The 57,671-nt window shown below is 32.2% G+C and carries 55 protein-coding genes, 1 pseudogene, 1 riboswitch and 1 other annotated feature (2 of these 58 cut by a window edge); of the genes and pseudogenes, 24 read left to right on the top strand and 32 right to left on the bottom strand.

What is annotated here, in order from left to right:
• The 3 genes from ACFWM3_RS08370 to mecA all read right to left on the bottom strand — a co-directional run.
• On the bottom strand, positions 1–944 hold the 5' portion of the coding sequence (locus ACFWM3_RS08370) for a competence protein CoiA (protein WP_390311018.1). Its footprint begins 262 nt before the window's first position; 944 of the gene's 1,206 nt are visible here — the first part of the coding sequence; it begins with the start codon at positions 942–944; its stop codon lies beyond the left edge, outside the window.
• 193 nt (positions 945–1,137) lie between these two features.
• Positions 1,138–2,685: a cardiolipin synthase gene (cls, locus tag ACFWM3_RS08365; RefSeq protein ID WP_390311017.1), complete on the bottom strand. Its 1,548-nt coding sequence runs from the start codon at positions 2,683–2,685 to the stop codon at positions 1,138–1,140.
• Between the two features lie 50 nt (positions 2,686–2,735).
• Positions 2,736–3,407: an adaptor protein MecA gene (gene mecA, locus ACFWM3_RS08360; protein ID WP_056473639.1), complete on the bottom strand. Its 672-nt coding sequence runs from the start codon at positions 3,405–3,407 to the stop codon at positions 2,736–2,738.
• Between the two features lie 319 nt (positions 3,408–3,726).
• Between mecA and ACFWM3_RS08355 the strand changes: the two genes are divergently transcribed.
• Positions 3,727–4,398, top strand: coding sequence for a TerC family protein (locus ACFWM3_RS08355; RefSeq protein WP_056474234.1), 672 nt, complete (start codon positions 3,727–3,729; stop codon positions 4,396–4,398).
• A gap of 135 nt (positions 4,399–4,533) precedes the next feature.
• Here the strand turns inward: ACFWM3_RS08355 and spxA are convergent, their stop codons facing one another.
• Entirely contained in the window at positions 4,534–4,932 is a 399-nt protein-coding gene (gene spxA, locus ACFWM3_RS08350) for a transcriptional regulator SpxA (protein WP_390311016.1), read from the bottom strand.
• A 529-nt stretch (positions 4,933–5,461) separates the two neighbouring features.
• Here spxA and ACFWM3_RS08345 point away from each other — a divergent pair.
• The gene (locus tag ACFWM3_RS08345) at positions 5,462–5,665 is read left to right on the top strand and encodes a hypothetical protein (RefSeq protein ID WP_056473635.1); all 204 of its coding nucleotides are present in this window, start codon (positions 5,462–5,464) and stop codon (positions 5,663–5,665) included.
• Positions 5,666–6,512: 847 nt separating this feature from the next.
• Here ACFWM3_RS08345 and ACFWM3_RS08340 read toward each other — a convergent pair.
• The 4 genes from ACFWM3_RS08340 to opp3b are packed head-to-tail and all read right to left on the bottom strand — an operon-like array spanning position 6,513 to position 10,458.
• Positions 6,513–7,448, bottom strand: coding sequence for an ABC transporter ATP-binding protein (locus ACFWM3_RS08340; protein WP_335407589.1), 936 nt, complete (start codon positions 7,446–7,448; stop codon positions 6,513–6,515).
• On the bottom strand, positions 7,438–8,487 hold the full coding sequence (locus ACFWM3_RS08335; protein WP_056473632.1) for an ABC transporter ATP-binding protein: 1,050 nt from the start codon (positions 8,485–8,487) through the stop codon (positions 7,438–7,440). The genes ACFWM3_RS08340 and ACFWM3_RS08335 overlap by 11 nt, the downstream gene beginning before the upstream one ends.
• A 21-nt stretch (positions 8,488–8,508) precedes the next feature.
• Positions 8,509–9,528, bottom strand: coding sequence for an oligopeptide ABC transporter permease (opp3C, locus tag ACFWM3_RS08330; RefSeq protein WP_056473631.1), 1,020 nt, complete (start codon positions 9,526–9,528; stop codon positions 8,509–8,511).
• Between the two features lie 3 nt (positions 9,529–9,531).
• Positions 9,532–10,458, bottom strand: coding sequence for an oligopeptide ABC transporter permease (gene opp3b, locus ACFWM3_RS08325; RefSeq protein ID WP_056473628.1), 927 nt, complete (start codon positions 10,456–10,458; stop codon positions 9,532–9,534).
• An 816-nt stretch (positions 10,459–11,274) separates the two neighbouring features.
• On the opposite strand from opp3b, the gene ACFWM3_RS08320 reads away from it, so the two are divergent.
• The gene (locus tag ACFWM3_RS08320; protein WP_390311015.1) at positions 11,275–11,649 is read left to right on the top strand and encodes a DUF3899 domain-containing protein; all 375 of its coding nucleotides are present in this window, start codon (positions 11,275–11,277) and stop codon (positions 11,647–11,649) included.
• A 58-nt stretch (positions 11,650–11,707) separates the two neighbouring features.
• Positions 11,708–11,937: a binding site (T-box leader), on the top strand.
• A 62-nt stretch (positions 11,938–11,999) separates the two neighbouring features.
• Positions 12,000–12,998, top strand: coding sequence for a tryptophan--tRNA ligase (gene trpS / locus ACFWM3_RS08315; protein ID WP_390311014.1), 999 nt, complete (start codon positions 12,000–12,002; stop codon positions 12,996–12,998).
• A gap of 198 nt (positions 12,999–13,196) precedes the next feature.
• Here trpS and ACFWM3_RS08310 read toward each other — a convergent pair whose 3' ends face one another.
• The 6 genes from ACFWM3_RS08310 to ACFWM3_RS08285 form a co-directional block, all read right to left on the bottom strand.
• Positions 13,197–13,949: a YjbA family protein gene (locus ACFWM3_RS08310; protein WP_056473623.1), complete on the bottom strand. Its 753-nt coding sequence runs from the start codon at positions 13,947–13,949 to the stop codon at positions 13,197–13,199.
• Between the two features lie 215 nt (positions 13,950–14,164).
• A complete protein-coding gene (locus ACFWM3_RS08305) occupies positions 14,165–14,902 on the bottom strand; it encodes a DUF2268 domain-containing putative Zn-dependent protease (RefSeq protein WP_390311013.1) in 738 nt (245 codons plus the stop codon).
• 188 nt (positions 14,903–15,090) lie between these two features.
• On the bottom strand, positions 15,091–16,329 hold the full coding sequence (gene fabF, locus ACFWM3_RS08300) for a beta-ketoacyl-ACP synthase II (protein WP_056473619.1): 1,239 nt from the start codon (positions 16,327–16,329) through the stop codon (positions 15,091–15,093).
• Positions 16,330–16,355: 26 nt separating this feature from the next.
• Positions 16,356–17,291 (bottom strand): beta-ketoacyl-ACP synthase III, encoded by a 936-nt coding sequence (locus ACFWM3_RS08295; RefSeq protein ID WP_056473618.1) that lies wholly within the window; start codon positions 17,289–17,291, stop codon positions 16,356–16,358.
• Positions 17,292–17,609: 318 nt separating this feature from the next.
• Positions 17,610–18,416, bottom strand: coding sequence for a hypothetical protein (locus ACFWM3_RS08290; RefSeq protein ID WP_390311012.1), 807 nt, complete (start codon positions 18,414–18,416; stop codon positions 17,610–17,612).
• 47 nt (positions 18,417–18,463) lie between these two features.
• Positions 18,464–19,189 carry a hypothetical protein gene (locus ACFWM3_RS08285; RefSeq protein WP_056473614.1) on the bottom strand — a complete coding sequence of 242 codons (726 nt, stop codon included), beginning with the start codon at positions 19,187–19,189 and terminating at the stop codon, positions 18,464–18,466.
• 164 nt (positions 19,190–19,353) lie between these two features.
• On the opposite strand from ACFWM3_RS08285, the gene ACFWM3_RS08280 reads away from it, so the two are divergent.
• On the top strand, positions 19,354–19,542 hold the full coding sequence (locus tag ACFWM3_RS08280; RefSeq protein ID WP_056473612.1) for a YjzD family protein: 189 nt from the start codon (positions 19,354–19,356) through the stop codon (positions 19,540–19,542).
• A 234-nt stretch (positions 19,543–19,776) separates the two neighbouring features.
• Here the strand turns inward: ACFWM3_RS08280 and ACFWM3_RS08275 are convergent, their stop codons facing one another.
• Complete coding sequence (locus ACFWM3_RS08275; protein WP_056473610.1) at positions 19,777–19,959, bottom strand: YjzC family protein; 183 nt, start codon at positions 19,957–19,959, stop codon at positions 19,777–19,779.
• 152 nt (positions 19,960–20,111) lie between these two features.
• Between ACFWM3_RS08275 and ACFWM3_RS08270 the strand changes: the two genes are divergently transcribed.
• Together ACFWM3_RS08270 and ACFWM3_RS08265 are read left to right on the top strand one after the other, a co-directional pair.
• Positions 20,112–20,927: a Cof-type HAD-IIB family hydrolase gene (locus ACFWM3_RS08270; RefSeq protein WP_390311011.1), complete on the top strand. Its 816-nt coding sequence runs from the start codon at positions 20,112–20,114 to the stop codon at positions 20,925–20,927.
• 190 nt (positions 20,928–21,117) lie between these two features.
• A complete protein-coding gene (locus tag ACFWM3_RS08265; protein WP_165347023.1) occupies positions 21,118–21,261 on the top strand; it encodes a hypothetical protein in 144 nt (47 codons plus the stop codon).
• 101 nt (positions 21,262–21,362) lie between these two features.
• Here the strand turns inward: ACFWM3_RS08265 and ACFWM3_RS08260 are convergent, their stop codons facing one another.
• The gene (locus ACFWM3_RS08260; RefSeq protein ID WP_390311010.1) at positions 21,363–21,866 is read right to left on the bottom strand and encodes a BsuPI-related putative proteinase inhibitor; all 504 of its coding nucleotides are present in this window, start codon (positions 21,864–21,866) and stop codon (positions 21,363–21,365) included.
• A 241-nt stretch (positions 21,867–22,107) separates the two neighbouring features.
• On the opposite strand from ACFWM3_RS08260, the gene ACFWM3_RS08255 reads away from it, so the two are divergent.
• Positions 22,108–22,698 carry a DUF421 domain-containing protein gene (locus ACFWM3_RS08255; RefSeq protein WP_390311086.1) on the top strand — a complete coding sequence of 197 codons (591 nt, stop codon included), beginning with the start codon at positions 22,108–22,110 and terminating at the stop codon, positions 22,696–22,698.
• Positions 22,699–22,757: 59 nt separating this feature from the next.
• Here ACFWM3_RS08255 and ACFWM3_RS08250 read toward each other — a convergent pair whose 3' ends face one another.
• Positions 22,758–23,567, bottom strand: coding sequence for a YitT family protein (locus tag ACFWM3_RS08250; RefSeq protein WP_390311085.1), 810 nt, complete (start codon positions 23,565–23,567; stop codon positions 22,758–22,760).
• Between the two features lie 212 nt (positions 23,568–23,779).
• On the opposite strand from ACFWM3_RS08250, the gene ACFWM3_RS08245 reads away from it, so the two are divergent.
• Positions 23,780–23,908: a DUF3941 domain-containing protein gene (locus ACFWM3_RS08245; protein ID WP_082459548.1), complete on the top strand. Its 129-nt coding sequence runs from the start codon at positions 23,780–23,782 to the stop codon at positions 23,906–23,908.
• Between the two features lie 1,390 nt (positions 23,909–25,298).
• Positions 25,299–26,387: a hypothetical protein gene (locus ACFWM3_RS08240; RefSeq protein WP_390311009.1), complete on the top strand. Its 1,089-nt coding sequence runs from the start codon at positions 25,299–25,301 to the stop codon at positions 26,385–26,387.
• Between the two features lie 472 nt (positions 26,388–26,859).
• Here ACFWM3_RS08240 and ACFWM3_RS08235 read toward each other — a convergent pair.
• A pseudogene (locus ACFWM3_RS08235) lies at positions 26,860–27,333 on the bottom strand (recombinase family protein); the annotation flags it as partial.
• A gap of 47 nt (positions 27,334–27,380) precedes the next feature.
• Between ACFWM3_RS08235 and ACFWM3_RS08230 the strand changes: the two are divergent.
• Positions 27,381–27,650, top strand: a complete 270-nt coding sequence (locus ACFWM3_RS08230; RefSeq protein ID WP_390311008.1) for a hypothetical protein — start codon at positions 27,381–27,383, stop codon at positions 27,648–27,650.
• 249 nt (positions 27,651–27,899) lie between these two features.
• Positions 27,900–28,025 carry a hypothetical protein gene (locus tag ACFWM3_RS08225; protein WP_390311007.1) on the top strand — a complete coding sequence of 42 codons (126 nt, stop codon included), beginning with the start codon at positions 27,900–27,902 and terminating at the stop codon, positions 28,023–28,025.
• Between the two features lie 358 nt (positions 28,026–28,383).
• Here the strand turns inward: ACFWM3_RS08225 and ACFWM3_RS08220 are convergent, their stop codons facing one another.
• Entirely contained in the window at positions 28,384–29,235 is an 852-nt protein-coding gene (locus ACFWM3_RS08220; protein ID WP_056473606.1) for a YitT family protein, read from the bottom strand.
• Positions 29,236–29,334: 99 nt separating this feature from the next.
• Positions 29,335–30,210 carry a CvfB family protein gene (locus ACFWM3_RS08215; RefSeq protein ID WP_056473604.1) on the bottom strand — a complete coding sequence of 292 codons (876 nt, stop codon included), beginning with the start codon at positions 30,208–30,210 and terminating at the stop codon, positions 29,335–29,337.
• Positions 30,211–30,334: 124 nt separating this feature from the next.
• Here ACFWM3_RS08215 and ACFWM3_RS08210 point away from each other — a divergent pair, with 124 nt between their 5' ends.
• Positions 30,335–30,826, top strand: coding sequence for a YajQ family cyclic di-GMP-binding protein (locus ACFWM3_RS08210; RefSeq protein ID WP_390311006.1), 492 nt, complete (start codon positions 30,335–30,337; stop codon positions 30,824–30,826).
• 62 nt (positions 30,827–30,888) lie between these two features.
• On the opposite strand, the gene ACFWM3_RS08205 is transcribed toward ACFWM3_RS08210, so the two are convergent.
• Both ACFWM3_RS08205 and ACFWM3_RS08200 read right to left on the bottom strand, forming a co-directional pair.
• The gene (locus ACFWM3_RS08205) at positions 30,889–31,932 is read right to left on the bottom strand and encodes a LacI family DNA-binding transcriptional regulator (RefSeq protein ID WP_390311005.1); all 1,044 of its coding nucleotides are present in this window, start codon (positions 31,930–31,932) and stop codon (positions 30,889–30,891) included.
• Between the two features lie 227 nt (positions 31,933–32,159).
• Positions 32,160–33,662, bottom strand: a complete 1,503-nt coding sequence (locus ACFWM3_RS08200; RefSeq protein ID WP_390311004.1) for an alpha-amylase family glycosyl hydrolase — start codon at positions 33,660–33,662, stop codon at positions 32,160–32,162.
• 216 nt (positions 33,663–33,878) lie between these two features.
• Here ACFWM3_RS08200 and ACFWM3_RS08195 point away from each other — a divergent pair, with 216 nt between their 5' ends.
• The 3 genes from ACFWM3_RS08195 to ACFWM3_RS08185 all read left to right on the top strand — a co-directional run bounded on the left by ACFWM3_RS08195 (position 33,879) and on the right by ACFWM3_RS08185 (position 37,462).
• Positions 33,879–35,651: a glycoside hydrolase family 13 protein gene (locus ACFWM3_RS08195; RefSeq protein ID WP_390311003.1), complete on the top strand. Its 1,773-nt coding sequence runs from the start codon at positions 33,879–33,881 to the stop codon at positions 35,649–35,651.
• A 209-nt stretch (positions 35,652–35,860) separates the two neighbouring features.
• A complete protein-coding gene (locus ACFWM3_RS08190) occupies positions 35,861–37,087 on the top strand; it encodes an ammonium transporter (protein ID WP_156339718.1) in 1,227 nt (408 codons plus the stop codon).
• 12 nt (positions 37,088–37,099) lie between these two features.
• Positions 37,100–37,462, top strand: a complete 363-nt coding sequence (locus ACFWM3_RS08185) for a P-II family nitrogen regulator (RefSeq protein WP_335407563.1) — start codon at positions 37,100–37,102, stop codon at positions 37,460–37,462.
• A 446-nt stretch (positions 37,463–37,908) separates the two neighbouring features.
• Here ACFWM3_RS08185 and asnB read toward each other — a convergent pair whose 3' ends face one another.
• Positions 37,909–39,756 (bottom strand): asparagine synthase (glutamine-hydrolyzing), encoded by a 1,848-nt coding sequence (asnB, locus tag ACFWM3_RS08180; RefSeq protein ID WP_390311002.1) that lies wholly within the window; start codon positions 39,754–39,756, stop codon positions 37,909–37,911.
• 438 nt (positions 39,757–40,194) lie between these two features.
• On the opposite strand from asnB, the gene ACFWM3_RS08175 reads away from it, so the two are divergent.
• Positions 40,195–40,758 (top strand): DUF2777 family protein, encoded by a 564-nt coding sequence (locus ACFWM3_RS08175; RefSeq protein WP_056473591.1) that lies wholly within the window; start codon positions 40,195–40,197, stop codon positions 40,756–40,758.
• Between the two features lie 41 nt (positions 40,759–40,799).
• Here the strand turns inward: ACFWM3_RS08175 and ACFWM3_RS08170 are convergent, their stop codons facing one another.
• A complete protein-coding gene (locus ACFWM3_RS08170) occupies positions 40,800–41,174 on the bottom strand; it encodes a DUF1516 family protein (RefSeq protein WP_056473589.1) in 375 nt (124 codons plus the stop codon).
• Positions 41,175–41,639: 465 nt separating this feature from the next.
• Here ACFWM3_RS08170 and ACFWM3_RS08165 point away from each other — a divergent pair, with 465 nt between their 5' ends.
• The 7 genes from ACFWM3_RS08165 (at position 41,640) to ACFWM3_RS08135 (ending at position 44,139) form a co-directional block, all read left to right on the top strand.
• A complete protein-coding gene (locus tag ACFWM3_RS08165; protein ID WP_088012099.1) occupies positions 41,640–41,795 on the top strand; it encodes an aspartyl-phosphate phosphatase Spo0E family protein in 156 nt (51 codons plus the stop codon).
• 207 nt (positions 41,796–42,002) lie between these two features.
• Positions 42,003–42,224, top strand: coding sequence for a spore germination protein (locus ACFWM3_RS08160; RefSeq protein ID WP_390311001.1), 222 nt, complete (start codon positions 42,003–42,005; stop codon positions 42,222–42,224).
• Positions 42,225–42,237: 13 nt separating this feature from the next.
• Positions 42,238–42,435 (top strand): spore germination protein GerPB, encoded by a 198-nt coding sequence (locus ACFWM3_RS08155; RefSeq protein WP_056473584.1) that lies wholly within the window; start codon positions 42,238–42,240, stop codon positions 42,433–42,435.
• A 37-nt stretch (positions 42,436–42,472) separates the two neighbouring features.
• Positions 42,473–43,084 (top strand): spore germination protein GerPC, encoded by a 612-nt coding sequence (gene gerPC, locus ACFWM3_RS08150; RefSeq protein WP_390311000.1) that lies wholly within the window; start codon positions 42,473–42,475, stop codon positions 43,082–43,084.
• Entirely contained in the window at positions 43,081–43,257 is a 177-nt protein-coding gene (locus ACFWM3_RS08145; RefSeq protein WP_056473579.1) for a hypothetical protein, read from the top strand. Before gerPC ends, ACFWM3_RS08145 begins: the two co-directional genes overlap by 4 nt.
• Positions 43,257–43,907 carry a spore germination protein GerPE gene (locus ACFWM3_RS08140; RefSeq protein WP_390310999.1) on the top strand — a complete coding sequence of 217 codons (651 nt, stop codon included), beginning with the start codon at positions 43,257–43,259 and terminating at the stop codon, positions 43,905–43,907. The genes ACFWM3_RS08145 and ACFWM3_RS08140 overlap by 1 nt, the downstream gene beginning before the upstream one ends.
• A gap of 16 nt (positions 43,908–43,923) precedes the next feature.
• Complete coding sequence (locus ACFWM3_RS08135) at positions 43,924–44,139, top strand: spore germination protein (protein ID WP_056473576.1); 216 nt, start codon at positions 43,924–43,926, stop codon at positions 44,137–44,139.
• Positions 44,140–44,174: 35 nt separating this feature from the next.
• Here ACFWM3_RS08135 and addA read toward each other — a convergent pair whose 3' ends face one another.
• The 8 genes from addA to aceA all read right to left on the bottom strand — a co-directional run.
• Positions 44,175–47,912 carry a helicase-exonuclease AddAB subunit AddA gene (addA, locus tag ACFWM3_RS08130; protein ID WP_390310998.1) on the bottom strand — a complete coding sequence of 1,246 codons (3,738 nt, stop codon included), beginning with the start codon at positions 47,910–47,912 and terminating at the stop codon, positions 44,175–44,177.
• Positions 47,905–51,411, bottom strand: coding sequence for a helicase-exonuclease AddAB subunit AddB (gene addB / locus ACFWM3_RS08125; protein WP_390310997.1), 3,507 nt, complete (start codon positions 51,409–51,411; stop codon positions 47,905–47,907). Before addB ends, addA begins: the two co-directional genes overlap by 8 nt.
• A 135-nt stretch (positions 51,412–51,546) precedes the next feature.
• On the bottom strand, positions 51,547–52,098 hold the full coding sequence (gene lepB, locus ACFWM3_RS08120) for a signal peptidase I (protein WP_056473570.1): 552 nt from the start codon (positions 52,096–52,098) through the stop codon (positions 51,547–51,549).
• Between the two features lie 33 nt (positions 52,099–52,131).
• Positions 52,132–52,773, bottom strand: coding sequence for a TVP38/TMEM64 family protein (locus ACFWM3_RS08115; RefSeq protein ID WP_056473567.1), 642 nt, complete (start codon positions 52,771–52,773; stop codon positions 52,132–52,134).
• Between the two features lie 657 nt (positions 52,774–53,430).
• Positions 53,431–54,384: a homocysteine S-methyltransferase gene (mmuM, locus tag ACFWM3_RS08110; protein WP_390310996.1), complete on the bottom strand. Its 954-nt coding sequence runs from the start codon at positions 54,382–54,384 to the stop codon at positions 53,431–53,433.
• The gene (mmuP, locus tag ACFWM3_RS08105; protein ID WP_390310995.1) at positions 54,359–55,768 is read right to left on the bottom strand and encodes an S-methylmethionine permease; all 1,410 of its coding nucleotides are present in this window, start codon (positions 55,766–55,768) and stop codon (positions 54,359–54,361) included. Before mmuP ends, mmuM begins: the two co-directional genes overlap by 26 nt.
• A gap of 83 nt (positions 55,769–55,851) precedes the next feature.
• Positions 55,852–55,958, bottom strand: a riboswitch (SAM riboswitch).
• A 271-nt stretch (positions 55,959–56,229) separates the two neighbouring features.
• Positions 56,230–56,805: a competence protein ComK gene (locus ACFWM3_RS08100; protein ID WP_056476218.1), complete on the bottom strand. Its 576-nt coding sequence runs from the start codon at positions 56,803–56,805 to the stop codon at positions 56,230–56,232.
• A 306-nt stretch (positions 56,806–57,111) separates the two neighbouring features.
• Positions 57,112–57,671, bottom strand: the 3' end of a protein-coding gene (gene aceA / locus ACFWM3_RS08095; protein ID WP_387360585.1) for an isocitrate lyase. 730 nt of this gene lie beyond the right edge of the window; only the last 560 of its 1,290 coding nucleotides appear in the window; its start codon lies off the right edge, out of view; it ends in the stop codon at positions 57,112–57,114.

Here is a 57,671-nt window from a genome sequence, read left to right as displayed (position 1 = left end):
TTTACAGACTGAATTATTTTATCAGTAAAGATTAGTTGTCCAATTTCTACTTCATGAAAAAATTTAAAATATATTTGCCCCTGCCAAAAGATACAATGTTCTTTAATTATGCAGTTACTTTCTAAAGGAACCCCAATTACCGCGGGAAAATAATTCATATTTGCATTGTATAAATACTGTTTAAAAATCTTTAAATTACCTTTAGTATGCAAATGTTGATATAGTCTAAAATCCTTTTTTAAACGATTCCATTTAGAGACAAATACTTTTTTATCAATTCTATTTGGAGATAAAAATTCCTTAAGACTGAAATTATTGATTGGAATTACGTTCTTTTGACCAATATATTGGACTGGAGAAAATGCTATTAATGAGGAAAGCACTATAAATGATTGTAATGTAGGATTATAGAAGAGAAGTGAAAAAACGTTAATTCTAACAAGTGAATAAATAGAAAGGGAATTAATATAGAAAGATGACCATCTTTTTTGATTTAATAGTTTGTCATTTAAGATCCACAAAACTTTCATTCCACTATCTTTAAAAGAGTTTGTTCTCTTTATCATTATTTCTAAAGGAATAACCGAACATTGATATTCAACACATATTTGATCAGTATTTAATCTAATTAATAAATCAGGTCTTTGATTTAATTCAGGTATATATTTTTCTACCTCAACATTTACATTAAACCTTTTAAAAAATTGGTACAAGGCAAACTTCCCTTTATAATGGTCAATACTTTCTTTCTTCTCATTCTCACATTCAGACAAATCTATATGTGCAAAATGAGTTACCTTCTTTACTCCAATTTTAAGCCTCACTTGCTTTTTACAAATCGGGCAAAAATATGGTCCGTTTTGCTTTAATCTTAATAAATCCTCTGTCTTTTTAACTTCAAATAAATTAATAGTATGCTCTGCTGTATTTAATGCGACGATCATATTTACCATAACCTCCTTCCCAACTTACTTCACTATCCATTTCGTATTTTCCTTCAAAAAAATTAAAAACGATTTTTCAAATAAAAAACCTACCAAATATTGAAATTCTATTCGGTAGGCTTTTTAACTATATGAAATATTAGAAAAATGTTCTATCAATGTTCTATCAATGTTCTATCAATAAGATAGCTCATTACAAAAGTGGTGCCATTAATCTTGATAATGATTCAAATATCCTTTTGTATATAGGTCTCTTTTTAAAATCATTAAATATAATTGCTTCAGAATCGCGGATATCATTATTAAAATCATTAACTAAATGATTAATACTTTCTTCTAAATATAAAAATGCAGTGACTTCGAAGTTTAAACGAAAACTTCTCATATCCATATTTGCCGTGCCAACAGATGCGATTTCATCATCTACAATCAATATTTTACTGTGCAAGAATCCTTGTCTATATTCATAGATTTCTACACCTGCTTCTAATAACTCTGGAAAATACGAACGTGAGGCATAAAATACGATTTTCTTATCAGGACGATCAGGCATTAGAATTTTTACTTTTACCCCACCATTTGCTGCAACTTTAAGAGCAGTTAAAATATCTTCATCGGGCACAAAATACGGTGAAGCAATGTATATACTTTTCCTTGCACTTGTAATCATCGCAAAAAATAACTCTTTTATCACTTCATGCTTTCGGTCTGGTCCACCAGAAACAAGCTGAATTGCTCCTTTTGAAGAATAACTACTAGCATTAATGTCAAAGTACTCTTTGTCATCAATTAACTCATTCGTCATATAATACCAGTCTTGCAAGAATATGAATTGTAGTGTTCGTACACCTTCTCCATTAAGGTATAGATGGGTATCTCGCCACTTTCCAAAATAATGGTCTTTCCCTAAATACTCATCTCCAATATTTAATCCTCCAACAAATCCTACATTCGAATCTATAACGATAATTTTCCGATGGTTTCGGTAATTAATCGTATCATTTAAAACTGGAATTTTAACTGGAGAAAATGGTAGTATTTCTACACCAGCTTTTCGTAAGTCTTTAACAAAATTTCTTGATAATTTCCAACTGCCTACAGCGTCATAGAGAAATCGTACCTTTACTCCATTCTGTGCCTTTTCAATTAGAATATCTTTTAGTTGATTACCAATCTCATCATTTCTTACTATATAAAATTCGATATGAATATGGTGCTTTGCTTTTTTAAGTTCCTCAATTATTTTTGGAAAGGTTTCACTTCCGTTTGTTAGAACTTTTGTAAAAGTATTCATCGTGACTGGAGTATTACTCTGTTTAGCTGCAATATTTATTAGATACTCTAATCTTTGATTTTGCGCTATAAAATCTTTCACTTCTACATCTTCGGATCCACTAATTAAACCATTTGCATTTTGATCATTAATTGCCTTTTTTCGATAGACCATTTTCTTTTTGTAATTTTGTCCAAAAATTAAATAAAAAACAAAACCAAATAACGGGAAAATAGCTAAAAGTATAATCCATGTTAAAGTTCTAGCAGGATTTCTATTTTCAAGGAAAATAATAATCGATACACCTATAGCTGTTATCGAGAACATGATACTTATTAATCTAAAAATAGTAGATTTCTCAAAAAATGCAAAATTCATTAACCAAATGAATTTAATAGTTGGAGAAGCAAAATATAAAATGCATACTACAATTGATAAAAATATTAAAATCTTTAATCGAAATTGCATCAATATTCTCCTTTATAAAGAAAAGAAACCGATCCCTAAGGCATCGGCTATTACAATAATGGAAAAATTGATTTAAAATGAGGTAAAGCTGTCTTTTCATAAATCAATTTTCCGTATTCCTCTAAAACATGTATAGTTACTTTTGAACGATGACCATATTCAAGTAACATAGATGATAAATATTCGACTTGAATTTCATCAAGCAATTCTTCTTCAAATTTAACATAAAGATAGTAATAATCTTGGAAGGAATATAGTGTGCTTTCAAATGATTCTTGATTAACAGCATGTGATAAAGAAATAATGTCTTCAAGATTTTTAAAGGAAAGAATAAGTTCAGTTTCCTCTTCATCCATCGATTCAAAAATATCGTCATCATCATCTTCATCTGAATCATCGTCATCATCTACAGAGATAAATGGAATTTCTAAATTCTTTTCTCCTTCACCTAAATTCACTTCTACTTTTTTGCCGTCTTTAGAAATCACAGCTTTTGTTACAACAACTTCTAAACCCTTGTCTAGTGCCTGTACCTGAATCCATAGGGGGCCACCAGCAATGAATTCCTCAGTCAAATGCGCTTCATCAATTAATTCCCAGAAAAGCTCTTCACTTCTTTCTCGATCTAACCATACTTCATCTTTAGAGAAACCTCTCTCCTCGATGTCTAAGTAGGATATGGAGAACTTAAACGTATTTTCATTAATTCTTTCTATTTCCATTTGTTTTCCCCCTCCTTTAATGAACAACAAGTAATTGCGTTAGACGAAATAGAATAAATAAAGTAAAAGAATTTTATGTTAAATATAAAATTCTGAAATAGTAAATTAGAAAAATACTCTTAAAAATTTAGCTTTAATAAGTAAATTTTTATCTATCTTACCATGAAAATTTATTAAATGCGAATAGTAACTACAATTATATTTTATGATACAAATTAAAATTTTGGAAATAAAATTCACCTATTTTTTAAAAATCATCATATACCTATTAATATTAGGACAATCATTTAAAGCTTTTAATAAGAGAGGTGAATTCATGATAGATCTTCATTATATATGGTCCTTTTTAATGATTGTTATTATCGACATTGTTTTAGGCGGAGATAATGCTATTGTCATTGCATTAGCATGTAGAAAATTACCATATAAGCAACGTAACATAGCGATAATTTTCGGTAGTATTACCGCAATTGTTTTACGAATTATCCTAACAATATGTGCAATTTTCGTCCTTAAAGTCCCATTCTTACATTTAATTGGCGGAATATTACTTTTGTACATAGCTTGCAAATTAATTATCCAGGAGGATGACAACCCTTCTATAAAGGAGAACTACACAGTTTTCCATGCAATTCGTACAATTGTATTTGCTGATTTAGTTATGGGGATTGATAACGTATTAGCAATAGCTGGGGCATCAAACGGAAAGCCATCATTAGTCATTTTAGGTCTTTCCATCTCAATTCCAATTATTATTTGGGGAAGTAAAATCGTTTTATGGTTTTTAGAAAGATATCCAATTTTGAGTTTTGTAGGGGCTTCTGTTCTTTCAATAACAGCTAGCAAAATGTTAATAGACGAGCCATTTATCAGTCAATATATAAACGGACGAAACGATATGGAATTAATTGTCGGCTCATCTTGTATAATCTTTACCATTGTCATAGGTTATTATTTTAATAATATTCGATACCGAAAGCGAACATCCTAGTTGTTAAAAAAAAGCTGTAAAAAGTATGCATTTAACTTTTTACAGCTTTTTATATAATATGAATAAGTATTTGTTCAATATGATTGAGAATCTTAATCAAGAATTGTAATTTTTTTCACAATTCAAAACAAAGATTTACTCATTAACTAAACGTTGTGCTTCACGTAATTGATATGTGCGAACTGAACGCGGTAAAAACCTTCTGATTTCATCTTCATTATAACCAACTTGTAAACGCTTCTCATCAATAATGATCGGTCTTCTAAGTAAACCAGGGTATTTTTGAATGATTTCATATAAGTCTTGTAAAGGAAGACTTTCTAAGTCTACATGTAATTCTTGGAAAATTTTTGATCTTGTTGATATAATTTCATCAGTACCACTTTCAGTCATACGTAAAATTTGTTTAATCTCATTAATTGATAATGGTTCTGAAAAAATATTTCTTTCTTTATAAGGAATATTATTATCTTCTAGCCACATTTTCGCTTTTCGACAAGACGTACAACTTGGTGAATTATACAAAATTACCATTTTGCTCTCCCCCTAACTACTCTTTTTAAAAAAAAGAATATAGTTATGTGTATTAATTTATAAGAATTGGTTAATTATAATTAGTTTAATCTACCACTATGTTCACCATTATACAGTATTGTGCTAAATAAATATATACAAATTTGTAAAAAAATTTAAAAAAACCTATACAAAAGGTGTACAATTTTCAGTAAATTCTTAAGTAAAATATAGGCTAATTTCTTTCATCTATTTTACGTATGTGAAAGCTGATTTTCCTCATCATATACCTCACTAACTGTGAGTCAAACCTGCATCCATATTTCATCCTCTTTTCCATTCTATAACCTCCCCCACAACATTATCCAAAGTAGTCAAGTACGCCTTTCATTTCACACAACTTTAATCCTAAAAATTACAATACTAAAAGCTTGATTGCTTTATAAATAGCCCGAAAATAATTATTATGAAAAAGTTTATTTATTCTTTCTATTTCATCAATTTTTTAATACAATAATAGTAACGCTTACATTCCTAGGAGGCTAATCTAATGGCAGCTTACATAACTGATCTATTGATTGTTGCAGTGTTAGTAATTGGAATTACTGCACTTAATGGTGTGTTTACAAACGCGATCGGCGAAAAAATATTTGGTAGAAGTAAAAAAAGTCAATTTGTTGAAATGTCTGACAGAATGTCTGCAAACTTCAAACAAGTTGGTGGCCAAGGTAAGTTCCGTAAAAAAACTTATTAAGTGCAGCATTATAAGAAATTTACGATTAAAAAAAGGGCAAAAGCCCTTTCTTTTTTTTGCTTTGATAAGGTTTAGTGTATAACCAATGTAGAATTGATTAAGGTCACTAGTTCATCCTCATGTACAGTACTTTGAAATATTAAATTCAGGGGCTTTGAATTAAAAAATTGGTTATCATTGTACACTCTGGATTAATTTTCTTCTAAGCTTGTCCTACCATTAATATACCTAGCCTTATCTACACTTAATATGATAAAACCTCCACCTTAATTTTCCCTTAACTTGATCGAATTCTTAATGTGTAAGAAATTACGGATTTTTTGTTTTTTACTTACTCATGAACCTCTTATGAGTAACCATTTTGCTTCTTTTTGTTGTTTTACTTCCTCATGAACCTCTCATGAGTAACCATTTTGCTTCTTTTTGTAGTTTTACTTCCTCATGAACCTCTCATGAGTAACCATTTTCCAGCTTTTTGCTGATTTACTTCCTCATGAACCTCTCATGAGTAACCATTTTGCAGCTTTTTGGTGTTTTACTTACTCATGAACCTCTCATGAGGAACCATTTTGCTTCTTTTTGGTGTTTTACTTACTCATGAACCTCTCATGAGTAACCATTTTGCAGCTTTTTGCTGTTTTACTTCCTCATCGACCTCTCATGAGTAACCATTTTACAGCTTTTTGCTGTTTTACTTACTCATGAACTCATGATCTAACCACTTTTAAATTAGCAAATTTCATTTATCCTCGCGATCTTGGTCTAAATACCATTCCCTACCTATTCTCCCCTTACATTCCTAATCCAATAAAAAAATCCTAGTGATAACCTCACTAGGATTAATTGATTATTTATACATTTGTTGATAATTTTTAAATTCTGCTTCAGAGCAAAGTACGAAATGTCCCGGACGAACTTCACGTAATTTTGGTTCTTCGTTTGAATAATCGTGTTGTTTTGGATCATAAACGATACGTTTACGATTGCGCTCATAAACAGGATCTGGAAGCGGAATTGCTGATAATAATGATTTTGTGTAAGGATGCATAGGGTAATCATATAATTCATTACTATCTGCAAGCTCAACAATTTTACCGTGATACATTACACCGATACGGTCACTAATGTACTTAACCATTGATAAATCATGGGCGATAAATAAATATGTTAAACCTTTTTCCTCTTGAAGCTTTCTCATTAAGTTTACAACCTGAGCTTGAATTGACACGTCAAGAGCTGAGATTGGCTCATCGGCGATAATAAAGTCTGGTTGTACAGCAAGTGCTCTTGCAATACCGATACGTTGACGTTGTCCACCTGAGAATTCATGTGGGAAACGGTTAGCGTGCTCTTTATTTAAACCTACTGTTTCAAGCAAGTCATAAACCATTTTCATTCGCTCTTCTCTGTTACGAGCTAAGCCATGAATATCAATACCTTCTGCAATGATATCTGCAACTTTCATACGCGGGTTTAATGAAGAGTATGGATCTTGGAAAATCATTTGCATACGGCGGTTAAATTGCTTTAACTCTTTACGACTTTTCTTACCATGTACATCTTCACCATCGAAAATTACTTGTCCATCAGTCGCATCATATAATCGAATGATTGAACGTCCAGTTGTAGATTTACCAGAACCCGATTCACCTACTAAACCGAAAGTTTCTCCACGGAAAATGTCAAATGTAACATCATCGATTGCTTTAACAGTTGTTTTACCTGTATTAAAGTATTGTTTTAAATTTTTAACTTCAACTAATTTTTCTGCTTTATTTGACATTTACTTCACCTTCCTTCATTCGTTGAATACGCTTGATAACGGCTTCAGGTGGTTCAACTTTTGGAGCATCCTCATGTAATAACCATGTTGCAGCGTAGTGTGTATCAGACACTTTAAACATAGGAGGTTCCATTTCATAGTCAATTTTTAAAGCATTTGGATTACGTGGTGCAAACGCATCACCTTTTGGAGGATTTAATAGATCTGGTGGTGTACCAGGAATTGCTACTAATTCTGCTCCTTGTTCATTATCTAGGTCAGGCATTGAAGCTAAAAGTCCCCAAGTATAAGGATGTTTTGGATTGTAGAAAATATCGTCTACAGTTCCCATTTCAACTACTTTACCAGCATACATAACTGCCACTTTATCTGCAACATTCGCAACTACACCTAAATCATGTGTAATAAAGATAATTGCTGAATCAGTTTTTCTTTGAATTTCTTTCATTAACTCAAGAATTTGAGCTTGAATTGTAACGTCAAGAGCTGTTGTTGGCTCATCGGCGATTAATAATTTTGGATTACATGCTAGCGCCATTGCAATAACTACACGTTGTCTCATACCGCCTGAAAATTGGTGTGGATATTGTTTGAAACGTGCTTCAGCATTTGGAATTCCAACAAGATTTATTAACTCTAAAGCAATTTTCTTTGCTTCAGTTTTACTCATATTTTGGTGCTTTATTAGACCTTCTGTAATTTGATATCCAATTGTTAATACTGGATTTAAAGAAGTCATAGGATCTTGGAAAATCATTGAAATTTCTTTTCCACGAATACCTTGCATTTCTTTTTCACTTAATTTAGCTAAATCTTTTCCATCGAATAAGATTTCACCGCTCTTAATTTTACCTGGCGGGTTTGGAATTAACCCCATTAATGCTTTTGATGTTACTGATTTACCTGAACCAGATTCACCTACAATTGCTAATGTCTCACCTTTTTTAAGATCAAATGAAACTCCGCGTACCGCTTGAACTTCACCAGCATGAGTATAAAAGGAGACACATAAATCTTTTACTTCTAATAATTTACTCATAGTTCATTCTCCTCTCAAATATTACTTACTCTTTGGATCTAAAGCGTCGCGTAACCCGTCAGCAATTAAGTTGAAACTTAAGATTAATAAGCTGATTACAACCGCCGGAATAATCATCATATGTGGGAAAGTTTGTAGTGACTTGAAGCCATCACTTACTAAAGAACCTAATGATGCTTTCGGTGGTGCAATACCTAGACCGATAAAGCTTAAGAATGCTTCAGCGAAAATTGCACTTGGAATTGTGAACATCATCATTACAATGATTGGACCCATAATATTTGGAATTAAATGTTTTCCAATTAATTGAGCATTAGTCGCACCTAATGTTTTTGAAGCTAAAACGAACTCCTGATTTTTTAATTTTAACATTTGTCCACGAACGATACGGGACATACCTACCCAACCTGTGATTACCATCGCTAAAGCGATTGAAAGAATACCTGGGTTTTTAAATACTAAGATGAATAGGATTACTACGATTAGATAAGGAACACCCATTAAGACTTCAGCAATACGTTGCATAATTGTATCTGTTCGACCGCCAAAGAATCCCGATATACCTCCGAAGGTTACACCGATAAGCATATCAATTACTGCTGCTAATAAACCAATTAAAATCGATACTCGAGCACCCGCCCAAGTTCTTGTGAAAAGGTCACGACCTAAATCATCAGTACCAAACCAGAAGTTTTCTTTAATATTTTTGTTTTTATAAACGTCATTTCCATATTGATCAATTCCATCAAATGGTAAGAATTTTACATTTTCTAATACACCAATTTTTGGTGGTAATTTCGATCTTTTTAAATCTTGGTCTTTATAAGAATGTCCACTCATCATTGGACCAAATAATGTGAAGAATAATAAGATGCCTAGGACAATAAAGCCTAACATTGCACCTTTATTTTTCCTAAAACGTCTACGAGCGTCTTTCCAGAATGAATCTGAAGGTCTAGAAATTTTATCCGCGTTATTCAAATCTACATTTGCAGGTTGGAATAAATCAGATGAAATTTTTTGAGCTGTGTTGTTGTTCATTATTTATTTACCTCCTGCTAAACGGATACGTGGATCAATTACACCGTATAAAATATCTACTACGAAAATTACGATTAATAGTAATGCACTATAGAAAATTGTTGTACCCATAATTACTGAATAGTCATTTGTTACAATTGATTGAACGAATTGAGAACCTAATCCAGGTACAGCAAACATATTTTCAATAACTAAAGTACCAGTCATTAAGTTTACAGCCATAGGACCTAAAATTGTGACTACTGGGATTAATGCATTTCGCAGGGCATGTTTAATGATTACGCCTACTTGAGAGATACCTTTTGCTTTTGCTGTTACGATATACTCTGAGTTCATTACTTCGATTAACTCAGTTCTTGAGAATCGAGCTACAGTTGCTGTTACGAATACTGACAATGCAATTGTCGGTAGAATCGTGTATTTAAAGCTTTCCCAATACGCTACTGGGAACAGATGTAATTTTACTGCTAAATAATACTGTAAGATTGCCCCGAATACGAATGATGGTATCGAGATACCTAAAACTGCTAGAACAGTAGAACCATAGTCCCATATAGTATTCTTTTTTAATGCAGCAACAATACCGAAGATTAATCCGATAAATGTTCCTAATAATAGTGCTTGAGCACCTAATTGAGCTGATGGACCAATACGAGTTTTGATCATATCAGTTACTTGACGATTATCGTATTTATATGAAACTCCTAAATCTCCTTTAACTAAATTCTCCATGTACTTTGCATATTGTACAGGAACTGGCTTATCTAACCCAAATTTAGCGAAGATAATTTGTTTTTGATCAGGTGTTAATTTCTCTGGGTTTTTTAATGGAGAACCTGGTAACAACTTCATTAAGAAAAATGTAACAGTACAAATTAAAAATAGTGTGACTAACATGTAAATAAATCTCTGTAGCACGTAACGTCCCACAACTGCACCCCCTTATAAATTTAAAAAATATTTTATTTTTTTTATTTTTTGATAATTCTTTTTGTAAAAATGAGAGCATTTGGATCTTTCCCTATTTGGATTTTTCCCCATACTCTTTAGTACCAATAATAATTCTGTAAATTTTTCGATCGATTTTACTTCTTGTCCATATTATTCTCAAACATGGGTTAAATCATTTAATCCATTTTTTTCATTGGATGTAAAATGGTGTAAATTTTTGCTTAAGCTTTTTTTCCAACAATGTAAGCGTATTCGTAATGACGCTTTTGGTCAATATTTTTTTACTGGAAAATTCTAAATTATTATTCTAAACAGATTATTTTTAACTAATTCTCCCTTTTAAAAATAAGCTGGGATCCTTATAAAAAATAACTTATTTAGATATTTATTCATAAATTTAGTAAAAAAATGAATGCTTATATTTGCAATTTCAGTATAACAAATTTATTTATCGAAACATATCTCACAATCCATGATGTATACCCCCTAAGATGCTAAAGCAATGTAGGTTAAAATGCAGAAAGTTAATATACAATTCTGAATTTTTATAGTAGAATTTTCGATAAGTATCGATTTTTTTCTACAAATTTTATTATACATTTTTACGAGAGTTTTACAACAATTTTGACAAATAAAATTAAATAATTTGTTAAAATAAATAGAATTGTCTTAAAAATGCTAACAATTTAAAAATATTTTGTAACGATTAGTTGAAACAGTTTACAATGTTATTATAGTATAGCATTATTAAGTCTACAATATATAATTCTTTCCAACAGGAGGATCACAAATTAAATGTCGAAACACTATATTATAGTACTATTATCAGCGATATTACTAGCAGCAATCTTTTCTCTTATCCAAGGAACATTAAACTTTTTCCTTCATTTCACGAACACAATATTCTATATTGGACTAACATTATTTGTTATTGGTGGTTTCTTATTAATTGTACAAAGTGGATTTTTTAATATCACTCGCTTTGGAATGCGTAAAGTTTTCGGAACGAGAGACCAACAGATGGCAGAAATGACTGGCGATGAATCACTTACTGTTAAAAAGGATATGATTTATAGGAGATATAAATTTTCAGTTACAAAACCATTACTAATGGCTTCAATCACGTTAGTTATTGTTTCTTTTTTATTCAGTTTTATCATTATTTCTTAAATGATGTATCAACATCTTGAAAGTTGAATATAATTAAGATATTATCTATAGAAAGTATATATTAGCTATGATGAAGAGTAGTAAACAGATTTTAGCATGTTAAGAGAGCTTGTGGATGGTGAAAACAAGTCATGCTCCCTGTCGAATGGACTTCTGAGCTTCGAACCGAACATCTAGTATAAGTAGGCTTCGACGTAACTCAAACGATAGATGAGAGCATGATTTCATGCATGAGTGATTCCTTATTTGGAATAACTAGAGTGGTACCGCGGTTTAATCGTCTCTATGTAAATAGAGAGATTATGCCGCTTTTTTTTTATTTTATTTAGTTTTATTTAGGAGGATTTAAGATGCAAACTATTTTTAGTGGAATTCAACCAACATCATCTGGAGGTATTACTTTAGGTAACTATTTAGGTGCCGTTAAACAATTTATTGAATTACAAAATGATTATAACTGTTATTTCTGTATTGTTGATCAACACGCAATAACAATACCTCAAGACAGACTCGCTTTACGTAAAAACATTCAAAGTCTATCTGCAATCTATGTTGCTGCTGGATTAGACCCAGAAAAATCAACTATTTTTATCCAGTCTGAAGTACCTGCACATGCACAAGCAGGATGGATGATGCAATGTGTATCTTATATCGGTGAATTAGAGCGTATGACACAGTTTAAAGATAAATCCTCTGGTAAAGACGGTGTATCAGCTGCTTTGTTAACTTACCCACCTTTAATGGCCGCAGATATACTTTTATACGGTACTCACTTAGTTCCAGTTGGAGATGACCAAAAGCAACATTTAGAGCTTACTCGCGACTTAGCAGACCGTTTTAATAAGAAATATAATGATATCTTTACAATTCCTGAAGTTAGAATTAGTAAAGATGCAGCTAGAATAATGAGTTTAGCTGATCCAACTAAAAAAATGAGTAAATCAGATGAAAATCAAAAAGCTACAATTTTTGTTTTAGATGATCCTAAAGTAATTGAAAAGAAAATTAAAAGTGCTGTAACAGATTCTGAAGGTATTGTTAAGTATGATAAAGAAAATAAGCCTGGTATTTCAAATCTACTAAGCATTTACTCAGCATTTACTGGTGAAACAATTCAAGAATTAGAAGATAAATACGCTGGTAAAAATTATGGAGAATTCAAACAAGATGTTGCAGATGTAGTAGTAAACGGTTTACGTCCATTACAAGAACGCTATAAAGAAATTATTACATCGACTGAATTAGATGATATTTTAGATGCAGGAGCTGCAAAAGCAAATGCCGTTGCAACTAAAATGATTAAAAAAATGGAAAACGCTATGGGATTAGGTCGCAAGAGAAAAAAATAACCCCGGTTTTCCGTAAAAATGAAAATAGGAATGGGTGTCTTAAAAGTCAAAGAACTTTAAGGACACCTTTTTCTTTATATTAAGGAAAAAGACGAAATATATGAGTTTATATAGTCAAGAAATCACTAAAAAACCCACAAGGAACTTTTATCACCTTGTGGGTCTTCTTCGTTTTGAGGCCCTTTAAAATAACCTCTTTTAGTTTACTTTTTGTTCGTGTTCCATTTCCCATAGCTTTTCAAAGAAAGGTTGACCTTTAACGATTCTTCCACATAATTGCTCATGTCGCTCTGACCAACCACTCTTTATTTCGTCATATAATTGGGACCAAATATCCTCAAATGACAAATCCTGAATTTGTTGATACGATCTTGGATTCCACTCAGTGTACCAATATCGAATCTCCGAAGGATTTTTTGATGAATGGAGTTGATCTAACGCCATAAATAATAACTGCTTTAGTTGTCTTTCTTTTCTTGTTAGTCCGCTCATAATAATTGGCGACGGTGACAGTATATGATGTTCTTTTGTTTCATCATTTACTACGTTTTGAAGACTATAGTGACTTTCTTCAATCTCGGCTGTCATATCATACACCATTTGTTCTTGCCTTGGTATTAAACGACTTTTTCGAATTGGTATATTATACCCAATTGTGTCAACCGCAATAATACCATTGCCGTCAGTTACTACAAAGCAATAATCTAGTTGAATACGCTCATGATTCTTTCTTACATAAGACTTTTGAAACACTTCAGTTAATAGACCGGAAGGAAGCTCTAATAGTTCATTTTCAATATACTGATATAACTCTGGAGTAACTTTAATGACTGGAACTTGGTCTAATAATTCAACACTATCATCTTTTCTCCATTCAAAAAAATGACAGACATTGTAACCATTTTCTTCACCTTCAAACCAATTGACCCATACATCATGTAAATACAACATTTACTACCCCTCACTTCACAACTGTATGTAACTTTCAGTATGGTCAGTGATTCACTAATTTATTCCATTTTCCACTGAATTACAAAAAGTGTTTAACAAACTGAATGAAAAATCGTCAATAAATCACTAAAATATCACAGATTAAAGCTGCTCTGATACATTAATACTAAGCAATACATTATATACAATCTAAGGTGCTCTGGAATCATTTGCATTCAAATCGAAATATAATGAATTGTATTTTCCTTAATCTTTTTACTTGGCGTTCTTAAAAGGATATCAGTTGACCATTCTGTCTGCTCTGTACAACTTTTAACAATGTCATATCCAACACTGTAACCCAATAATTTTGGAATTCCGTTCCCACCATACAAGTATTTTGAAAAATTATCATCATTACTTGTTATATCAAGTTTATCAATTAAATATTTTTTATAATATAATTCACATTGCTTGGAAGAATACTGATTTGTCCATGGTGCTTGAACCGCTTCTCCATACTTATCTAAAACTGCAGTTTCGGCTAAACCTTCTAAAATCATTGCATCAAGTAATGTGACCTTTTTGTTTTTATATAGTTTTGTCAATCTTACAATATGATGATACTCATGTAATAATACTGCTTTATGTTGTAAAATTCCTTCTAAAGGAGACAAAAATAAACAAATACAATTTTTATGTGCGATCCCACCTCTTTGATAAGTCGTGTTTCTAAACAGATTTCCCGTTCTATGACAAGGTAAAATAATTATAGGTAGGTCAGGTCCATTAAATTCTTTTTTCAACTTCTCAAACTCTTCAGAAAGGCTTTTCCATACACTTTTTTCATCTAGTTGTTTCAGATCATCTTTACTCAATGGTGACAGTCTCGATAAACCGTGGGAAAGAAGATATTTATATAAACTCTCCTCATTATATTTCGGAAAATATGGTAAAAGTTTTTTCATTACCATTTGTTTATCTTCAATAAAATCAACCCATTTATAAGTTGGTATTATCCCAAGTTAATCACCTCAATTTACTATAAAGTATGATAATCAACTAGTGAAAGTTACTTTTTTTCACATTATGATTTCAAATAAAAAAAGCTTAGGTATATACCTAAGCTCCGTATCCAAACATTATAAAAATGAATTTTAACTTATTTCGAGAATTCTTTGAATGCTAAAGTTACATTATGTCCACCAAATCCTAATGAATTAGAAATTGCTGCTTTTACATTAAATGGTCTAGCAACGTTTGGTACATAATCTAAATCACATTCGCTATCAGTTTCTTGGTGATTGATCGTTGGAGCAATTACTTTATTATGGATTGTTAATGCCGTAATAATTGCTTCAATTCCACCTGCTGCTCCTAGCATATGACCAGTCATAGATTTTGTTGAACTAATTGGTACATTGTATGCATGTTCGCCAAACACTTCTTTAATTGCCATCGTTTCGAATTTATCGTTTAATTCAGTACTTGTTCCATGTGCATTAATGTAATGAATATCTTCAACTGATAAACCAGCATCATCAAGTGCCATTCTCATAGCACGTGCGCCACCTTCTCCACCTGGAGCTGGTGCTGTAATATGGTGTGCATCACCTGTTGTTCCGTATCCAACGATTTCTGCATAAATCTTCGCTCCACGAGCTAATGCGTGTTCTAATTCCTCAAGGAATACGATACCAGCACCTTCACCAATAATAAAGCCATCACGAGCATTGTCAAATGGACGACATGCTTTCTCTGGATCTGGATTTAATGATAAAGCTCTTGCAGCACAGAACCCAGCAAGACCCATATCAGTAATCGGTGCTTCTGCACCACCAGTAATCATTGCAACTGCATCGCCACGTTGAATAATTTTGAACGCATCACCAATCGAACTTGCACCAGAAGCACAAGCTGTAACTGTACAACCATTTGGACCTTTAGCACCTGTTAAAATAGATACTTGTCCAGATGCCATATCAGGGATTAACATCGGAATAAAGAACGGGCTTACTCGACGTGCACCTTTTGTTTGGAAAGTATTAAACTGTTCTTCATATGTTTCCATACCACCGATACCAGAACCAATCCAAACACCAACTTTTGGCGCAATTTCTTCGTCAATCGTAAAGTTTGCATCTTCTATAGCCATTTTTGAAGCTGCAATCGCATAGTGAGTAAAACGGTCCATGCGTTTTACTTCTTTTTTATCAATATATTTTTCAGGATCAAAGTCTTTTACTTCTCCCGCAACTTTAACAGGGAAATTATCAGGATTTTTTCGAGTCAGAGCACCAATTCCACTCTTTCCATTCATTAAACTTTCCCATACTGTATTTATATCATTACCAATAGGTGATACTGCACCTAAACCTGTAATAACAACTCGTTTTTTCATATCAAAAAAATCCTCCTTCAATTAGATTATCTTCCGAATCGAAGTGCAATTGCACCCCAAGTTAATCCGCCGCCAAATCCAACTAATACTAATACATCGTCTTCTTTAACATTACCTTTTTTATATTCTTCAACTAATGCAATTGGAATTGAAGATGAAGATGTATTACCATGACGATCAATAATTACACTCATTTTTTCTTTAGGTAGCTGTAATCTTTCTCTTGCTGCGTCCATTATACGAGTATTTGCTTGGTGTGGAATTAGGAAATCCACTTCTTCTTTCGTTAATCCTGCTAATTTTAATACACTTTCACAAGAATCTCCCATTTGACGAACTGCAAATTTAAACACTTCTCGTCCGTTCATTATTAAGTGATCTCCACCTTTATAAAGATGTTTACCACCAGTACCGTCCGCACCTAATTCATAAGAAAGAATTCCTCTGCCTTCACTTACTGGTCCGATAACCGCGGCACCTGCACCGTCACCAAATAAAACTGCCGTGTTTCGATCTTCCCAGTTAACAATTTTAGTTAACTTTTCAGCTCCGATTACAAGAATTCTACTGTATGTTCCAGTATTAACAAACTGAGCTGCAGTAACAACACCATAAATAAATCCAGCACAAGCTGCACTAATATCCATTGCAGCAGCATTTTTAGCTCCAAGTTTTTCTTGAATTACACATGCAACTGATGGAAACGACTTATCTGGAGTAACAGTTCCAACTAAAATTAAATCAAGTTCTTCTGCTTTTACATTTGCATCTTTTAAAGCTTCTACCGCAGCTTCATATGCTAAATCAGAAGTGTCTTGTTCGTCACTAGCAATTCTTCTTTCTTTAATTCCAGTTCGACTAACAATCCACTCATCTGAAGTATCCATCATTTGTTCTAAATCATAATTAGTTAATTTTTTTTCGGGTACGTATGAGCCAATACCTAAAATTCCAGCATTCATGAATATCCCCGCCTTACTTTATTATTTTTATGTCTTCTTCTTATTATTACCTGGTACTAATTTTATGAAATAATATGTACTTTGTCTACATTTTTATCTTTTAAAATCTAGGCTATGTAAAAAAGTTAGATCATTTCTTAAAAAGAATACCACTTTGGACGAACTTTAAATCCAAAGCGAATTTTTAAACTAATGTATTCTACTACAAAAAAGGAAATAGTTCAAAAACGAACTATTTCCTTTTATCATTCTTTATATGCTGGTTGAGGAAGTATTTTCTTCATACTCATGAAGTCTATATAGGGGGAATGTATTTCATTAGTAAAGATGAAAATGCTGTTGAATTTGCTGTTTTTGCTTTTGTATACCGTCCTCAAGTGAAGTTGAATTAATAATAACAAAAGGAGTTGCATCAATATAGTTTCTCATTTGAGCGAACTTTATTCCTTCGATCATATTTTGTAATCCAGTGAAATTCCCGTCCTCTGGTAAGAACATACATTGTTTAGCTGTGATGATATATTTATGTTCTTTTAATTCCTTCTCAGAAATGATCCGAATCGCTTTCCCTACATCTTCTACAAATAGAATTTCATTAGAACCGTATACATTTTTAATCGAAACATTTCTCTTTCCTAGGTCTTGAACAATTAATTCATGTACTAAGCCGGCAGATGGCTCCCAGGGTCCATATAAAGATGGAATTTCAATATAAGTAATATTGCAATCTATATTTTTACTCAATTCATTAACTGTTCTTTCTAAATCTGCTAATTCTTTTTTTGAAGATAATAAAAAGATAATATCCTTACTTTTGCCAATCATCTTGTTAAACAGTTTTTCGGTAAACTCTATACTATTAATTGTACCTTTTAACTTAAGTTCGTCATAAAAATGACAAATAAAAATGGTATCATATTGCTCATTCTCTACTAAAAATTGCTCTTCATCCAAAAAGATGACCTTTGCATTTCTTCCAATTGAGAAGATCTTTTCTTCACTTATTAAATCACTTTCATTTCCTTTTTCCATCACAACGGCTGAAACATCATTATATTCCATTAGTTGGCAAACCAACTCATATCCTATAAATCCACTAGATCCAATAACAGCACACCTTTTCATTATTAACCTCCTTCTTTTAGGAAATTTATTCAAAAAAAATATAGAGACTATAAAACATCCTGATATTTTTTTAAAAACCTTATTAAGTTTTTTCCACAATCAAATTTTTTCTCTTCTAATGAAATCAAAATCGAAAGCGGTAAATTATTTTTATGTCGCTCTTCTTCTAAAAGTCTAATATCGCTTTTCCATTTATAATGATTTCTCGTTGTTGTGTAAATTTTAATTGGTGAGATTGTTTCATAAAAAAAACATTCTCTATCTATAACCATATATATATCCGAAGCTTTATATGCTTTTAAAATTTCATGAACTGTTCTTTTATAGAACAGTTTATTTTCTCTTTCTAAATCTAATTCATTTTTTAAATTTAACGAAGGATTTAATAATGAAATACTTCTGACTTTTCCTTTTAAGAGGCCAAGTAATTTACAAACGACTAATGCTCCAGTACCTTCCCCAATTATATGAATTGATGGATTCAAAATTTCTTTTCTCATAACTGAATGATATAAGCTTTCTGCTAAATCGACAGCGTCATCAGAACCCCAATTTTTCCCATATAAATTTGAAGTGAATACTGTGTATCCTTCATCTGTTAAAGTTGATAATAGCTTTCTTTTATCAAAATGCTGCAATAAGCAACTATGTGCATTATCTACGTAATGTGTATTCCCACCGACATAGAGTACTCCGAAACCATTCGGTCTAATAGGTAGATGAATAACTGCATATTGATCCTCTTGTTTAAAAAACCTCTCAGTTACAGGCATTCTTATCACCTTATTATTAATGTAGTATTTTTGGGGAATTATAAAATAGGTATAAAAAAATTCTTAAGTTACTTTTTTTAATTAAAACTTTTTAATTATAACTTCAATTATCAAATTTCTAGGTATATAATATGATAAGAACTAACTAGATAGGAGTGATTAGAGTGCGTTTTATTATGACATTGTTCTGGAGCTTTGTTTTATGCCAAATGGGAGCTTACGTTTTAAGTTCAATGACTGGCGGAGTATATAATTTCACAACTGCTTCAGTTATGGCTGTAGTATTATCATTAGCTATTTCAGTTCTTAGCGAAGCAATAATTCCTAATGAACCTGTTGCAAAACACCACTAAAATCTATATATAACATATGTTGTAGCACCCAAAAACGTTCAACTTGGTATATACATATGTCATGATTTATAGTTTTAGATAATTTATAAAATACTAAAATTTTGATAAATACATTCAATATTTTGTATATTGTAAACACATAAAAGAGCGCCCTCGATCAATTAATCGAAAGCGCTTTTTTTTATCTTTTTTAAGTTTTTAATATTGAGCCCATTATGCTAAATTTACAATCAATTATTTAAATTTAGATTTATATGTCCATTTTCTGTTATGGTTTTGTGTATCTGGAAAAACTTCTCCAGCCTGAAGCTTAATTTGTTTTGGACGAGTTACGTTGCTTCCTGTTTCACCGATTTCCACGTATACCCCATTATTTGGTGCTTTGTCGCCTGGTCGAAATTGATGTGCTTGACCCATAATTCATTCCTCCTTCTATTTAGGTTCTTATTGTTCCTCTAAAAATAAAGTTTTTTCTTTTAAAAAGATGGTATCATTAGTAATTATTGGCTTTTTACCCAATAATATTTTTTCTTAAAAAGATTCACATTAAAAAATAAAAGGTGATGAATATGAAAACAAAACACTTAATTGCACTAGATTTAGACGGCACCTTATTAACGGATGAAAAAATAATATCCGAACGTACTTTAAAAGTGATCCAACAGTTAAAGACTCAGGGTCATGAAGTATGTATTTCAACAGGTAGACCTTTTAGAGCTAGTAAAATGTATTATGAACAATTAAACCTTACAACTCCAATTGTAAACTTTAATGGTGCTTATGTTCATCACCCTCTAGATGATTCATGGGGAGTTTATCACGAATCATTACCTTTAGGAGTAGCAAAAGAGGTAATTAGTTCTTGTAGAGAGTATGAATTAAAAAATATGTATGCTGAAGTAATGGACGATGTATACGCTGATAAACACGAAGAGGAGATACTCCCACTTTTCCACTATTTAAAAGAAGATATTATCCATGGAGATTTAGTTGAAAATCTTATTCAAGCTCCAACATGTCTTCTAATCGATAGTGATGAGTCTCATGTTGCAAGTATTCGTGAGCACTTATCAAATGTCCATGCTGAGGTAATTGATCACCGCCGCTGGGCAGCACCTCATCATATAATCGAAATTGTTAAAGCTGGTATGAATAAGGCAATAGGACTACAAAAAGTAGCATCTTACTATAATATTCCTCGAAAAAACATTATAGCTTTTGGTGATGAGGACAATGATTTGGAAATGATTGAATATGCGGGCCATGGTGTTGCAATGGATAATGCTATTCATCAATTAAAGAATATTGCCAACCACAAAACATTATCTAATCAAGATGATGGAATCGCGATTTTTCTTGAAGATTTTTTCAACTTAAAATTATAATTTATAGCACTTTCGTTGTCATTAATTTCAAAGATAACTAATAATAACCACTTATAACAATTTGCTAATTGTGCATTCTATTAAGGACTTCACCAATAAGGATTATCCACTTTTTGATATTGATCAATTACTATTGGAATTTCTTAAGAAGTCAAAAACAAAAAGCTTTCCTATTTAGGAGGGAATCACGATGGGCAAAGGTAATAAGTCTAAGCGCTTTATTCAACAAAGTTCTGATTCTGTTACAAAGTACTCTGAAAAATTCCCTTATCACTTTACATTAGCTGAAGCAGAAGAGCGAAAAGCTAATAATAGACAAAGCTTTAATGCTTAATTTAAAGCATTAAAAACAAAAAACAACCATTGGATTAATCCTTTGGTTGTTTTTTATTTATGAAAACACTCTGTTTATATCTTATTTACTGGAGAAAGTTTCTAGTAAGAAACTGTTTGGGTAACTGGTTTAATTTCTCCATTTAGATCCTTCTCATTAACCTTTGTTGCAACGAAAATTGCAGTTATTTCATAATTCCCATTTGGAAGTTTTTTATCTACAAAATTAACTTGCTCTTGCCAAACTTGCGCCTTTCCACTTGGAATTGCAACATTTGTAATGACCTGTGCATACGCCATTTCTCGAGATGACTGATAAACTACTTGTCCACTCTCATCTTTAATTGTAAAATCAACTGTTTGCGATGAAGGGAATGTAAAATTCACAGGGATTTTATTATCATTACGTATTGAATATTTCATCTTCACAATCCCGTTAGCTTCTGTAATCTCAAGTATTGGTGAAAGCTTTTCAACGTCGATCTCATTAATTTGACCTACAGTTTGTTTTGTACTTGGTGTTTGTTTTATTTCCTTGTCGCTCTTTGCACCACAACCAGAAAGAAGTAGCGAACAAGCTAATAAGAGAATCGTTCCCTTTTTCAAAATAATCCCCACCTTTTTAGTATCCTTATCCTAAATTATACCAAAAAGCTGAGAAATTACTTTAAAATTTCAGCGAAATATTGTTGTGATTAGTAGCATTGTTCATTTAGAAACAAATGCATAAATCTTAAAATTAAAAGAAAAATTAATTAAGTATTTATCTAATTGTCTATAAAAAATAATTAAGCTTTATCAAATATATATGTACTCCTTACCCATATTTGAAAGGGGAATTAACATGATGCATACTATTTTTCATTCATTCATACTAATTTTAGCTGGCATTTTACTATTAAGAATAGCTGGAAGAAAATCAATTTCACAAATGACATTGCCCCAAACAATTGTTATGATTTCGATTGGTACAATTATCGTTACTCCAATTATTGAAAAAGGCTTAACTAAAACAATTGTTGCTGCCACAGTTTTTGTATTAACTCTACTTGTATTAGAATATTTGCAGATGAAATCGAATACTCTTGAAAAATTTTTTACAGGAAAATCAAAAATTGTAGTAAAAAACGGGAAGTTGAATGTTAAAAATTTAAAAAAGCTACGGTTAACGGTTGATCAATTAGAAATGCGTATTCGAAATGAAGGAATTAATAAATTTGATGATATTAAGTTTGCTACAATTGAACCAAATGGCTTATTAGGATTCGAATTAGCCGAGGATGCGAAACCATTAACAATTGGAGAGTTTAAAACGCTTATGGATTCGTACGGATTTCAACTTAAAAATAATCATTTAAGCGAGAATACTCAAAGTTCTGCTTCAATTTTTAATGAATTAACAGGAAAACAAAAACCTGAAAATCCTAAATTTAAATAAATCGATCCATTAACAAAAAAAGACTAGCAAATTTCAGCTTTTTGCTAGTCTTTATCTATTTATATCTTTCTAAATTCCCCTAATACATCAACGGTTTGTACCACATTCGTAAAAGCTTTTGGATCTACCCTTTTTATAATTCTTTCCAAATCGTATAATTCATAACGAGATAATACAATCATTAAGATATCTTTATCTTGCTTAGTAAATGCTCCAGTAGCATTCATTTGCGTAATTCCTCGCACAAGTTTCGCATGAATTTCTTTTCTAAGCTCTTCACCTTTTGTAGTGACAATCATTGCTGTTAGCTTAACATGACTTGTATGAACACTATCAATCACACGAGTAGTAACATATAAATTGATTAAAGTATAAAGAGCTTTTTCCATTCCATATAACTGGCCAGCTGTAATGATAATAATTGCATTAAACAAAAAGAAATACGTTCCAACCGGTTTCCCTTTTGATTTTGAAAGAACTAAGGCGATAATATCCAATCCACCTGTAGACCCACCAAATTTTAATGTCATTCCAATACCGATCGCAGCAATTAAACCACCAAAAACTGCATTAAGAAGAATATCATCTGAAAAAATCGGTTTAACAGGTAAGATTTCTAAAAATAACGTCATTACCCCTACACTAAAGAAACTGAAATACGTAAAAGAACGTCCAACTTTTTTCCATGCTAAGACGATAACAGGAATATTTAATAACGCTAAAAGAATCCCCGTCGTTGCTGTAAACGGAGTGTAGTCAGTTATAATATTTGAAAGTAACTGCGCTAAACCTGCGAAACCACTTGAATAAACATTAGCAGGGATTAAAAAACAATTCATTGCAAACGCATTTAAGAAACCACCAATCATTACTACAACCAGCTTAAATAAAAGCTCTTTATTTCTTTCCACCAACTCTGCTTCCTCCTCAAAAAAATAAAACTTCTCTCTATATTAAAAATTGCCTCTGTAAAAACATCATACTTGTTTAACAAAAGCCAAATGTAAAAACGAACACTCATACATAATTAAAGTGATAAAGGCAAACCTAACATTATCATTTTTTATAAAGGAGCTTAAATATGCCTACTAGTGATAATGACAAAAAAGCAAAAGATAATAACGCTGTAAGAGAAAAGAAAAATGCACAAGAAAGTAAAAATGCACAGGCTGGTAAGAAATCTTTTTCTAAAAGTGTCGATCATCTTTAATATTTTTAAAACGGTTTAATTGAATAAAAAACATGTAAAATTTCATCTAATAGTTTAAGTATATTTAAATCTTTCTGAAAGACAATAAGAACTTTCTAAACTTGAAAAAGCCTTATTATTAAGAATATTTAACCGATGTAAATATTTTAAAAAAACCTTTAGAAACACTATTATATAAGTGTTTCTAAAGGTTTTAACAAATTAAAAAATTTGCTAAACAAAAGCTAACTACCCTCCACAAACTCGGTGAGGTTTTTGGGGAATATTTTTTGTATAATGATAGTGTACAGAAAAAACTTTAGAACAATACAAAATCAAAACAAATGAAAAAAGGACCATTCAAGCATTACTGGAATGGTCCTTTTTACTTTGAGTTTTAATGAATCATATAAAAAAGCCTCTGCAACAACACATTAATAATATCAAATATTAATCAACATGTACTGTCCTTATTTGAAATGCAATATATCAAATAAGGGCTCACGATACCTCAAATAATAGAGTAATGATTTCATTGGATAATCTGTACATAAAATTAGGCTCCTGCATTTTTAATCCCCTCTAATAAAAAATAAATTTATAGATTAATTTAAGCTCTAACTATTTGAATATCTCAAATGAATTATTGAATATTGATAAATATTCAAAAGAAATATGCAAACATAAATATTAACGTTTATATTTGCATACATAATTTCATAAATGTATATATTGATGCGTTAAAACGGCTTTCTCAAACGTCAAATTGTCGTTTCATCTGTTGGCGACATTAGATCAAGAGTAATAAATAAATATATTATGAATATTTTGTGGAGAAATACAGGGCGTGACCAAAAATGTTGCTCTGTTTACTAACCTCCTTTGTATTTGTTAACGTAAACATATATGTTAAAATCGTTTTTTCTTTAATTAATTTAAACAATGAATTCTAACTATTTGAAGTAATGTAATTGTAAAAAGTGGATTATTATAGTCCTCTTTTTATTTCTTTGGTACTGATACTGCTAAATCAATTACATACAAATTATTTAATTTTTTGATGCTAAAAACGACCCTCTCAAACACCAAATTATTTTTTTATATGTTAAATTTTTTTATTCAATCGCAACATCTTCTAGATTGATAGGTAATACAGTATGTTTTATGTTTTACATTTTTTATTGTTTACGCTAGATCTTATCCAATTTTCGATTCCATTTTTTTACAAAATTAACACAATTTATTTTAATTTTTTTGTATTTTTTTGTCATTTGTAGCTCGAAAAAAGTCGAATTATCTATATATCAGGCAAAAATTAACCCGATTGACCAATAATTGGAAATAAACGATACTAAAGTTGTTAAGTCGCAGTAGATGCAGCAATAAATTTATATGAAACGGAGCAATTATTATGAAAAAAGTAATTAAAAAGACTTTACCAGTGGTTTTATCAGCTGCAATGGTCAGTACAGCTATTCCATCATTAACACATGCTGAAACATTTAGTTCAAGTCCTAAAATCTCAAAAAGTGTAGCCGTTACGCTTGAAAGACCTGAACAGCCAGAAGTGCAAGCTATTAAGAATAGTGAGGAAAGTACTACTGGTTACATTAATGTTACTTGGAAAAGTCTTCCAGGTGCGATAGGATATAAAGTAGGAATATTCAATGGAGAAAGTTATGACTACTTTGATACTGGCAATACAACATCTTGGTCATCGAAAGATAAAGGAATTTGGCCGACTGATGAGGAAATTAACCAGAATCATAGATACCAACTTCATTTAGATGGAAAAGGAACAGAAATACCAACTAATCCTGCCGGAATTTATTACAATGCATATGCTGCTTCAATGTATAATGAGGAAAAAGACTTTAGATTAGCAGAAGGAGTTTCTGTTGGGATAGTTGCAGTTTATCCGAATGGCACAAGCGAGATTTCTGATACACAATTTGCTTCTTTCCCTGAACTCGATCAAGAGTTGATTGATAAAGCATCGCCTTATATAGACATGGACTCTTCTGGTCAATTTTCTGTAAATAATTCTAGTGCTTTATCTACAATTCTTAGTGCAGATGAATTACAGTTGGTTCAACAAAATGTTACAGAAGCTAACCAACTAAATCAGGAAATATATTACTCAAGTAATGGTGGCTCTGTTTCAGTTGGTACAGATAATTTAACATATACTGTAAATGAGTTTAATAGATCTTATATAGATGGCGTAACTAAACTTGAGTCTTATTGGTGGGGATATAAGATTTACCTTAGCAAAAATGTTGTACGTGCAGCTGGGGTCACAGTATCTGGAGGTGCAGGTTATATTGCAAGTACATTACCTCTTCCGTTTGGTGCTGGAATTGCTGCTGCTAGTATAATGGCATTAGGCGGATATCTTGCTTCGACTATTCCACATGGTGTTATAATTCGTGTAAATAAAGTACCTACATTAACAGGAATAAAGTATATACCTACATGGGTTAAATATCAATCAAATTAAGGGGTTATAATGAAAAAGTTAGACATATTAATTGCAATTTTTGTTGCTTTTAGTGCATTACTTATCTACATTTTTTTTACTGGTAAAATAAGTGATAAGTTGATTTTTTTTATAGTTATGTTTTTTAGTACTAGTGTATCCGTAATTAGAAACTCAATTTTAAGGTCTAAAAAATTAAAGAAAAAATAAGGTCCTTTATAGAACTAAGTCAAATTAGTTCTATAAGGATTAAAAAATCTTTAAATGTTATTATCCCCTTATAGTAGATAGTTAAAAGAAAGGGCCATACTGTCTAATATGGAGGGGGACAAGCAAGAAAGCTATTTGCCCTTTTAATACATTTTCTTTTTTCTCCCCAACAATTACCTTTTTGATAAATGACTTATAGTAGTTTTTAATGGAAATACCAAAAAATAATAAAAAAATTCACCTCTTTTTAGTGGTGAATTTTTTTATTCATTTTTAAAATCTATTAATTGTCATTTTTAATTTCTTGTCTCTTTGCTCTTATAATAGTACTTTTACTTATTCCTGTTAACTGTTCTACTTGCTTATATGAATGAGTCTTTAATAATGACAGAGCAAAAGCAATTTGCTTCTTACCATATTTTTTAGGTCTACCTTCACGAAAATCGTCACGAAGTTTAGCTAATGTTTTTCCTTCTTGCGTTCGTTCGATAATTATGTTTCTTTCCATTTCAGCAACCGCAAGCATTGTCTGTAAGAAGAATCTCCCCATCGTAGTATCTTCTAATAAACCTACATTTAAAACATGAACTTTAACACTTCTTTTAAAAAGGTATTCAATAATCTCAATTCCTTCCTTAGTATTTCTTGCTAGTCGATCTAATTTTGTTACAACTAAAGTATCACCTTCCTTTAAATCTTCCAGGACTTTTTTGAATTCTGGCCAATTAGTTTTTGTACCTGTAAATTTTTCTGAATAGTTTCCTAAAGACGCTCAAATAGATAATGGACAAGTAAACTATAAACGTGATGGTTCACGCTACTGATCCTTATAAGTTATACTCAAAAGCATTTGAAGTTAATGGAAGTGGTTTAAACTATTCTGATAGTACAGTTTACTATGTAAAAGTGACAGCTGTTCATGAAGATGGTGCTAATCCGATTTCGCATGCCACATCTTCAACATTTCTTGAAGCTATTTCATCTGAAGAGGAAGGTAGTTTCGAAAGTATACCTACTTTAAAAGAGATGACGCCTGAGCAACTTGAAGTATCTAATGCTGCACTTAAAAACTAAGTGAAAGATCTATCATATGAAAATGCACACATAATTAAGGATAGTGTTAATGAGTTATTCTCAGAAAACGGACAAAACTTTCAAACAATGAGCAGAAAATTAAATATTTATTTAACTAACAAAGTTGTTGGAACTGCTATAAATCTAGGCTTACAAATGGACGTATTTCTTAAATAAAGGTACAAGGAAGCTTCTAAAATTTTTTCTAAGACTGTTAAAAGTAAATTAATAGCTTGGGGTGCTCCAACATTGGCTACGATGGCAACTTTTGCATTAGAATTCGCACTTGGTTTTTCTGACATAGGAACAGCTGCAGCAAATTGGTTTGATAGTAAAGATAAATACCCCAAAAATGGAAGGGTAGATTTCTATTGAGATTAATTAGAAAATATTTGATAGAGTCTATTTTATTTTTACTAGTTTCTGCATTTTATGCCTATATAGATTATAAAACAGAATTCACTTGGAAATTTACTATCTTCTTTATTGTTTATTTTTATATTAGTTATAATATTGTAGTTAAATTTCCAGCGTTTTTAAAAAATATGAAAAATAAAATTAATAATTAAATGTTAATGCTCCTATTCGAACAATTATTTTATTGAATAGGAGCAATTATCAAATCCCAAGTCTACTCACCAACAACACCATCAAAAACTATTCCGCATTTCTATTTGTAACACTTTAACTGCATCTAATATTTAATCTCCAAAGCTCTAATCATCATTAATACCTAAAACTTCCTAAATTCCCCAAACACATCAATTGTTTGAACGATATTTGTAAACGCCTTTTCATCAACTGATTTAATGACTTTCGATAAATGATATAGCTCATAACGTGATAGTACCATCATTAAAATTTGTTTATCTTGATTCGTAAAGGCACCTTTTGCATTGATTGCAGTAATTCCGCGCACTAGCTTCGAATGAATTTCTTTACGCAGTTCATCACCTTTTGTCGTTACAATAAAGGCAGTTACTTTAATATGACTTGTATGAATTGCATCAATGAATCTAGACGTTACATATAGGTTAATTAATGTATAAAGTGCTTTTTCCATTCCATAAATATAGCCTGCTGTTAATATAATTAACGCGTTAAACAGGAAGAAGTATGTACCAACGGGTTTTCCTTTCGAACGTGATAATACTAGAGCAACTATATCTAACCCACCTGTTGAAGCACCAAACTTTAAAGTATATCCAATCCCAACCGCAACAATTAATCCACCAAATACTGCGTTTAGTAAAATATCTTTTGAGAATAGAGGCGTTACTGGAATTACTTCTAAAAATAGCGTAGTGATTCCAACGCTTAAAATCGTAAAATACGTAAAAGATCGACCTATTTTTTTCCATGCTAAAATGATTACAGGAATATTTAATATTGCAAGTAAGATACCAGTAGAAGCCCTAAAAGGTGTAAAATCATTTAATAAATTAGTAAGTAACTGAGCTAAACCAGAAAAACCACTTGAATAAACACTGACAGGAATTAAAAAACAATTCATCGCAAATGCATTCATAAATGCACCAAATATTACTACAAGAACTTTTATGAACAATTCTTTTTTGTCATTCACCTACAAGCCTCCTAAATTTTCATATGTTTAGTATGCCTGTAAATTGTAAAAAAATAGCAAAAAAACCACTTCATTCTATAAAGTGGTTTCACATTCTAATTATTGCTCTTTCTTCTCAAACAGTTCTTTTGCGTATGTCCAACCGTCTTCTTGATAGATTTTATTTTCCTTTAATAATCTACCCATCGCTCGTTTAAATGAAGCCTTACTAATATTAAATCTTACTTTAATATCCTCTGCGTCACTCTTATCCCAGTAAGGCATTGCCCCACCACGGCTCATCATATATTCATAAATTTCATTTGCTTCTTGATCTAATCCTTCATGTACCCTTGGTAAAAGTGACACGTTAATACTTCCATCATCTTTTACATCAATAATGCGTCCACTTACCCTTTCACCAATACGAGGTTCAGTTTTTCTCTGTGATTCGTGGATAAAACCTATGAATCGTTCATCAGTTAAAATATAAGAACCTACTCTTAAAGTACGATAGATGATTCCTGTAACGTTTTTATTAAGCATACTCGGTTCAGCCGGTACAGAAAACTCTTTCATGACTGGTTCAGTAGCAATTTTAATTAATAGTCTACCTTTGTTTGTTTGCTTTAACGTACAAAAAATTTCATCGCCTTCTTCAGGCCATACTTCTTGAAGAGGTGGAAGGTCACCTTTTTCTAATAGAATATCTTTTGAAATGCCGATGTTTACAAAAACACCCACTCCATCAAGTTTATCTACTACTTTTGCAAATCCATAACCTTCTGTTGTAATGAATGGCATTTCCATCGTTGCAGAAAGTCTACCTTTGGAATCATGATATAAAAATACAGTAACTTCTTGATCTATTTCAACTTCACCAGATGCCTCATTTTTATGTAAAAATACTTCTTCTTGATCTTGGACAAGCATATACCCAATATCCGTTTCTCGACTGCAAACTAAAGTTACAATCTCTCCTGCTTGTAAACTCATTTTTTGTTACATCCTCTCTTAACTTTCAAACTAAAAATTATTATATCATGCTAACCTGAAAGTTTGTTACTTCGTCTATCATACACTATAATACAAGTATTAACGAATTGGAGGGATTCTATCTATGTCAAAAGAAAGTTCATTTGATATTGTTTCAAAAGTTGACTTACCAGAAGTCTCGAATGCGATTCAACTTGCTACAAAAGAAATCGCAACTCGCTATGACTTTAAAGGAAGCAAAAGCTCAATTGCATTAGAAAAAGAAGAACTAGTTTTAGTATCAGATGACGATTATAAATTAGAGCAATTAAAAGACGTATTAATTAATAAATTAATTAAACGTAATGTTCCTATTAAAAACCTAGATTACAGTAAGGTTGAAGGTGCTTCAGGTGGTACTGTAAGACAAAGAGCTAGATTAGTTCAAGGTATTGATAAAGAAAATGCAAAAAAAATCAATACAATCATTAAAAATAGTGGATTAAAAGTAAAATCACAAATTCAAGATGATCAAATCCGTGTAACTGCAAAAAGTAGAGATGATTTACAAGCAATTATCGCTGCTGTAAAAGGTGCAGATTTAACTATTGACGTTCAATTCCTGAATTACCGATAAACTTATACATAGAAAAAGAGGATGAAAGTAATCATCCTCTTTTTTAACTTTTATAAATTTAATTAACCACTTACTAACGTTAATCTCTCATTCTTTACACATGTATCACGGACTACTATTTTATATGGAACGATAATACTTTTTTCAGTACCATCTGGTTCTTCAACTTTTGAAATAATATTTTTTGCTGCTTCATTACCTAATTGATAAATATTAATATCTACAGATGTTAATGGTGGATTTGCTAATTCTGCAAAAATTGCATTATTAAAGCTAATAATTGAAATATTATTTGGGACTAAAATGTTATGTTCGCTTAATACACTTATAATTCCTAATGCTAATACATCATCAGTCACAACAATTGCAGTCGGAAGCTCCTTAAGTTCCAGCATTTGATTTACTGCTTTCCTTCCACCGTCTCTCGTAAATGATGTAAATATAATTTCTTCTTCATTTACAGAAAGTCCGTTTAATTGCATTGAATCTTGGAATCCTCGTAATCGGTTTTGAGTTACTAGAAGACTACTGTCTCCTCCAACAAATGAAATTTGTCGATGTCCAAGATCAATTAAATAATTAGTCACATCTCTCGCAGCAGCATAATTATCATTGTCAATATACGTTATATCATCCATAGAATGAACAGGCTTCCCTACTAATACAAAAGGAAAATTATTTTCATTTAAATAATCGATAATCTTATCATTTTCCTTTGAGTAAAGTAGAATAATTCCGTCGACTCTTCTACCCCTAATTGTTTTAATCACAGTTTGCTCAACTTCATCTTCATTGTTTCCTGTAATAAAATAAAGAGAGTAATCTTTTTGATTCGAATACGCTGTCACACCTCTAATCACTTCTGCAAAAAAAGGATTATGAAATGATGTATCTAATGCTGGTGGCAAAACTAATCCAATCGATTTCGTAGATCGATTAGCCAACGACCTTGCATTTAAATTAGGATGATAATTTAGTTCATCCATTACTTTTCTAACTTTCCTCTTTGTTTTTTCACTAATTCTTGGGTTGTTTGAGATAACTCGAGACACCGTTGAAGGCGCTACATTCGCTTTCTTCGCAACATCCTTAATTGTAATCGTCATTTTAATTCCCCTTATTTACGAATGAATGTAAACGTTATCATTTTCTCTTTAGATGTAGACTCTATTTAAAAGATTATTGATTCTTGATAAAATCCACATCTTCCTTCACAAGGCGATGTCCCGTTTATTTTACTGGAATCTAGTGGATTCAATCTCTTCTAATTTGCTTAGAATACTAAAAAAGACAGCAATCATTTCAAGTATTCTAAGCTTAAGCAAACTAGTATTTATTTAACCTCATTATTACGTCTTCTTGCAAACCATAAAAAGATGATAAACGCAACAAAAATGGATGGTATTGCAATAATCACGCCAATGTTTAAACTAGTTTTAGGTGCAACTGCATAAACATTTGAAGATTCTCTTTTAAGGACTATATCGAATCCTTTTTTATTTGGACGAACCAAATCATCACTTAACATACCTCTTAATTCATTAGATTTTTTAACGACATCAAAATCTAAATGAACCTTTTGATCAAGCGAAGTATTATTTATTGCAACGATCGTAGTTTCATCATTATAATGTCTCTTAATTAAAGTCATACCTTTAGAATCATCATAAAGCACTTCAAAATCCCCTTCAGAAAGAGACGGTAAAGTTCTTCTTAATTCAGTCAGTTTTTTAATATATTTTGAAAAATCTTCATCAGTACGGAAATCCATTCCTTTTCGATTATCAGGAATGTTTCCACCATTTAGTGCAATTTCTGTCCCATAATAAGTCAATGGGATTCCTGGTGTTGTAAATAAATAAGCAAGTGCCAACTTTAATCTTGAAGGTGGATACTCACCTTTTTCTACGGCTAATGAAACAAAGCGCTTAGTCATTTCATCATCTAAATAGTTAATCATTAATGTCGAGCCTAACTGCTTACTTAAATCCACTTGTAGCTTCATTATGTCAGTTAAAGATTGATTTTGTGAAGAAAATGAATTTGCCAAATCATCTACAGAATCTACATTATAAATCCCATTAAAACCTAAATTTTTATATTTATTTAGATCTATTTCACTTGAAGCATTTAAATCAGCAAATAAGATGAAGTTTGGATTTTTCTTTTTTATTTCATTGTTAAATGATTTCCAAAAAGAAACAGGTACATTATTTACTTCTTGTAAATTATATCCGTCAAAATTAGCTTGATCCATCCAATACTTAGCTGTTTCGATTAAGTAATTTGCTACCTCATTGTTATCTTGGTTAAAATCAGGTAACCCATTCATCCATTTCTTTTCTGAACTTGTACTATTTTCTGGATTAAACCAATCCGTTTTTTTAGCAAGTTCACTATTTGGCGAAGCATTATTTGTAACAAAATCAATATAAACTTTTATTTTACGTTTATGCGCTTCTTTGACCAACTTCTGAAGGTCTTTATTTGTTCCGAACCTTGGATCAATTTTTCTAAAATTAACGACGGAGAATCCATCATATGAATTTACGTCATTCTCAAAAATAGGTGAAATCGAAATAGCATTATATCCAAAATCCTTAAGATAATCTAATTTTTGGGTAATACCATCTAAATCCCCACCCTGAGATTTGTTTAAATCTTTCGGGTCTGTATTTTTATCATTCATAGGATTACCATCAAAAAAACGATCAACTAAAATTCGATAAATCATTTCTTTTTTTAAATCTGTTGTCTTTTTTTCTGCAAAACTAATACTTGGTAATGTACTAAAAAATAGTACAGACGCTAGTATTAATAAACCAAATCGCCTCATTTTTTCTCCCCCTGCAAGACACTCGCATGTACATAAATTTCACTCTCTACATTATTTTGCAAAATATTACAATGAAATTCAAATGTTAATTTAAATTTCATAAAAATGGAAGCGATTGCACACACTATTTAATTATACTGTTACTAAATTAGATAGCAAGTTAATTCCTTATAGACATTAATAATAACATTTTACTAAAAAATAAAGGGTGGGATCATGCAAATTGAATCAATATATCATCAGCCATATGATCAATATGCTTTTTCAATAGATGATAAAACCTATCGTATAAGAATTCGAACAAAAAAAGGTGATTGCACAGAAATTATTTTTTATTTCGGAGATCCATTCAAATTTAATGATTCAGGTTGGCAAATTGAATCATCACTCTCCATGTATCTTGCATTTTCCACAGAACTATTTGACTACTGGGAAGTAAATGTGATCCCTCCGAATAAACGAATGAAATATCAATTCCTTTTAAAAAATGAGCAAGATTCTCTATCTTACGGTGAGGGCGGATTTTCAAACAATTTTAATCTCAATGATCAGTCGAATTGTTTTACATTGCCATTTCTTCATAAAAACAATTTAATTTCGCCCCCGAGTTGGATTAATAGTACGACTTGGTATCAAATTTTCCCCGACCGTTTTGCTAGTGGAAATAACAAGAATAACCCTAAAAATTCTACTCCGTGGGGATCTACTCTCCCAACGAGTTCAAGCTATTTTGGTGGTGATTTAGAGGGTGTTATTCAAAAAATAGATTATCTTAAAAATTTAGGAATATCCGGAATTTATTTAACTCCTATTTTTGAAGCAAATTCTAATCATAAATATAATACAATTAATTATTTTAGAATAGATCCTACTTTTGGAGATGAAAAAGTCTTAAAAACATTAATCGAAAAATGTCATGAAAATAATATTCGAGTAATGCTTGATGCAGTATTTAACCACACTAGTGCATCCTTTCCCCCATTTCAGGATGCCTTGCAAAACGGAAGGGAATCCGCCTTTTTTGAGTGGTTTCACTTTTTTGAAGATGAACAAAATAACTTGGCATATGAAACTTTTTCATTTGTAAAGGAAATGCCAAAATTGAATACAGAAAATAAAGAAGTACAGAATTTTTTAATCGAAATAGGTTCTTATTGGATAAAAGAATTTAATATTGATGGCTGGCGTTTAGATGTAGCAAACGAAATCGATCATTATTTTTGGAAACTATTTAATAAAAAAATGAAGGAACTTAAAAAGGATTTATTTATTGTAGGTGAGATTTGGCACCATGCAATGCCATGGCTAAGAGGTGACGAATTCGATTCTGTTATGAATTATCCTCTAATGAAATCACTTTTTGCTTATTTCGGTTATCAAACGATTTCAAAGATACAATTTCAATATTCGATTAACGATTTAATCGCTCAGTACCCATTACCTGTAATCAAAGCACTCTTCAATGTATTAGGTTCACATGATACACCAAGAATACTGACACAATGTAATCAAAATGAAAAAAGAGTGATCCTATTATATGTTTTTTTATTTACTTTCTTTGGAACTCCATGTATCTACTACGGAGATGAAATTGGTCTACAAGGTGGAAATGACCCTGAATGTCGAAGCTGTATGCTTTGGGACAAAACACAATTTAATTTAAGTATCTTTGATTCAATCAAAAAATTGATTTCTATAAGAAATAAATACTCAGTTTTAGAAAATGACGGTGAGTTTAATTGGGTACAAACTGACCAACCTGACATTGTTATGTATGAAAGGAAGAATAATTATTTTCATTTTTTAATCATAATTAATAACTCAAGCGAAAAACAGTCAGTTCAAGCACCAATAAATTTAGGTAAGAAAAGAATTACAAATGTATGGAATGGCGAACAGTTTGCAACTGAATCTGAATCGATTGGTGTTGATCTACTAGAAACCGACTTTTTAATTTTGCAAATAGAAGATACAGACTCCTTTATGTGAGTCTGTATTTTTATTCACTCATTTACGTTATGTTAGATTTTCTAACAAATCAGATATATGTTAGCGTTTTCATAATTATTTTATATATTTTTTTCGATTTTCCGTGAAATTATTATTGAATTTTGCATATATTTTGAATATGATAACTTATATAACATTTGATGTTACAAAAACTAACATTAAGGAAATGGGGAATGAAGATGAACGGTATTCAAGCTGCGGATAGTGTATTTCTTTTTATTTCAACTGTTTTAGTCATGATCATGACACCTGGTTTAGCACTTTTTTACGGCGGCATGGTTAAAAGTAAAAACGTTTTAAGTACTACAATGCATAGCTATTCTGCTATGGCAATTGTATCAATCCAGTGGGTGTTAATTGGTTACTCTTTAGCATTCGGTCCAGATTTTCATCATTTGATTGGTAACTTTTCTTGGGCAGCTTTAAAGGATGTTGGTTTTACTCCAAATGAAAACTACAGCGCAACAGTCCCTCATAATCTTTTCATGATGTTCCAGCTAATGTTTGCAATTTTAACTCCTGCTCTTATATCAGGTGCCTTCGCCGAGCGCATGAAATTTTCAGCATTTCTATTATTCACTCTTTTATGGACGACATTTGTTTACGATCCATTAGCTCACTGGGTTTGGGGCGTAGATGGCTGGCTTCGTAATCTAGGTGCATTAGACTTCGCCGGTGGAACAGTCGTCCATATTTCCTCCGGTGTTTCAGGTTTAGTTCTAGCTCTACTTCTTGGTAAAAGACGAGATTTTGGCTCTACATCACCTCATCATTTACCACTAACTGTATTAGGTGCTGGACTATTATGGTTTGGATGGTTCGGATTTAATGTTGGTAGTGCTTTAACATTAAATGAAGTAGCATTAACTGCATTCATTAATACAAATACTGCAGCTGCTGCAGCTTCAGTTGCTTGGGTACTTGTGGAATGGTATGTAAATAAAAAACCGACTATTTTAGGTGGAGTTAGTGGTGCCGTAGCTGGATTAGTTGCAATTACACCTGCTTGCGGATTCGTCACTCCTCTCTCATCAATCGTGATTGGATTTTTAGGTGGCGTTATATGCTTTTTAGCAGTAACTTACTTAAAATACAAATTCGGATATGATGATGCATTAGATGCATTCGGTTGTCACGGAATCGGAGGGACATGGGGAGCTATTGCAACAGGATTATTCGCTACAAAATCAGTAAATAGTGCTGGTGCAAACGGACTTTTTTACGGTGACATATCACTTCTTTGGAAACAACTACTCGCTATCTGTGCAACCTATCTTTTTGCAGGAATTATTACCTTTTTAATTGTGAAAGTTATAGGCTTTTTCATCAGCATTCGTGTCGATCAAGAGGAAGAAAACCTCGGCCTTGACTTAAGCATACATGGAGAAAAAGCATATCACGACGCAAGTATTTAAGGAGGGATAAAAATGACAGCAAAATTAACGAAAATTGAAATCATTACTCGGCCAGATAAATTTGATGTTTTAAAGGATGCCCTTTCAAAAGTAGGAATCACAGGAATGACCGTAACGAACGTTTTAGGCTGTGGAATGCAATCAGGCTATACGGAAGTGTATCGAGGAAAAAAACGAACGATCAATTTACATGAAAAAATTAAGGTTGAAATAGTCGTATGTGATGTACCTGTTCAATCTATAATCGATGAAGCAAAAAGAGTTTTAAAAACCGGAAAACCTGGGGATGGAAAAATATTTGTATATCCTATTGAAAACGCGATTAAAATTCGCACTGGGGAAGAAGGAAGAGACGCATTACAAAATGATTATTAGATTTTTAAAACCTAGTCATTTTACATGGCTAGGTTTTTTATTGATTAATTATATTACATTTTCATAGATGAGACTTAAGACTAATACACCTATGAAACTTATCAATATATGCTTGGTGAAACTGTTCGATAGAATTTTAAAGAATGCCCCGTCTTACCAAAACGATTTTTCGGAAAAAGTAGCTGTTTTTTCTATCTAGCAGTTGAATCTGTATTATATTCTTATATTTTTTATTGAATATCATCTACTATCCCAAAGAATATGACATTTGCTTTTATTATCCCTGATTTATTTGCGATTCTACGTTTTTAATTGCGATTCTCCTTCTTTTTTGCGATTCTCATTAAATTGCACTTCCCCACTTCTCATTTGCAGTTCCACACTCCGCACTAGCTTCTTTATTTAATCAAAAACAAAAAAGAGGTGAAAAAGATCACCCCTATACTTTAAACTTTCACATTAATATTGAATTTTTTAAACCAAACATGAATTTGGTATAAATGAGCTAGTAATTGAGGTCCAGACATTAATTGTCCGTACCACGGAACTTGAAATGCCTTTCCTTCACTTTCAACTAAACTATTTAATTGCTCTTTATCAAGAAACTCGTAAAGTGCTGAGCTTTTATCTTTTAAAGCTTCTTTTAATTTTTGAACAACTAATTTTGTATATACTGGATTATGCGTCTTTGGATATGGGCTTTTTTTGCGGTATAGGATATCATTTGGTAACAGACCTTCAAGTGACTTTCTTAAGATACCTTTTTCGCGATCACCATACATTTTAAGCTCCCAAGGGATATTCCATACATATTCGACAAGTCGGTGATCTGCAAAAGGAACACGCACTTCAAGACTCGCTCCCATACTCATCCGATCTTTTCGATCTAATAATTGCGCCATAAACCATTGGCGGTTTAAATAAAACAGTTGTCTTCTTTTAGCTTCTAATGGACTTTCTCCTTCAAGGATTGGCGTTTCTTTTACAGTCTCGTTGTATCGATCTTGAACGTACTGAGCTAAATTCAGCTTCTTACTCCATTCGTCTTTTAAAAGCCTTTGACGAAGTTCTGTTGATCTCATCCAAGGAAACGCTGGTCTATTCAAGTCGTCTTCTCGGTGAAACCAAGGATATCCACCAAAAATTTCATCAGCACATTCTCCTGATAAACCTACTACAAAGTTCTGTTTAATTTTTTGACAAAACCATAATAATGAAGAATCAACATCCGCCATTCCCGGAAGATCACGACACTCCGTAGCCTCGTCTAAATATTGAACTAGCTCTTCGTTTGTAATGACACATCTTTGATGATTCGTATTAAATGTTGAAGACATTAACTCAATCCATGGTGCATCTGAATTCGGTTGGAATACACTTGATGTGAAGTATTTATCATTTTCCTCATAATCGATTGAATATGTGGTTAATTGTCCTTTTCCTTCTTTAGCGTAATGATTTGCTGCGATGGCTGTAATCGCACTAGAATCCACTCCACCTGATAAAAACGTACATAAAGGGACATCAGAAACTAATTGTCTTACGATTGCATCTTCAACATAAAAACGTACTTTTTCAATGGTTTCATCAACTGAATCCGTGTGTATATCGCTTTTAACATCCCAATATTTCCATATTTTAAGTCCATTTCTTGAGAATGTCATTGCATGACCACCACGGAGTTCTTTAATTCCATCAAAAACACCATTTCCAGGCGTACGAGATGGACCAAGTCCGAATACTTCTGAGAGCCCTTCTTCAGTTAATTCAGCCTTTACCCCAGGGTTTGCTAAAATCGCCTTTACTTCTGAAGCAAATAATAATCTTTTATAATCTTCTTTATAAAATAGAGGTTTAACACCTAAACGATCTCTTGCAATGAACAAACTTTCCTTTTCTTCATCCCATATTGCAAAAGCAAATATTCCATTAAATTTGTCTACACAAGCTTCCTTCCACTCAATATAGCTTGTTAGTAGAACCTCAGTATCTGAATGCCCTTGAAACGTGTAGCCTCTTTTTAGAAGTTCTTTTCTAAGATCCTCTGTATTATACAACTCACCATTGTAGCAAAGCGTATACGTGAGGTTACCATTCGTTTTACGCATCGGTTGTTTTCCGCCTACTGGATCAACTACAACTAACCTTTTGTGGCCAAAACTACAATGATTCGAAGACCAAACATTCGTATCATCTGGACCTCGTTTAGACAATGTTTCAGCCATTTTTTTTGTCACTGAATTTACATTAGATAAATCATTTTGAAAATCTGCCCACCCAGTTATACCGCACATGTTTTTTTCTCCTTTCTGGGCTATTTCCCTATAAAACTAAAGTTAATTCTATATCGTATTATTGTTTTTAAAAATAGGTGCGTTAATCCGCAAAAAAAGTTGGAAACTTATCAATATTTGTCCATACGTTTTTTAAATTTTTGCATAGTTATAAAATAGTTAAGTTATGTCAATAAATGAAAAAAGTAGCAGCTTTATTAAAGTCGAAATAAACGCAGCTAATGTGATTTATAAATCCTAATACCGGTCGGAAAATAAAGTAAAATTTTTAATCCATTTAAAACAATATTCGAGTTTCAAAAAAAGGTTCGAACGAAAAAAAGATTCTATTAGATACTTAATTTTATGATTCAATAAAATGTCCGAATCACTACTTTTCACCTGAACCTACCTAAATAAACAATGAACAGCAGAACGCTTGTAACTGGAGGTTACTTAATGCAATTTAAGCACCGATCACAATTATTTCAAAAGCAACCTCGCGCTTTCACTATTGGAGCAATTGAAGAAATAAATGATGAATGGGTCTTTTTCGATGATGAAACTGATGAGGCTTTTTTACTTGAGGATCTTGTCGATGAAGATTTTGAAGTTTCTATAAATGAAGAGTGGGTACCTGCTTCTTTAAAAAATGGTAATTTTCTTATTCAGTATTCCAAAAAGAAAAAATTACAAAATGGCGATATTCTTCGTATTCAAAGAAAGCTTTTATATAGCTTCGATTCACTCTTGAAAAATTTGAGCGATGAATCATTTTATACTTTAGCTTACCTACTGAATACACATAGTTTTTCCCTATACGATTGCTTGTACTGTCATAACTTTCTTTCATTTCAACCTGAGGGTTCACCTTCAGATGGAGTAAATTTCATCGTATTTGATAATGGAGAACTTGTTTGTTCAGTATATCACCAATTTAGAATTTCATCTGAAGAACAAAACCATCGATTTGAACTTACAAAAGCAACAGGTAACCGCTACCTATTAACACAACTTTCATAAATACAAAAAACTGCCACAAGAAAATTGTGACAGTTTTTTTATTAAGCAAAGAAGTGTAAACCTTGTGGCAATCTAAATCCTAAATATAATAAAGCTAAAATAAATACTGTAAAAATTGTTGCAGGAACAACCATTTTACGGTGCTTCTTAGAAGACACAGTGAAATATTCAAACACACCTAACATAAGAATACCAAGTGTCATTTTTATGTTATAAAGCATCATCATATTAGAAGGCATATTTTCTTTATTCGAAATATGAATAAATAAATACAGTCCAGTTCCTAAAATAACGAAGTATAAAAGACGTAAAATCATATGGGCAACTTTCACATTCCAACCATTTTTGTATCCATGCCCAACAATTAAAGCTAAGATAATAGCGATTACCCACGCTGTAATATGTAAGTGAATCATTTCATTTCCTCCCAATTATATATTCTCAATAATCATAACATAAGTGCTTGAATAAGGAAAAATCTAGATGAATTGGAAATGGAAAAGATTTTAAAAAATTCACAAATTGTTCAAAATATATGCTATGATTTTATACCTATTAACCGTTATAAAAAGCATGACAAAATATTCATTTTTAAAAATCATAAATTATATTAATCTAGGATTGTAATCTACTGTCGAAAATAAAATTCAATATCATCTATAGCTCCTTACGATTCGACACTTCGTCTAGTTTATCCTACAAAAACCTTTCAATTTCCACTATCACAAGATTGAATGCAGCTGAATATTGTAGTATTTTGTAAGTTTTACACTTCTTTTAGCGAATGTCTTCTCATATGAAAATGATTTTGTATAATAGCATTACATACATCGTGAGACCTAGACATAATTCCCTATTCTTGAACAAAGTTGGTGACTAAATTGCTGCTTCATGTTATAGAGAAAAAACGGGCCCGAATGGTATATTATGCGGGACGATATGGTTTTACGAACAAAAAAACAGTTTTATGTAGCCAGGAATTGGACAGGCTCATGAATATGATTTCGACCTTTACCTCTTCTAAAAGGAGAGCCTAATAGCTAGCTTGCGATTAGTTTATTCTAATTGCAGCTAGTATTTTTTTTGTTATAGAATAAGAGATCTCATCTCTTTTTTTTATGCCCCTTCCCCCTTTTCTTCCTATTTAAAACTTAATACTTATTAACAATATATAGTCTACAATCACGTTTTGGGGTAAATGGCCATATAATACATAATCATAAAAGAACAAAGGGTGTGCAGTCATGCCTGCTTATGTTGGAGTAATAAATATTATCAGTATCGGTAGCAGCGCTGTAGTTAACGTGGGTGACGCATATAATATCATGCCTAAAAGTAATGCTCAAACTTATGCCGGTGCTGGTTCGTTTAATACAGGTGATAACGTAACAGTTTATAACAATAAAAGTATTTCGACCGTATATGATCAAGATCAAGTGGATCAACCAATGGTTGGCAACATGTAAAGGAGGGTGTCGTTTGAATATATATATACATCAAACAATTATTATAAATCAGCTAAAAACTGGTGGGATCGTAAACTCATCTGTTTTTCAAATTGGTACAACAGGAAATATAAATGCAAGAACGATAACGAATAATACTGGAGATTATTTAGAACCAGCACCACCACTTACTGAACCAGGTCAAATCGTTCAAACTTCGCAAGAGACATAATCTTATTCCTGTAGCAAAGTGAAAGCGAGGGAATTCTATGAATCAACTAGAATTAAGACAGAATCAAATTGAGCAATTACTATATGAGCAGTCCCAAATAATTGAAGAATTAAAAGCTAAAATAGCTCAACTTGAAGTTACTGTTATTGAACTTTCTCAAAGACCTGAGACAAAAATTGATAAAATCGAATATAAATTTGATCAATTAAAAGTAGAAAATTTAAATGGTACGTTAACAATCGGGCTGAATCCTCTTCAAGCCCCAACATTCGATGATTTAACCGTGGAAAACCAACAAATTGATATTAAACCTGACAATCACATGAAAGCTTTGAAATCATATGTAGAAGACCGAATCCATTTCCATTTAAAGGAAGAAGCGCTAGAAACCATTCTCCAATTAGAAACAGAGCTTAGAGTGTCAGTAGATGATTATTATCGTCAAATGATGATCGATGATATTCGAAATCAAATGGATATCAGGATTCCTTACTATATTGATTTATATAAGAATAAACCAAACTTCGCTGATAATCCTCTAAGATATTCTGAAGAAGTCGTTTTACACATGTTAAATGATATTCGAACTGCCTATAGTGCCTTTTTACAAAACTTACCGCATAATATCGGAAAGGAGAATAAAGGATGAATTTAAATGTAACAAATTGTAATTTACAAGTAGAAGAAATAAAATTTACGGCTATTTCATCATCTTCATTATTTATAATTGGAGATGCTCATAATATTTCACTATCCTCTATATTTGACACACCACCAGAATCGTTAATTGTAGGACCTTTTGTACCTTTATCTGTAAGCTAATGTTTAAAATTGATCCAAGATTTCGTTTAGCCGCCTTAGAAAGTTACAATGTAAATACAGTACTATTTTCAAGCATTTTGCAGTTTGGGGATGCATTATCAATGAGTGCAGAGTCAAATGCTCTCGCGCTACAGGAACAAGGAAACGTATTAACTGAACCAAGCAAAGATGTTTTTGAAACTTATCCTCTTTATAAAGTAATGCCAAAACATCTTCCTTATGTTCCGAACGTTAAATTAAACCGAGTAAATCTTAACCCTACAATCCAAGTTGGTTCAGTTAATTATAATGGTATAAGCTCAGCCAGCGCTTCCATTATTGGCTCAATTTATAATGCTTTTATGTTATCGCGTGTACACCAAATACGGCATTTTATCACACCACCTACATTACACTACCAAACTCCAGGCGTTCATACACAGCCTACTTTTGCTCAGTTAATGCAACCACTCATGTCGCAGCCAATGCAAGCCGTTCAATCAGATGTACTTATGCAACCAACAACACCGTCACAGATAGCCGTACCGACAGCAACAGTCGCAGCACATCCAGTTGCACCCGTACCTGCAGTACATGTCCCAGTTGTTCCGGCAGTGCCGGCGGTAGCAGGACGATTAACAGAATCAAAGAAACCACCATTATCCGATTAGGAAAGGAGAATTCTTCATGCCAACATTTCTTGGTGCAATTGTCATCACAAGCAATGAAGGAAATATAAATACAGGAGATCTTAATAATATCTCACCAAAAACTCAAACGAAATCATATTTCGGTTCAGGTTCAGGTAATACAGGATTCCTACCAGTAGCATTAAATGGTGCAAGTGCCACTAATACTTTAGATGCTGATTTAGTAGATCAAAACGAAGTTGCAACTCTTTAGTACACAAAAAAAGCGATGCAAATGCATCGCTTTTTTTATAACTCTACAATATGACCACCATCGAAAAAGTATAGATACTTAGCTTTAACTAGTTTATCCATCCCCGCTTCAATTGCCTTTGAATAAAGATCGAGTTGAACACCATATCTTCTAATTGCTTCTTGCTTCAAGGCATCGCTTGTTGCAAACGCACCAGTTCGATCGGTTTTATAATCAATTAAGATAACCTCGTCTCCATCAATTAAAAGTAAGTCAATGATCCCTTGGATTAATACGACTTCCTCTTCATCTTCCCAATCTTTATAAATTTCATTTGTTGAAACCCCATAACTAAAAGGTACTTCGCGTAGATTTTGATTTGAGTTTGTCACTAATTGGCCAAGCTTTGACTGACAGAAATCAAATATCTCCAAGCTATTTACCGCTTCTCCTTGCTCTTGGGTAATTAATTCTTTTAAAACCATACGATTTATCTGATTTATGATGTCGTCATGAGATGAGACATATTGATAATCTAAATTTTGCATAACAGCATGGGTAGCAGTCCCTTTTTCAGCTGAGTTCATTTTTTGTTCTGACATAAATTTCGGTCTTTCAAGTGGAAAATCTTTTGTTTTAGTCGCTGTAAAACTTTGACTATATGGATCCTCCTCTTGCATTTTTCTTTTTAATTCTGTAACAGATTGTTTTGGTCGATATAGAGTAGATTGTCTATGATGATATTGCCAGTTTAATTTATTCTCTAGTTTTTCATGAAGCTCTTCATGATTAATTTGAATCGGTTCCTTTAACTGAAAAGCTTGAAATACTTCGACTTTATTATTTTCTACTTCCTCAGCTTCCAATAATTGAATTGTAGAAGCATCTACAATTGAATAATTCCAGCGACATGGGTAAAACTGAATTTCATTTTTTGTGTGCCACAAATCATCTTCAAGTCTAATTGCATTACTAGAATCATGACGAATGATCGAAGGACCAATCCAATCAAGATAACTTTTAGCACCACTAATAACATTTAATGGCAAAAGCCACTCTTTATGGTTTTCAACTTCCTTCCAACTTTCAATCATTTTTTGTGCATCATTTACTTTACCTACTAAAATAAGCTTTTCTCTTGCACGAGTTAATGCAACATAAAGAATTCGTAACTCTTCCGAAATTAACTCTTCTTGTTCCTTGCGCTTGATTGTTTCCTTCAAAAGAGTTGAATTAGTCGTACGATACGCAGGATGTACAAAATTCATTCCTAGACCTAATTCCTTTTGTAAAATGAATTTTGCCCTTAAATCTTGCATATTAAATTGCTTAGAAGTATTCACGACAAACACAACAGGAAACTCTAATCCCTTACTTTTATGGATTGTCATCATTTGAACGACATTTTCTTGATCACTTAAAATACGAACCTCATCTAGCTTTTCATCTCTTTCTTGCATACGATCTAAAAATCTTAAAAACTGAAATAGACTTCTATAATTTGATTCTTCTAATGCTTTAGCACGATCAAATATCGTAATTAAATTTGCTTGCCTTTGTTTACCTCCTGGTAATCCTCCGACAAAGTCATAGTATGTAGATTCCTTTAATACCTTCCAAATAAAGATTGAAAGTGTCTCTCTTTTAACGAGTCGTTTCCATTCCTTTATTTGTGCAAAGAAATTTACTAATTTAATTGAAAGTTGTTTATGTCGGTTTTCATAATTATTTAGATAATCCTGGCATGCATCGTAAAAAGATCCATTTTTATGATTTAGTCTAATCATCGTTAATTCCGGTTCCGAAAGACCTACAATTGGAGAACGTAAGACAGATGCAAGCGGGATATCTTGAATCGTATTATCGATTAACTTTAATAAATTTAAAAAGACGGCAACTTCAATTGTTTGAAATAAGTCCTTTGATTTCTCAGCATATAGCGGTATACCTAACGCTTTGCATTCTTCTATATACAAATCAGCATTCGATAATGAACGACCTAAAATAGCAATATCATTATATTTTACTGGTCGCATTTCTCCAGTCTTTTCCGTTATTAAATATTCACTTTCAACTAAATCCTTTATTCTTCTCGCTACGTACCTTGCCTCAATTTGTTCAAGCTTTTCTTCAACAAGATCATCATCATCTTGTTCACTGTACTCAGGCTCATTTTCTTCTTCATCCGAATTCGTTAATAAGATTAATTCAGCAGCGCAATCTGAGTATTCAGGATAGCTCGCACCTAGCTTTAACATTGCATCTTCATCATACTCAATACCACCAATTCCTCTTCCCATGATTTGTTGAAAAATAAAATTGGTTGCATCTAATACTTCCGCTCTACTTCTAAAGTTTTTAGATAAATCGATTCTCAAGCCAGTTCTTTCATTTTTCTCTTTTTCGTATAAATTGTATTTATTTATAAATAGCTGTGGTTCTGCTAATCGAAAGCGATAAATAGATTGCTTTACGTCCCCAACCATAAAAAGATTACCAGAAGCACCAGAGCCTTTTGTGATTAATCTTAAAATCGATTCTTGTACATAGTTCGTATCTTGGTATTCATCAACTAGCACTTCACTAAACTTTTCTTGGTAAACTCTCGCAACTGACGAAGGTAATAAATCTTCCTCGTTTTTTTCCTTTAAAATTTCAAGTGCATAATGTTCTAAATCATTGAAATCTAAAATTCCATTTTCCAATTTTGCTTGTTTAAATAACACGATAAAACGATTAACAAGTTCAATTAATTTTTCAACTAAAGTCTTTAATTCACTTATTTGTTTTAATTGAAGGTCAATACTTCGACTAAAATACTTATCTCTTATATCTTCAATCTTCTTTTTAACATCTTTACGGAAATTCGCTACTAATTCCTTTTTCTGTTGATCTCCCTCTGTCTTCTTAATCGTTGGCAATCGATTAAATACTATTTTTTGTAGACCAACATTAATTTCTTCCCATGATTTTTCTGAAGCATGGAATAAACATTCTAAATTACCATACTCCTCTTTAAACACTTCAACATACTTAATTGGGCCATCAGGACTTTCTATTATATCTAAAGCTTGTTTATAAGTGTTTATACAAGCAATCATATCATTTTGAATAAATTTCTTAAGCTCTTGAATAAAAGGAATCTCATCAACTGGTTTACCTACTACATTATATTGATGAATGAACGCATTTAAAAACTCACTTGGATTTGGGTTAGAAATTGCGTGACGATATAGCTTTAATATTAATTTTGGTAAATCATTATCATCTCGATCACTAGTATATCGATCAACTAAATCAAAGAAGACTAAATTAGATTCATCACTGTATTCTGACTCCATCAACTCTTCTAACACTTCATCCATCAGTAATTGAATCTCAATTTCTTCTGCAGTACGGAAGTTCGGATCTAATTCTACCATATAGTAATTTGATCGAATGACTTCAGTACAAAAAGAGTGAATAGTTGAGATTGAAGCTTTATTTAATAAAGAAGCTTGTTTCCTTAAATGATCAGATTCAGGATTATTTACAAGTTGTTTCTCTAATGCAATACCAATCCTTTCTTTCATTTCCTGGGCACTTGCTTTTGTAAAAGTAACTACTAGTAATTCATCAACATTTATTGGATTTTCATCGCGAATGATTTTTTGAATAATTCGTTCAACAAGAACAGCCGTCTTTCCAGAACCAGCGGCAGCGGCTACAAGAATATCTGACCCTTCGAAATCGATCGCTTTTTGCTGGTCGACTGTCCATGTTGTTTTACTTGCGTTATTTTCTTCTTTACTCATCTTTATTCACCACCTCTATCATTTTTTGTAGTGCTTCGCTATCTTCTAAAGGAGGTAGAACACGATATTCATTTCCTTTTACATTCGCATCAAATTGACATACTGATTGGTACGAGCAATATGTACATGGTATTTTATCCTTTTGCTGATATGGATTTGCTTCTACAAAACCGTTGTATATTTGCTGACCAGCTTCAGTAAATTTTTGCTTTATATAATTCGTCATCATTGGGTATTGTTCAGGCTTTACCGTTTTTGAATATTTCGCCATATACTCTCCGGTTTTTTTAAGCCTAATCGGCACAATTTTTGAAGAGCTTCCATCTTGAATTAATGCTTCATCCATTAACGAATTACTTTCACGATCTTCTAATAGTAATCCATTCATTTTAAACTTTTTAAAGATCTCATCCTGAATTTCATCGAATTCGATATTATTTTTAACTTTAACAATCGGATTTTGAACATGGAAATACAGAATGCCAGCCGGGTCCGCGTGTTTTCCAAGTAAAGTTGTTGAATTTGCTACAGCTATATCTAAATAAGTTAGTAACTGTAAAGCAAGTCCATAGTAAACATCTGATAATTTTAATTCCTTTTTTGTTGATTTATAATCCAAAATTCGAAGGTAATCGCCTTTTTCACTTGTAGCTTTATCAATTCGGTCAATTCGGCCATTTAATACCATTCTTCTTTTTCCATCAATCGGAAGTTCATAAGAATTCAACTGTTTACCCATACCAAATGGTACTTCTAAAGCAACAGGGACAAATTTACCTGAATGCTCTTGTTGACTTAAAATTGAGGATACTTTAGCAATAACATCCTTCATTTTTTTCTTTAAAAACATATATCGATTCGTACTTAACAAAATCTCACGTTGAAACTTTGGAGAGATTTCGTCTACTACTTTTGCTGCTAATTCATCACATTCTGAATTCGTTAAACTACTCCAGCTTTTCCCGGCCTGTAAAAGATTCTCTCCAATAATTGTTAAAGCACTATGGAATAATTGACCCATATCAAATGATTCAAACTTATAAATTTCACGTTCTTGTAGCTTTAGTCCATAACGTGCAAAATGGGCATATGCGCATTGATGGAAAAGCTCAATTCGTGATACCGATCCACTCAATTCTTCCCCATATAATTCTGTACTTAAATCTTCTCCAAGATCTTTCGCAACATTGTTATACATTACGCTACTTATCACTTTATACAGTTTATCTTTTGAATCAGTATTTTCTCGTAAAACATTATAAAGCGTCCACCATAAATCCATATTCGTTTCAGTTTCCTTAGTCGACCAAACTTGAAGCTGAGACACTAAATTCGTTAATGCTGTACCATAATTTGTAATAGATGTTAGTTGTTCTTCTACAGAACTAAATGTTAAATCTCCACTTTCAAATCTTTGTTGTATATTTGGAAAAATCGATTTTATTCTTTGAATGAGACTTGATGGGGCAAGACTTTTCCCATCATCACTTGCTAACGGATAACTAATGATTAACTCATGACTTGCTCGATTAATTCCAGTATAGATATTAAAATTTTCTACAAATAATTGGTGCTTGCTTGTTGGTGCTACTTCCACTCCAAATGATTGTAAAAACTCTCGAGCAGTGTCGCCTAATAGTCCATCTTCATTGGCCTTCCTTGGAATAACCCCTTCATTTACACCAATGATATAAGCACACTTTACATTTTGTAATCTTGAATGATCAAAATCAGCTATGTTTACTTGATCTAATGATGCAGGAACATTCGCAAATTCAAGTGATTGAAAACCAGTTTGAAGAATTTCAAAAAATGTTTTACGTGACAGCTTTTCTTCTCCAATTAATTCAACGCATTCATCTAAAAGTTGGATAAACCCTTTCCAAACTTGCTCGTGATCTTTGCTTTCAATTAAATTAGATCGATTTTCAGCATCATCCTTTAAACGTTGGAGCTTCCTTGAAATATCCAGTGATTCAACAAATTCATACAATGCTACACACATTTCTCTCGCATTTTTTGCTTGCTTTAGATTGCTTTGAAATGTAAGAATTGGCTTTACTAATAAATCTCTTACTGAATTGATTAATGCCTCGAATTCTAGCTCTTCGTTTGTTATCCCTCTATCAATACCTTCAGTTGAGCGATACTTTCGGTACTTCCATGGTTCTTCAATCGTCCACCTTTTTCCTTGCTTACCATACGCTATGCAATAATTCTCAAATAACTCAAGCTGTTCACGATTCTGATCACGATTACTTTCAAATGGATAAACTAATTCTGTTTTATATGCATTGAAAACTGATTCATATCTCCAATTTTTTTGAATGATATCGAAAGTAGCTTGTAAAAACGTAAATAATGGATGCGTTAGCATTGAACGCTTTTCTTCTATGAAAATTGGTATTTCATACGCATGAAAAATAGTTGAAATCAAATGTGAATATGAATCTCCATTTCTTAAGAAAATTGCTATATCACGATATCGGTATCCTTGTTCACGTACCTTATGAATAATATCTTTCGCAATCCCATTTACTTCAGCCCGACGATTAGATGCCGACATAATCTTAATTCCATCTGATTCAAACGAAGGCTTAACTGGCCTGTTATCAAAATTTGTTTCGAAATACTTCAAATCATTCGATTGATTTCTAAAGTTATGATGACAAATAACCGGTTCCTCTATTGTTTGCTTTGTATTTAAAGCTATCTCTTTAATTTGTTGATATAGAAGCGCTGGTTTATAAAATAAATTCAATTCATGTGGTAAAAAATCATCATATGGTCGGTCAATTGTTAGAGAGAAATTTACCTCACTACAATATCTCATTAGCTCCTCAACTACATTTCGCTCTTGAGGTGCTAAGTCATAATATCCATCAATATAAATAATACTGTCTTTTATATAGTCACTTTTAGGTAATTCTTGAATCAACAAATTTAAATAGTCTTCCGAATCAAGGTATTTATCTTTCATATATGTATTAAAAGCATCAAACACTATTTGAATATCATTTATCTTTTGTTGAATAAAGATATGATCCTTTGATGAATTTTGCTCCATTTGTAAAATAACAGAAGATAATTCATCTGAAGAAACTTGAAAACCTTTAAACTCAGCAATAAGACCTGTTAGTTCCTTATAAAATCCTTGTCGATCAGCAACGTGATGAAATACTTTCAATTCTTCTTTCTTTTCTTCAATAATCTTTCGAAGAATCATAGAAATTCCAATTTCACCAATATGAATCCGACTTATTCCACCTGTTTCTTGTAAAACCTTCCAAGCTAATCGAGTAAAACTAAAAACTTGGGAATTAATAATCGCCTTCTTTTCCTGCCTTCTAACTAATTCATATTCCATCTGAAAGGTCATTTGATCAGGTACAATAAAGATGATATTTTTTGTTTCATTTTTTAATCTATTTGTAATTTCATTTAAAATATGATGCGTTTTTCCACTTCCTGCACGTCCTAATATAAATTGAAACGACATTAACTAGCTCCCTCCTTAAAGTATTAGAATAATGGTTTGTTTTTGGTAATAAGTGCACGGACTCGTTTTATAATATATTCTAATTTGAAACAGTGTTTAAATGTGTAATTAATAAGAAAAGCCCCCATAAGGAGCTTATTTGTTAAAATTCGTATTCAAACTTGAAATTGGCCAATAAAGTAGGTCGACCTTCCCTACAATTTTATCAATTTTTACAAATCCAAACAAACGACTGTCATAACTTTTTGGTCGATTGTCCCCTTCAACAAAAACATAACCTGGTGGAACTTTCGTTTTACCTGTAACTTCGTTTAAATTAAAATCAGGTGTAAAAGCTGTTCCTTTTAAAGAACTCTTGTAATCATTTAAATATGGTTCATTCCATTTTTTATCGTTAACATAAAGCTGATCATCTTTATATTCAATTGAATCTCCAGGTAAACCAATCACACGCTTAACATAATCTTCTTTCTTATTTGCATGAAATACAATTACGTCAAATCTGTTAATATCACCAATCTCATATCCAAATTTATTTATAACTAGTAAGTTTCCATCCTTTAATGTTGGCATCATAGATTCCCCATCAACTACATATGTAGAAAATAAGAACGTTCTTACAATAAAAGCAATTGCGATCCCAATAATGATCGCTTTTCCCCAGTCAAATACTTCTTTTCTTAGCATAAAGTTGCTCTCTCCCTTTTGAGTAATAATGCTTTATTGCTCATCAGATGATTGAGGCGCTCTCTTTTTCTCTGGTGTTTTTTCTTTGATGTCCATACGTTTCTCAATCACTTTCCCAACAATCCATAATACGAATATAAAAATTCCTATGTACACTGCTTTAATCGGGTTTTGAAACACTGAAGTTAAATCTTTCCCTAAATAACTAATCATGGCAATCATAGTAAACTTTCCAAGTACTAATGCGATTAGAAATTGTGATATTTTAATACGTGACAGACCAGCTACAATATTTATTAAAAAAGATGGTGAAAACGGAAATGCAAACATAATAAAAATCGGGCCAAATCCCCTTTTTTCAATCCACCCTATTGAAGATTCTACTTTCTTATGCTTACTTACAAATGAAAAAAATCGTTTCTGACCAAATTTTCTAACAACATAGAATAGTAAAATGGAACCTAAGCAAGAACCAATCCATGAATATAAAAAACCTAATAAAGGCCCAAATGCTGCAGCATTAGCAAATACAAAAATGACTAAAGGTAAAATTGGACAAATTGCTTCAATAAAAGGGATTGATATTCCAACTAATGGACCATAGTCTTTGTACTGTTGAATGAGATGTAAAAAATGTTCTTCTGTAAAAAAAGCCTTTAAGTCAAAAACGTTCATTTAAATATGAATCTCTCCTTAAGCCGTATTTCTAAATAGATATCCTTACTGTTAACATTATCACATATAACTATTTATTCAATAATAATAAATGATTCTAACTAGTATTTTTTGTAATAATTTGACTGTTCATCTTATAATTATTTTTTTACTAATTTGTTCCTAATGATGCTTAATGTAATTCTAATAAACTATTCTTTGAATAAATAAAAAAACTACTTCACTAAATGGAAAAGTAGTTGTCAATTAAATAAGTAATTTCTTAAAAGATTTAGTAAAAGTTTTAAAAAAAATTCAAATAAAGCCACGATTACGGAGCAAATAAAGTAAAAAGAATTTAAAAACAGGAATAAAATACTACATTTAAAATCAATAAATCAAAATAACTCTATACATAAGAAGTATTTAAATCTTCATTCCAGAAACACCAAAGATTAATATAGATGAAAACAAATTTCATGTTAATTTATATAGTTTTTCTTATTGGGTCTGTTAGATTAAGATCTTGAAAAAAGATCGACAAAATCGTCGATCACGTTGTACAACTAAAGAACGCGTTAGTTGAATAACTTTCAGAAATATGAACTATTTTTTGAATAACTAAATGAACTTATTCGTTAACTTTAATTACGAATATCCCCTTCACCTTCAATTGGTTCAATACTCGGAAGAACGCCACTTGTTCGATATCTCCTCAATGTGATAAGGTGTCGTTCTGCAGCATCCACCTATTAAACGTGCACCTGCTTGGTACCATTCTTCAGATTGAATATCCAACACGTTACATTGTTCATGACCATGCCATGTTTTTGTTTCTGGATTATAAGTTTCACCAGAATTTGGATAAACAATAATCGGTTTTTTGGTGTTTGCCCTCAACTCTTGTATTGCACCAGTCACAACGGTTACTGGCGCACAATTGATGCCTATCGCTACAATTTGTTCACTTTTCTCAAAAACTCGTGCACACTCTACGAGTTTTATACCTTCACTAATCTCTTTCTCATTTTTTAACGAAAAGGAAAGCCACGCAAATGTTTTTGGAAACTCACGTAATAATGTATCTAATACTCTTGCTTCTTGCAAAGAAGGAATCGTTTCAAATGCCAATAGATCTGCACCTGCTTCAATTAACGCTGACATTCTCGAACGGTGAAAGTCTGCTAATGTTTTATCTGTCACACCATAGTTGCCTACATACTCTGAACCATCTGCAAGGTAAGCCCCGTACGGCCCAACCGATGCAACAACCAATGGTTTAGGCCTATTCGTTTGCTTATTTTCCTTCCAAAAATCATCTCTTGCCCTTCTTGCAAGTAACACCGTTTTCTTAATTAATTCCAAAGCTTCCTGTTCTTGTATTCCACGCGCGGAAAAACCACTAATAGTAGCTTGATAGCTTGCTGTTATGGCACAGTCCGCACCAGCACGAAAATAGTCCGAATGAACCTGATAAATAAGTTCCGGATTTTCTAGTAACACACGTGCCGACCAAAGGGGATCGTCCAAATTACATCCATGCGCCTCCAATTCTGTAGCTAATGCTCCGTCAAGAAGCATAATGGAATGTTGGGATAAAATAGCATCAATTGGATTGACTTTGTTCGACATAATCTACGCCCCTCTTTTTTAAATTTTTTGTTAGATAATAACTTCCATAGCAAAACAAAATAAACGGTATGCCGCAATATAAGGCAATTCTCTGTGTTGGATCGAATGCAATTCCAATACACGATGCCAGACAAAGGATAAAAGAAGCAATTGGTACTAATGGATACAGTGGTGTGCGATAAATCAAGTCCTTTTCAGAATTTCCTTCTTTCAAAAATTGTCTGCGAAATAGGAACTGGGAAGCACTAATACTCATCCAAACTACAACTACTGCTAGACCGGAAATGGAAACAAGTACGATATAGACAGTATCTGGTGCCACAATACTTGAGAGCAAAGCCAAAGCTCCACCCACCATGCTGAAAATGACGGCGTTGATTGGAACACCTTGCTTCGTCATTTTTCCAAAAATCGGAGATATCGTATTCTTATTAGCAAGCGACCAAAGCATTCTAGAAGAGGCATAAAGGCCTGAGTTTGCCGCAGATAAAATAGCTGTTAAGATAACGAAATTCATTACGTCAGCTGAATATGGCACCCCAATTCGTTCTAGAACTGCAACAAAAGGGCTCTCTAATACACCAGCATCGGAAATAGGCAATAACGCAGATAAAACAAAAATCGTTCCTACAAAAAAGATGATCAATCTCCACAGAGTAGTTCGAATGGCCTTCGGTATCATTTTTTCCGGGTTCGCGGTTTCTCCAGCTGCAATGCCTATTAATTCTGTTCCTGAAAAAGCAAAATTAACCGCAAGCATGGTCATTATAATTCCCGTAGCACCATGAGGAAATAAACCTCCACTTGTAAAATTAGAAAATAATGGCGCTGCTTTTGAATGACTCATCGGAAGAAACCCTAGCATTGCCGCTGCTCCTAAAACAATAAAAATCACAATAGCTATAACCTTTATCGATGAAAACCAAAATTCGGATTCGGCGAAAAATTTAACAGTCATGACATTTAATACAAAGATCAAAATGGCAAAAATAGCACTCCATATCCAAACATTAATCGATGGAAACCATCGCTTCATAAGTAATCCTGCGGCTGTAAATTCAGAACCTAAAGCAACAGTCCAAGTTAACCAATACAACCAGGCTACTGTATACCCTGTACCCGGTCCAATGTATTTAACTGCATAACTGTGAAATGAGCCCGTTTCAGGCATATGTACGGAAAGCTCTCCTAAACATAGCATAACTAGATAAACCACTAGCGCACCAATCAGATAGGATAGTATTGTTCCAAACGGGCCAGCTTGTTGAATAGTGTAGCCCGAGCTTAAGAATAAGCCAGTTCCAATCACCCCACCAAGTGATAGCATGACTAAATGACGTGCTTGCATGTTCCTTTGAAATTCTTGCCCATTTTTGTTCCCCATTTAAACTCTCCTTTAGTTACTATCCAGAAAAAACAAAAACGCACTCTAAAAAAGAGTGCGCTACTGACAAATAAAAACGAAAGCTCTCATCTATCAGGTTAACACCCGCTGGAATTAGCACAGTGTCTACTTAAGCAGACCTGTTGCTGAGGCTTCAAAGGGCCAGTCCCTCCACCTCTCTGGATAAGAAATATTTTTTTTATAACCATATCAATCCATTCGATAATTGTCAATATAATTCTGTTTTTTTAAAAAATTATTAATTATTGACTTACTATTTTATCATTTCTTATGCAACTAAACTGCCATTATATTGAATAAGATTTCAACAATCTACTTTAATAGATCCTACTAATTAAGAATTAAAAGGACTAATTTTCATAAATATAATTTCCAAATAATCCCCATAAAAAAACTACTTCACTAAATGTTAAAGTAGTTAAATTTTTAATCTTTCATTTTTATTTTTCGTGTATGGATATTCCTTTTATATATGATGTAATTTCGTTATCAGGGATTAATTTGTAAGATTTTTGTTGGGTATTTTCAGGGTTGAGTCGGTCTTCATAAATAGCTCTTAGATGTGCAGTTCGGTATAGTTGGTTTTCAAATGATCCACGAGATATTTCTAATGGAAGTTCAACGCCGTTAAAAAATTCAACCACTGATCGATTGTATTTACCGCCTCTGAAATTAGCAACATGATTGTAGGAGATCCAAGAGCATTCTACTTTTAAAGAAGATGAAGTGGGGAAAAAGAAAATTTGATTCATTGAGCTGATCGCTATTGGTGGTTTATGGGTGATGGAAATCATTTGTTTAGTTCCTTCACGCCTACCCCGGTAACTACTCCCGAAATAAGCACAGCTTCTTTCAATAATTTCAATCGGTTTCATTAAAACATAAAAACTATCATCTGTTTCATATACCTTTGAAATCACAACTAAATCGACCGTGAATTCTGGAATGATTGCCATTGTCGACTTATTAATCTCGTACTCATTTAATACTTTAACTTGTCCTTTCACATGATTCATCCTTACAACTCCTTCTGTTATTAGTATTATGAAATGTTAAACTTATTGGCTTTAATTGACGCTCCCTCTTCCTTAATTAAATAATTAAATTAAAGGCCAACAATTAAGTTTAACAAGTTCAGATAAAAAATTTTAACATGAAGTATAGTAGCAACATTGATGTTAGAGAAATAATATCATAAATCTTTATTTGTAATATCATTTTTTAAATACTTTAACAAAAGTGTCATTGTTTACTAAATTTTAGGATAAAACCCAATAGAAAAACCACCTTTTTCACATTTAAAAAAAGTGGTTTTTTACTAGTTAATTAGATGAAAATTGTTGTTCTTCAGTAGAACCTTTAAGAGCTGTTGTTGAAGAAGTTCCTCCAGTAATAATTTGAGCTACTTGATCAAAATATCCTGTTCCAACTTCGCGTTGGTGTCTTGTCGCAGTATAGCCATATTGTTCGCTTGCAAATTCAGCTTGTTGAAGTTCTGAATATGCTCCCATTCCTCGATCTTTGTAGTTTCTAGCTAATTCAAACATACCAAAGTTTAATGCATGGAAACCAGCAAGGGTAACGAATTGGAATTTATAGCCCATTGCTGCAATTTGTTGTTGGAATGTTTCAATTGTTTCGTCATCAAGTTTCTTCTTCCAGTTAAATGAAGGTGAGCAGTTATAAGCTAGTAATTTACCTGGGAATTTTGCATGTATAGCATCTGCAAAACGTTTTGCATCTTCTAAGTTTGGCTCTGACGTCTCACACCAAACTAAGTCTGCATACGGTGCATAAGCAAGACCACGAGCAATTGCTTGATCTAACCCGGCTTTCGTACGATAAAAGCCTTCAGGTGTTCTTTCACCTGTAATAAATTGTT

This window comes from Gottfriedia sp. NPDC058432 (genome assembly GCF_042721555.1).
In the GTDB taxonomy this organism is placed as follows: Bacteria; Bacillota; Bacilli; order Bacillales; family Bacillaceae_G; genus Gottfriedia.
This window is presented reverse-complemented; position numbering and strand designations above follow the sequence as displayed.

Excerpts from the sequence above, each read along its gene's own strand:
- cls (WP_390311017.1), bottom strand. The coding sequence starts at position 2,685 with ATGCAATTTCGATTAAAGATTTTAATATTTTTATCAATTGTAGTATGC.
- mecA (WP_056473639.1), bottom strand. The coding sequence starts at position 3,407 with ATGGAAATAGAAAGAATTAATGAAAATACGTTTAAGTTCTCCATATCC.
- spxA (WP_390311016.1), bottom strand. The coding sequence starts at position 4,932 with ATGGTAATTTTGTATAATTCACCAAGTTGTACGTCTTGTCGAAAAGCG.
- ACFWM3_RS08345 (WP_056473635.1), top strand. The coding sequence starts at position 5,462 with ATGGCAGCTTACATAACTGATCTATTGATTGTTGCAGTGTTAGTAATT.
- ACFWM3_RS08340 (WP_335407589.1), bottom strand. The coding sequence starts at position 7,448 with ATGTCAAATAAAGCAGAAAAATTAGTTGAAGTTAAAAATTTAAAACAA.
- ACFWM3_RS08335 (WP_056473632.1), bottom strand. The coding sequence starts at position 8,487 with ATGAGTAAATTATTAGAAGTAAAAGATTTATGTGTCTCCTTTTATACT.
- opp3C (WP_056473631.1), bottom strand. The coding sequence starts at position 9,528 with ATGAACAACAACACAGCTCAAAAAATTTCATCTGATTTATTCCAACCT.
- ACFWM3_RS08320 (WP_390311015.1), top strand. The coding sequence starts at position 11,275 with ATGTCGAAACACTATATTATAGTACTATTATCAGCGATATTACTAGCA.
- trpS (WP_390311014.1), top strand. The coding sequence starts at position 12,000 with ATGCAAACTATTTTTAGTGGAATTCAACCAACATCATCTGGAGGTATT.
- ACFWM3_RS08310 (WP_056473623.1), bottom strand. The coding sequence starts at position 13,949 with ATGTTGTATTTACATGATGTATGGGTCAATTGGTTTGAAGGTGAAGAA.
- ACFWM3_RS08305 (WP_390311013.1), bottom strand. The coding sequence starts at position 14,902 with ATGGTAATGAAAAAACTTTTACCATATTTTCCGAAATATAATGAGGAG.
- fabF (WP_056473619.1), bottom strand. The coding sequence starts at position 16,329 with ATGAAAAAACGAGTTGTTATTACAGGTTTAGGTGCAGTATCACCTATT.
- ACFWM3_RS08295 (WP_056473618.1), bottom strand. The coding sequence starts at position 17,291 with ATGAATGCTGGAATTTTAGGTATTGGCTCATACGTACCCGAAAAAAAA.
- ACFWM3_RS08290 (WP_390311012.1), bottom strand. The coding sequence starts at position 18,416 with ATGAAAAGGTGTGCTGTTATTGGATCTAGTGGATTTATAGGATATGAG.
- ACFWM3_RS08285 (WP_056473614.1), bottom strand. The coding sequence starts at position 19,189 with ATGCCTGTAACTGAGAGGTTTTTTAAACAAGAGGATCAATATGCAGTT.
- ACFWM3_RS08275 (WP_056473610.1), bottom strand. The coding sequence starts at position 19,959 with ATGGGTCAAGCACATCAATTTCGACCAGGCGACAAAGCACCAAATAAT.
- ACFWM3_RS08270 (WP_390311011.1), top strand. The coding sequence starts at position 20,112 with ATGAAAACAAAACACTTAATTGCACTAGATTTAGACGGCACCTTATTA.
- ACFWM3_RS08265 (WP_165347023.1), top strand. The coding sequence starts at position 21,118 with ATGGGCAAAGGTAATAAGTCTAAGCGCTTTATTCAACAAAGTTCTGAT.
- ACFWM3_RS08255 (WP_390311086.1), top strand. The coding sequence starts at position 22,108 with ATGCATACTATTTTTCATTCATTCATACTAATTTTAGCTGGCATTTTA.
- ACFWM3_RS08250 (WP_390311085.1), bottom strand. The coding sequence starts at position 23,567 with ATGATTGGTGGTTTCTTAAATGCGTTTGCAATGAATTGTTTTTTAATC.
- ACFWM3_RS08245 (WP_082459548.1), top strand. The coding sequence starts at position 23,780 with ATGCCTACTAGTGATAATGACAAAAAAGCAAAAGATAATAACGCTGTA.
- ACFWM3_RS08240 (WP_390311009.1), top strand. The coding sequence starts at position 25,299 with ATGAAAAAAGTAATTAAAAAGACTTTACCAGTGGTTTTATCAGCTGCA.
- ACFWM3_RS08215 (WP_056473604.1), bottom strand. The coding sequence starts at position 30,210 with ATGAGTTTACAAGCAGGAGAGATTGTAACTTTAGTTTGCAGTCGAGAA.
- ACFWM3_RS08210 (WP_390311006.1), top strand. The coding sequence starts at position 30,335 with ATGTCAAAAGAAAGTTCATTTGATATTGTTTCAAAAGTTGACTTACCA.
- ACFWM3_RS08205 (WP_390311005.1), bottom strand. The coding sequence starts at position 31,932 with ATGACGATTACAATTAAGGATGTTGCGAAGAAAGCGAATGTAGCGCCT.
- ACFWM3_RS08200 (WP_390311004.1), bottom strand. The coding sequence starts at position 33,662 with ATGAGGCGATTTGGTTTATTAATACTAGCGTCTGTACTATTTTTTAGT.
- ACFWM3_RS08195 (WP_390311003.1), top strand. The coding sequence starts at position 33,879 with ATGCAAATTGAATCAATATATCATCAGCCATATGATCAATATGCTTTT.
- ACFWM3_RS08185 (WP_335407563.1), top strand. The coding sequence starts at position 37,100 with ATGACAGCAAAATTAACGAAAATTGAAATCATTACTCGGCCAGATAAA.
- asnB (WP_390311002.1), bottom strand. The coding sequence starts at position 39,756 with ATGTGCGGTATAACTGGGTGGGCAGATTTTCAAAATGATTTATCTAAT.
- ACFWM3_RS08175 (WP_056473591.1), top strand. The coding sequence starts at position 40,195 with ATGCAATTTAAGCACCGATCACAATTATTTCAAAAGCAACCTCGCGCT.
- ACFWM3_RS08170 (WP_056473589.1), bottom strand. The coding sequence starts at position 41,174 with ATGATTCACTTACATATTACAGCGTGGGTAATCGCTATTATCTTAGCT.
- ACFWM3_RS08160 (WP_390311001.1), top strand. The coding sequence starts at position 42,003 with ATGCCTGCTTATGTTGGAGTAATAAATATTATCAGTATCGGTAGCAGC.
- gerPC (WP_390311000.1), top strand. The coding sequence starts at position 42,473 with ATGAATCAACTAGAATTAAGACAGAATCAAATTGAGCAATTACTATAT.
- ACFWM3_RS08145 (WP_056473579.1), top strand. The coding sequence starts at position 43,081 with ATGAATTTAAATGTAACAAATTGTAATTTACAAGTAGAAGAAATAAAA.
- ACFWM3_RS08140 (WP_390310999.1), top strand. The coding sequence starts at position 43,257 with ATGTTTAAAATTGATCCAAGATTTCGTTTAGCCGCCTTAGAAAGTTAC.
- ACFWM3_RS08135 (WP_056473576.1), top strand. The coding sequence starts at position 43,924 with ATGCCAACATTTCTTGGTGCAATTGTCATCACAAGCAATGAAGGAAAT.
- addA (WP_390310998.1), bottom strand. The coding sequence starts at position 47,912 with ATGAGTAAAGAAGAAAATAACGCAAGTAAAACAACATGGACAGTCGAC.
- addB (WP_390310997.1), bottom strand. The coding sequence starts at position 51,411 with ATGTCGTTTCAATTTATATTAGGACGTGCAGGAAGTGGAAAAACGCAT.
- lepB (WP_056473570.1), bottom strand. The coding sequence starts at position 52,098 with ATGCTAAGAAAAGAAGTATTTGACTGGGGAAAAGCGATCATTATTGGG.
- ACFWM3_RS08115 (WP_056473567.1), bottom strand. The coding sequence starts at position 52,773 with ATGAACGTTTTTGACTTAAAGGCTTTTTTTACAGAAGAACATTTTTTA.
- mmuM (WP_390310996.1), bottom strand. The coding sequence starts at position 54,384 with ATGTCGAACAAAGTCAATCCAATTGATGCTATTTTATCCCAACATTCC.
- mmuP (WP_390310995.1), bottom strand. The coding sequence starts at position 55,768 with ATGGGGAACAAAAATGGGCAAGAATTTCAAAGGAACATGCAAGCACGT.
- ACFWM3_RS08100 (WP_056476218.1), bottom strand. The coding sequence starts at position 56,805 with ATGAATCATGTGAAAGGACAAGTTAAAGTATTAAATGAGTACGAGATT.